Raw genomic sequence first — 57,671 nt, 5'->3', positions numbered from 1 at the left:
ACGCCGGCCAGGATCGAGTCGATGCGCCGGCGCGCGAACGTCCGAACGGCGTCCTCGCCGCCGATCTCGCGCAGCTGGCGCATGGCCGCGGCGGCCAGGTCGTCATAGGCGTGGTCGAGCTTGGCCCGGCCGGCGGCCGTCAGCCGGAAGCGCTTCGCCGGCCGCCCCCGTCCCGCCTGCTGCCATGCCGCAGCGGGCGCGGATTCGGCGTCGCCGGCCTCGATCAGCGCGTCGAGATGACGCCGCACGCCGGCGGCCGCCAGGCCCAGTCGGTCGCCGATCTCACTGGCGGTGATCGATCCGGATTCCAGCAGCAGGCGCACGATGGCGCGGCGGGTGTGACCATCCGTTCCCGCAGCACCAACCGCAGGCACGGCAGGATCCAGCTCGGATCGGATTTTCACAACACCAGTGTGACGCAATTCCGGAGATCGGTCCAGCAAGGGTGCCCTGAGCGCGGGGTTGTGCTGGTCACACCGCTCCGCGGCGACATCCGACGGCCCTCCTCCCCAGCGGGCCGTTTCCGCGGCTCGCATCGTTGACAGGGCTAGGCTGCTCTGATGGCTGCCCGCCACCACACGCTGAGCTCCTCGATCGCCAGTCTGCATGGTGATGAGCAGGCGGTGGGCTCGCCGCTGAACGATACCGAGCTCACCGCGCTGCAGCGCACCCGGCTGTTCGGGGCCACCGGAACGGTGCTGATGGCGATCGGCGCCCTGGGCGCCGGGGCCAGGCCCGTCGTGCAGGACCCGACGTTCGGGGTCCGGCTGCTCAACCTGCCGTCACGCATCCAGACCGTGTCGTTGACGATGACGACGACCGGAGCGGTCATGATGGCGCTGGCCTGGTTGATGCTCGGTCGGTTCGCCCTCGGCGACCGGCGGATGTCGCGCGGCGAACTCGATCGCACCCTGCTGTTGTGGATACTGCCGCTGCTGATCGCGCCGCCGATGTACAGCAAGGATGTCTACTCCTACCTGGCCCAGAGCGAGATCTCACTGGAAGGCCTCGACCCCTACCGGGTGGGCCCGGCGTCCGGCCTCGGCCTCGGCCACGTGTTCACCCTTTCGGTCCCCAGCCTGTGGCGGGAGACGCCGGCGCCCTACGGCCCGCTGTTCTTGTGGATTGGGCGCGGCATCTCGGCCTTGACCGGCGAAAACATCGTCGCCGCCGTGCTGTGTCATCGGGTGGTGGTGCTGGTCGGCGTCGGCCTGATCGTGTGGGCGGTCCCCCGGCTGGCCCGGCGCTGCGGCGTCGCCGAGGTCAGTGCGCTGTGGCTGGGTGCGGCCAATCCGCTGCTGATCATGCATCTGGTCGCCGGCATCCACAACGAGGCGCTGATGCTCGGCCTGATGCTGACCGGCGCGGAGTTCGCGCTGCGCGGCATCGACTCGGCGCGGCTGATGCCCAAGTCCTGGCGATTGGGACCGGACTGGGAACCGCTGGGCATGCTGTTGGCAGGTTCGGTCCTGATCGTGCTGTCGTCGCAGGTGAAGCTGCCGTCGCTGCTGGCGCTGGGCTTCGTCACGATGGCACTGGCGCACCGGTGCGGCGGCAGCCTGAAAGCGCTCCTGGCGAGCGGCACCGCAATGGCGGGGCTGGCGCTGGCGGTGATGGCAATCGTCGGCTGGGTCAGCGGGCTCGGGTTCGGCTGGATCTACACGCTGGGCACCGCCAACGTGGTGCGCAGCTGGATGTCGCCACCGACCCTGCTGGCGCTGGGCACCGGCCAGGTCGGGATCCTGCTGGGCCTGGGTGATCACACCACCGCAGTGTTGTCACTGACGCGCGCCATCGGCGTGCTGATCATCATGGTGATGGTGGTCTGGCTGTTGCTGGCGGTGTTCCGCGGCAGGCTGCACCCGATCGGCGGCCTGGGCGTGGCGCTGGGTGTCACGGTGCTGCTGTTTCCCGTGGTGCAGCCGTGGTATCTGTTGTGGGCCATCATCCCGCTGGCCGCCTGGGCCACCCGCACCGGCTTCCGGGTGGCGGCAATCGTGGTCACTCTCGTGGTGGGTATCTTCGGCCCGACGGCGAACGGCGACCGCTTCGCGCTGTTCCAGATCGTCGACGCCACGGTGGCCAGCACAATCATCGTGGTGGTGCTGATTGCGCTGACCTACACGCGCCTGCCGTGGCGACCGCTGCAGCCGGTCCCGGCCCCCGGCCCGGAACCCGCTCCGAAAGCGGAGTCCCCGGAACCGCCCGAGGCCCCGCGGCCGACTGCGGCACCCGACGCCTACGCTGATTCCACGTGAGCTCGACCCCCCCGACCCCCGACACAGTGGTTTCGCTGCGTGGGGTCAGTAAGCGGTACGGGTCGGCCGGGGCTGTTTTTGAAGCCGTTTCCAACCTCGATCTGGACGTGCAGGCCGCCGAAGTGCTGGCCCTGCTGGGTCCCAACGGCGCCGGCAAGACGACGACGGTCGAGATGTGCGAAGGCTTCGTGCGGCCCGACGCCGGAACCATCGAGGTGCTCGGGCTGAACCCGATCACCGACAACGCCCGGCTGCGCCCGCGCATCGGGGTGATGTTGCAGGGCGGCGGCGGCTACCCGGCGGCACGGGCCGGCGAGATGCTCAACCTGGTGGCGGCCTACGCCGCCGATCCGCTGGACCCGCACTGGCTGCTGGACACCCTCGGGCTCACCGAAGCCGCGCGCACCACCTATCGACGACTGTCCGGCGGACAGCAGCAACGCCTCGCGCTGGCCTGCGCCCTGGTCGGCCGTCCCGAGCTGGTCTTCCTCGACGAGCCCACCGCAGGCATGGACGCCCATGCCCGGCTGCTGGTGTGGGAGCTGATCGACGCGCTGCGTCGGGACGGCGTGACCGTGGTGCTGACCACCCACCAGCTCAAGGAGGCCGAGGAACTCGCCGACCGGCTGGTGATCATCGACAACGGGGTGACCGTCGCCGCCGGCACGCCGACGGAACTGATGCGCAGTGGCGCCAAAGACCAGCTGCGGTTCACCGCGCCGCCCCGGCTCGACCTGTCGCTGCTGACCTCCGCGCTACCCGAGGACTACAAGGCCACCGAGTTGACGCCGGGCGAGTACCTGGTCGAAGGCCCGGTCGATCCGCAGGTGCTGGCAACGGTCACGGCGTGGTGCGCGCAGATCAATGTGCTGGCCACCGACATGCGGGTCGAGCAGCGCAGCCTCGAGGATGTGTTCCTGGATCTCACCGGCAGGAAGTTGCGGCAGTGACAGACGAAACGCACGCCCCGTCGTTCCCGGCCGGCATCTTCACCCCGGACCCGCGCCCCAATGCGGTGGGCCGGATGCTCGCGGCACAGTTCACGCTGGAGTTGAAGCTGCTGCTGCGCAACGGCGAGCAACTGCTGTTGACCATGTTCATCCCGATCACGCTGCTGGTCGGGCTCACGCTGCTGCCGCTCGGATCGTTCGGGCACAACAGGGCAGCGACGTTCGTGCCGGCGATCATGGCGCTGGCGGTGGTCTCGACCGCGTTCACCGGGCAGGCCATCGCCGTCGCGTTCGATCGCCGCTACGGCGCGCTGAAACGGCTCGGGGCCACCGCGCTGCCCGTCTGGGGGATCATCGCCGGCAAATCCCTGGCCGTCGTCGCGGTGGTGTTTCTGCAGGCAATCATCTTGGGCACCATCGGGTTTGCGCTCGACTGGCAACCGCAACCGGCCGCGCTGGCGTTGGGCGCGGTGGTGATCGCTTTGGGCACTGCGGCGTTCGCGGCGCTGGGTCTACTGCTCGGCGGCACGCTGCGGGCCGAGATCGTCCTCGCGGTCGCCAACCTGATGTGGTTCGTCTTCGCCGGGTTCGGAGCGCTGACCCTCGAGACGAGCATGATCCCGTCGGGCGTCAAGTGGGCCGCCCGGCTCACCCCGTCCGGCGCGCTCACCGAGGCGCTGACCCAGGCGATGACGGTGCGAGTGGACGGGTTCGGGATCGTCGTCCTGGCGGTGTGGGGCGGGTTGGCCACCCTGGCCGCGCTGCGCTGGTTCCGCTTCACCTGAGTGCGCTGCGACTCTGCGGCCTCTCGTCCCTCAAGCGACGTGTTGACTCTGCGCTGGCGGCGCGCCCTACTCGCACTTCGCCGCCACAGCCGCTGACTCAACACCCGTTTTCTACTACGCGGCGTAGTCGTCGTTACGATCGGGCGGTGCGCGTCGGACAAGTGCTGCTGCGGTTGGTGGATCTGCTCCCCGACCCCAGCCTGCGCGTGCAGCGGATCATCGCCGCGGCCGTCATCCTGACTCAGGGCGGCATCGCGGTCACCGGGGCGATCGTCCGCGTCACCGCGTCCGGGCTGGGCTGCCCGACCTGGCCGCAATGCTTTCCGGGCAGCTTCGTCCCGGTGGCGGTCGCCGAGGTGCCGCGGGTCCATCAGGCGGTCGAGTTCGGCAACCGGATGATCACCTTCGCGGTGGTGATCACCGCGATATTGGCCGTGCTGGCCGTCACGCGGGCCCGTCGCCGCACCGAGGTGCTGGTCTATGCCTGGCTGATGCCCGCGTCGACGGTCGTGCAGGCGGTGATCGGCGGCATCACCGTGCGCACCGGGCTGCTGTGGTGGACGGTGGCCATTCACCTGCTGGCGTCGATGACGATGGTGTGGCTGTCGGTGCTGCTCTACGTCAAGGTCGGCGAGCCCGATTACAACGGGGCCGGTGTCCATACCCGGGTGGCCAAGCCGCTGCGTGCCCTCACGGCGCTCAGCGCGCTGAATCTGGCGGCGGTCCTGGTGACCGGAACCCTCGTGACCGCGGCCGGCCCGCACGCCGGCGACCGGAGCCCCAGCCGGACCGTGCCGCGACTGAGAGTCGAGATCACCACGCTGGTGCACATGCATTCGTCGCTGCTGGTGTCCTACCTGGCGCTGCTGGTCGGGCTGGGCTTCGGGCTGCTGGCCGTCGGCGCCGCCCGGGCCATCATGGTGCGCCTGGCAGTGCTGGTCGCCCTGGTCTTCGCGCAGGCGGCCGTCGGCACCACGCAGTACTTCACCGGTGTGCCGGCCGCGTTGGTCGCAGTCCACGTGGCCGGCGCCGCGGCCTGCACCGCGGCCACCGCTGCACTATGGGCTTCGATGCGAGAACGGGCCAAGCCCGAGCCGCTCCAAAGCTGACTCGACGCCCAGCGCGAACTCGCGCTGGGCAAGATCGCGGGTTTCGGCGTCCAACGCCCGCCAGCCCAGCGAGGGCTCCACCAACTGCAGTTCCAGCAGCCGCGGGTCGTCGGGGCTACCGATCACGTGGGCCCGCGCGTAGAGCAATTCGCTTGCGTCGATAGTGACTTGGCCCGCCGCGGTGGTCAGCGCGGCAGCACCGACATCCCAGATCTCGAAGTCGGGCTCGGCCTGATGCAAGGTGCCGTCCCCCTCGGAATGCTTGGTGAATGCGTGCGACGGCTCGCCGCAGAGGAACACCAGCACAGTCTCCGGATCCGATCCGCAGGGTTGCACCAACACGCTCCGGCCGGCTTCGTGCAGTTCGGCGGCGCGCTCGGCGGCCGCGGACCGGTCGGTGCAGCGCTGCGCGCCCGATCCGATGGTCGCGCTGACGAAGGCGTGACCGTCGCGCGGCAGCCGAACCTTGTCACCCGGCGCGAAGACCTCTCCCGGCACCGTCGGAACTCCTTGACCCGCCAGCTCATCCAGGTATCGCCGGTCCGCATTCCAGGCCACCGCGCCGGGTGGGTTCAGCAGGTTCTTCACGCCGATGGTCCAGGCCAGGAATTCGCCGAGCCGATCCGCGTAATCGTGAGTGGCCCGCAGTATCACCAGATCCGCGCGACTGATCTCGGGATCGTCCCAGGACATCCAGTGCGCATGCTGACCGCGGTGTCGCAGCGCGGCGATCAGGCCGGCGTCGTCACCGTCCCCGGCGACTTGTTGTGTCCACCCTGCCAGCACGATGCGGGGGTGGAAGGTATTCGGTCGGGCGAGCTTCATGGCAGGGCAAGATAACCACATGTATGCGATCCAAGTCACCGAAACCGGCGGCCCCGATGTCCTACGCTACGTCGACGTCCCCCAACCCACCCCCGGCCATGGCGAGCTGTTGATCAAGGCCGACGCCGTCGGCGTCAACTTCATCGACACCTACTTCCGCTCGGGCCAGTACCCGCGCCCGTTGCCGTTCGTCATCGGCTCGGAGGTGTGCGGCACCGTCGTCGCTGTGGGAGAGGGGGCCGACACAGCCGGCCTGGCCGTCGGCGACCGGGTGGTCAGCGCGTCGGCGAACGGCGGCTACGCCGAATTCTGCGTTGCCCCGGCGTTTTTGACCGCGAAGGTGCCCGACAGCGTGGCCTCCGACGTGGCGGCCTCGGTACTGCTCAAGGGCCTGACTGCGCACTACCTGCTCAAGTCGGTGTATCCGGTGCAAAGCGGCGACGCCGTGCTGGTGCACGCCGGGGCGGGCGGGGTCGGGCTGATCCTGACGCAGTGGGCCACCTACCTGGGTGCGCGAGTGATCACCACCGTGTCGACTTCGGACAAGGAGCGACTGTCCCGGCAGGCCGGCGCCGCAGAGGTACTGCCCTACCCAGCCGACGCCGCCCAGTTCGGCGATCAGGTGCGGGCACTGACCGGCGGTGCCGGGGTGGCCGCGGTGTACGACGGCGTCGGCGCCACCACGTTCGACGCCAGCCTGGCCAGCCTGGCCGTGCGCGGGACGCTGGCACTGTTCGGCGCCGCCAGCGGACCCGTGCCGCCGTTCGATCCGCAACGCCTCAACTACGCCGGCTCGGTGTATCTGACCCGGCCCTCGCTGGCCCATTTCATCCGCACCGGCGAGGAATTCACCTGGCGGGCCGGGGAACTGTTCGACGTGATCGGCAGCGGTGCAGTCACCGCCGAAGTCGGCGGACGCTATCCGCTGGCCGACGCGGCGCGCGCCCATCGGGATCTGCAGGGCCGGAAGACCACCGGCTCGATCGTGCTGCTGCCTTAAGTTTCACTGGCGAGCAGACGCAAAAGCACCCATTTTCGGCCCGAAATGGGTGCTTTTGCGACTGCTCGTCACAGCAGGGTCGGCAGCGCGATCACCGAGTCGACCGCCAGCGCGCAGAACACCAACGCCAGGTAGTTGTTCGACTGCAGGAACAGCCGCAGCGGCTTGACCGGCTCGCCCGCGCGGACCCCGGCGTACAACTGATGCGCCATGGCCAGGAACCACACCCCAGCCACCAGTGCGACCGCGGCGTACAGCCAGCCCGTCGCCAGCGCCAGCACCATCGTGGCCAGCACCGTCAGCCAGGTGTAGATCAGAATCTGCTTGGTGACTTGCCGCTCGGTGGCAACCGCCGGAAGCATCGGGACGCCGGCGGCTTTGTAGTCGTCCTTGTACCGCATCGCCAGGGCCCAGGTGTGCGGTGGGGTCCAGAAGAAGATGATCGCGAACATCGCCAGCGCCGGCCAGCCGATGGTGCCGGTGACCGCCGACCAACCGATCATCACCGGCATGCAGCCGGCCGCACCGCCCCACACCACGTTTTGCGACGTGCGGCGCTTGAGCAGCAGCGTGTAGACGAACACGTAGAACGCGATGGTCGCCAGCGCCAGCAGGCCGGACAGCAGATTGGTGGTCCACCACAGCCAGAAGAACGAGCCGACGCTCAAAACCAGCCCGAGCACCAGAGCATTTCGCCGGGACACCGCCTCGCGGGCCAACGGCCGCCGCGCGGTCCGCTTCATCACCTTGTCGATATCGGCGTCGGCCACACAGTTGAGCGTGTTGGCGCCGCCTGCGGCCATCATGCCGCCGATCAACGTGTCGAGGATGAGCAGCGGGTTCACCTGGCCCCGATGGGCGAGCAGCATCGCCGGTATCGCCGTGACCAACAGCAGCTCGATGACCCGCGGCTTGGTCAACGCCAGGTAAGCCAAAACCGTGCTGAGAGCCCGATTTTTCCGCACGCCGCTATCCGACCCGAATCGACGCCGGCCGGTGCCTCCGGACCGGCCTGGCGCAACGCGCCCGCGAACGCTCAACGCTTTAACTCCTCGGGGTCGCAGCAGCGCGCAGCTTCTACTACACACGATGGTAGACAGCATGCCCACCGTCGCCGCGCCGCGGGTCTATTCACCCAGATTTTTCCCGGAATACCGAATAGATCGCACAGAGTAACCGCCCGGCGCGTAATTTTCACAACGGATTTTTCAGCGCCGCGGAGGGTACCCCAAATCCTGCACTGCAATAGCCGGCACTCCGGCACTAGGGTTGAGGATTGATCAGCTTCACGCATCCACGGACTGACCCAAGGACTGCTCTGTGACCACACTCGAAGAGATCTCGACGCTCACCCAACCCCGCCACCCCGACGACTGGACCGAGATCGATTCGGCTGCGGTCGACACCATCAGGGTGTTGGCCGCTGACGCGGTACAAAAGGTCGGCAACGGCCACCCCGGCACGGCGATGAGCCTGGCCCCGCTGGCCTACACCCTGTTCCAGCGCACGATGCGACACGACCCCAGCGACACCCACTGGCTGGGCCGCGACCGGTTCGTGCTGTCTTGCGGCCACAGCAGCCTGACCCTGTACCTGCAGCTCTATCTCGGCGGGTTCGGCCTGGAGCTGTCCGACATCGAGGCGCTGCGCACTTGGGGATCCAAGACCCCCGGGCACCCGGAGTTCAGGCACACCAAGGGTGTTGAGATCACCACCGGCCCGCTGGGCCAGGGTCTGGCGTCGGCGGTCGGGATGGCGATGGCCGCGCGTTACGAGCGCGGGCTGTTCGACCCCGACGCCGAGCCGGGAACCAGCCCGTTCGACCACCACATCTACGTGATCGCCTCCGACGGCGACATCGAGGAGGGGGTGACGTCGGAGGCGTCGTCGCTGGCCGCCGTCCAGCAGCTGGGCAATCTCATCGTGTTCTACGACCACAACCAGATCTCCATCGAGGACGACACCAACATCGCGCTGTGCGAGGACACCGCCGCCCGCTACCGCGCCTACGGCTGGCACGTGCAAGAGGTGGAGGGCGGCGAGAACGTCGTCGGTATCGAGGAGGCCATCGCCAACGCGAAGGCCGCCACCGACCGGCCGTCGTTCATCTCGCTGCGCACCATCATCGGCTATCCGGCACCGAAGTTGATGAACACCGGCAAGGCGCACGGCGCGGCTCTCGGCGACGAAGAGGTGGCCGCCGTCAAGAGGATCCTCGGCTTCGACCCCGACAAGACCTTCGAGGTACGCGAGGACGTCATCACCCACACCCGCGGGCTGGTGGCGCGGGGCAAAGAGGCCCACGACCGCTGGCAGCCTCAGTTCGAGGCCTGGGCAGCGCGCGAACCCGAACGCAAGGCGCTGCTGGACCGGTTGATCGTCGGGCAGCTGCCCGACGGCTGGGACGCCGAAATGCCGCACTGGGAACCCGGGTCCAAGGCGCTGGCCACCCGGGCCGCCTCCGGCGAGGTGCTGTCGGCGGTAGGCCCGAAGCTGCCCGAGCTGTGGGGCGGCTCGGCCGACCTGGCCGGCAGCAACAACACCACCATGAAGGGCGTCGACTCCTTTGGGCCGCCGTCGATTTCGACCAAGGACTACACCGCGCACTGGTACGGCCGCACGCTGCATTTCGGTGTGCGCGAACACGCCATGGGCTCCATCCTGTCCGGCATCGTGTTGCATGGCCCGACCCGCGCGTACGGCGGCACGTTCCTGCAGTTCTCCGATTACATGCGTCCGGCGGTGCGACTGGCCTCACTGATGGACATCGACACCATCTACGTGTGGACGCACGATTCGATCGGGCTGGGGGAAGACGGCCCGACCCACCAGCCGATCGAGCATCTTTCGGCGCTGCGCGCGATCCCACGGCTGTCGGTGGTGCGCCCGGGCGACGCCAACGAGACCGCGTACGCCTGGCGCACGATCCTCGAACGGGGCAACGGCAGCGGACCGGTCGGCCTGATCCTGACCCGGCAGGGCCTGCCGGTGCTGGAAGGCACCAACGCCGAGGGCGTGGCCCGCGGCGGCTACATCCTGGGTGACGACGGCGGCGAAGAACCGGACGTGGTGCTGATCGCCACCGGCTCCGAGCTCCAGCTGGCGGTCGAAGCGCAGAAGTTGTTGGCGGACAAGGACATCGTCGCCCGGGTGGTGTCCATGCCGTGTGTGGAGTGGTTCGAGTCGCAGCCCTACCAATACCGCGACAGCGTGCTGCCGCCGTCGGTATCGGCTCGGGTCGCCGTCGAGGCCGGCGTCGCGCAATGCTGGCACAAGCTGGTCGGGGACACTGGAAAGATCGTTTCCATCGAGCATTACGGAGAGTCCGCGGACTACAAGACTTTGTTCCGTGAGTACGGCTTCACTGCGGAGGCCGTCGCTGATGCCGCGGAACAAGTAGTGGATAACTGAGAAAGGGTAGTTCAGATGACCACTCAAAACGCCAACCTCGCGGCATTGAGCGCCGCGGGAGTATCGGTGTGGCTAGATGACTTGTCGCGCAACCGGTTGCAATCGGGCAACCTGCAGGAGCTGATCGACACCAAGAGTGTCGTCGGCGTCACCACCAACCCATCCATTTTCCAGAAGGCATTCGCCGAAGGCGACTCCTACGACGCCCAGATCGCCGAGCTGGCCGAGCGCGGCGCCGACGTCGATGCCACCATCCGTACCGTCACCACCGACGACGTGCGCAATGCGTGCGACGTGCTGAGGCCCCAGTGGGAGAACTCGGACGGCGTCGACGGCCGAGTGTCCATCGAGGTCGACCCGCGGCTGGCCAACGAAACCGACAAGACCGTCCAACAGGCCATCGAGCTGTGGAAGATCGTCGACCGGCCGAACCTGTTGATCAAGATCCCGGCCACCAAGGCGGGCCTGCCGGCTATCACCGCCGTTCTGGCGGAAGGGATTTCGGTGAACGTGACGCTGATCTTCTCGGTGGAGCGGCACCGCGCGGTGATGGATGCCTACCTGGCCGGGCTGGAGAAGGCCCGCGAGGCCGGCCACGACGTGTCCAAGATCCATTCGGTGGCTTCGTTTTTCGTCTCCCGGGTGGACACCGAGATCGACAAGAGGCTGGAGAAGATCGCTTCCGAGGATGCGCTCGCGCTGCGCGGCCAGGCTGGTGTCGCCAACGCCCGGCTGGCCTACGCCGCGTACCAGGAGGTCTTCGACGGCGGCGAACGCTTCGCGGCGCTCAAGAGTGACGGAGCCCGGGTGCAGCGACCGCTGTGGGCTTCCACCGGCGTCAAGAACCCCGACTACTCCGACACCCTCTACGTCACCGAGCTGGTCGCCCCACACACGGTGAACACCATGCCGGAGACGACGATTGACGCGGTCGCGGATCACGGCGTTATTACCGGTGACACGGTCAGCGGCACCGGTCCGGCCGCCCAGGAGGTGTTCGACAAGTTGGCGGCGGTCGGGATCGACCTGACCGACGTGTTCGTCGTACTCGAAGACGAAGGCGTCGAGAAGTTCGTGGAATCCTGGCAGCAGCTGCTCGACGAGACGCAGACCCAGCTGAGCTCCGCCGGCAAATGAGCCCAGCCCGCAGCGCGGCGGATGCAGCACAGTGGCGTAATCCTCTGCGCGACAAGCGGGACAAGCGACTGCCCAGAATCGCCGGCCCCTGCGGCATGGTGATTTTCGGCGTCACCGGTGACCTGGCCCGCAAAAAGGTGATGCCGGCCGTGTACGATCTGGCCAATCGTGGGCTGCTGCCGCCGTCGTTCTCGCTGGTGGGATTCGCCCGCCGGGACTGGACCACCCAGGATTTCGGCGATGTGGTGTACAAGGCGGTCAAAGAGCACTGCCGGACCCCGTTCCGGCAGGAAAACTGGGACCGCTTGGCCGAAGGATTCCGTTTCGTACCAGGATCTTTCGACGACGACGAGGCATTCGGCCACCTTGCCGAGACGTTGGACAAGCTGGACGCCGAGCGCGGCACCGGCGGCAATCACGCCTTCTACCTGGCGATCCCACCGAAGTCCTTCCCCTTGGTGTGCGAAAAACTGCACAAGTCCGGGCTGGCCCGGCCGCGTGAGGACAGGTGGGCTCGAGTCGTTATCGAGAAGCCGTTCGGTCACGACTTGGCCAGCGCCAAGGACCTCAACAAGACGGTCAACGCCGTCTTCCCGGAGGAGGCGGTCTTCCGCATCGACCACTACCTGGGCAAGGAGACGGTGCAGAACATCCTGGCGCTGCGCTTCGCCAACCAGCTGTTCGACCCGATCTGGAATGCGCACTACGTCGACCACGTGCAGATCACCATGGCCGAGGACATCGGATTGGGTGGACGCGCAGGCTATTACGACGGCATCGGCGCAGCCCGCGACGTCATCCAGAACCACCTGATGCAGCTGCTGGCGCTGACCGCGATGGAAGAGCCGGTCAGCTTCAAACCGCGAGCGCTGCAGGTCGAGAAGATCAAGGTGCTCTCGGCGACGCAACTCGCGGAGCCGCTCGACGAGACCACCAGTCGCGGCCAGTACGCCGCCGGCTGGCAGGGCGGGGAGAAAGTGGTCGGGCTGCTCGACGAGGAGGGCTTCTCCAAGGAGTCCACCACCGAGACGTTTGCTGCCATCACCCTCGAAGTCGACACCCGGCGCTGGGCCGGCGTGCCGTTCTACCTGCGGACTGGAAAACGCCTGGGCCGCAGGGTAACCGAGATCGCGCTGGTCTTCAAGCGGGCGCCGCACCTGCCGTTCGACGCCAGCATGACCGACGAGCTGGGCACCAACGCGATGGTGATCCGGGTGCAGCCGGACGAGGGCATCACCTTGCGGTTCGGATCCAAGGTTCCGGGCACCGCGATGGAGGTCCGCGATGTCAACATGGACTTCTCCTACGGCTCGGCGTTCGCCGAGGAGTCGCCGGAGGCCTATGAGCGGCTGATCCTCGATGTCCTCCTCGGTGAGCCGTCCCTGTTTCCGGTCAACGAGGAGGTCGAATTGGCCTGGGAGATACTCGATCCCGTCCTCGACAACTGGGCGGCACACGGTACGCCAGACCCGTATGAGGCGGGAACCTGGGGCCCGGAGTCAGCCTTTGAGATGCTGCGCCGCACCGGCCGGGAATGGCGGCGACCATGATCATCGAACTGCCTGAAACCACCACGACGGCGGTCAACAAGAAGCTAGACGAGCTGCGCGAGAAGGCCGGCGTCGTCACCATGGGCCGGGTGCTGACGCTGATCATTGCTCCGGACAGCGAAGCCGTGTTCGAGGAATCCATCGAAGCGGCCAACGCCGCCAGCCACGAGCACCCCAGCCGGATCATCGTCACGATGAGGGGCGATCCCTACGCCGACAACCCACGGTTGGATGCCCAACTGCGGTTGGGTGGCGACGCGGGCGCCGGAGAGGTCGTGGTGTTGTGGTTGTCCGGGGCCCTGTCCAACCACGCCGAGAGCGTGGTGATTCCGTTCTTGCTCCCCGACATCCCGGTGGTTGCCTGGTGGCCCGACATCGCCCCGGCGGTTCCTGCCCAGGATCCGTTGGGCAAGTTGGCAATTCGGCGGATCACCGACGCCACCAACGGAGTCGACCCGTTGTCGGCCATAAAGAGCCGGCTGCCCGGATACACTGCCGGCGACACCGACCTGGCCTGGAGCCGCATCACCTACTGGCGGGCGCTGCTGACCGCCGCGGTCGACCTGCCGCCGCGCGAGCCGATCGAGTCGGCCCTGGTCTCCGGGTTGAAGACCGAGCCGTCGCTCGATATCCTCGCCGGCTGGCTGGCCGGGCGGATCGACGGTCCGGTGCGCCGAGCCGTCGGCGACCTGAAGGTCGAGCTGGTGCGCAAGAGCGAGACCATCGTGCTGAGCCGGCCCCAACACGGCGTGACTGCCACGCTCAGCCGGACAGCCCGCCCGGATGCGCTGGTTCCGTTGGCGCGCAGGGTAACCGGGGAGTGCCTGGCCGAGGACCTGCGCCGGTTGGATCCCGACGAGATCTACTTCACGGCGCTGGAAGGCATCGAGAAGGTGCAGTACGTATGAGCACCGTCGTAGAGGTCTTCCCGGACAGCGCAACCCTCGTCGAAGCCGCCGGCAACCGACTGATCGACGCCATCATGGGCGCCGTTGCGGCTCGGGGGCGGGCGCTGATCGTGTTGACCGGCGGCGGCAACGGCATCGCCCTGCTGCGCCATCTGAGCACGCACAAGCAGCAGATCGACTGGTCCAGGGTGCATCTGTTCTGGGGCGACGACCGCTACGTTCCCGAGGACGACGACGAGCGCAATGACAAGCAGGCACGCGAAGCCCTGCTCGATCACGTCGACATCCCGTCGAGCAACGTGCACACGATGCCGGCCAGCGACGGTGAGTTCGGCAGCGACCTGGCCGCCGCGGCATTGGCCTATGAACAGGTCTTGGCCGCCAACGCCGAACCGGGTCAGCCGGTGCCGAATTTCGACGTTCACCTGCTGGGAATGGGGCCCGAAGGCCACGTCAACTCGCTGTTCCCCGACACCCCGGCGGTGCGCGAGACCACCCGCATGGTGGTCGCGGTCGAAGACTCCCCGAAACCGCCGCCGCAACGAATCACCTTGACATTGCCCGCTATTCAGCGCTCATGCGAGGTCTGGCTGATGGTGTCCGGCGGGGCGAAAGCGGAGGCGGTGGCCGCTGCCATCGGCGGCGCGGACCCAGTCTCGATACCTGCGGCCGGCGGCATCGGGTTGCAGACCACGCTGTGGCTGCTCGACAAGGAGGCCGCGGCCGAGCTTCCTGGCTAGCCCCGCCTTCGCCCTCGAAAGTCACTCTGGCGTGACGCTCGCCGTCGGGGGTCGCTCTGGCGTGACGCTCGGCGGCAAAGCAATAATGACCGTCATGGCAGACAGAAGCGACCGCCCAGCGCCTGCGCGGAGCCGAATGAAGACCCTCACCCAAGCCGCGTTGAACGCGGACAAGACGGTCGAGCAGGTCGAAGACGTGCTGGACGGGCTCAGCACCACGATGAACGAGCTGAACAGTTCGCTGTCGGCCTTGAACGCCACGGTGGCCCGGTTGGAGGGCGGACTGGATCATCTGGAAGGCACGCTGTCCAGCCTGGACGATCTAGCCAAGCGGCTCATCGTTCTCGTCGAGCCGGTGGAAGCCATCGTCGAGCGGATCGACTACATCGTGAGCCTGGGCGAGACGGTGATGTCCCCGCTGTCGGTGACCGAGCACGCGGTGCGCGGCGTGATGGACAGGCTGCGCAACCGGTCTGTGCGTTAGGTCGTGCCCTATCCGGTCCCCGCTCCGCCGGTCGCGCAGGGCACCGGCCTGCCCTGGGATGTCGCAGTCGGCGACGCCGTCAGCGTTATCGCCGAGGCCCGTGCCCGATACGGCGACACGTTCGTGGTGGAGAGCGGTGCGGACCGCTATCTGTTCACCTTCTCCCTCACCGGCGTCGAATCGTTCTATGCGCTCGACGAGGATCTGGCCAGCAAGGGCGTCGCGGACTATCTCATGTTGCGCCGCAAGTTGCCCGACGACGTCTTCCGCGGGCGTCTTGTGTTGCCCAGCATGCTGTTTCGGCGCGACGACGTGGCCGTCTACCTGGCCAACCTAGACCGGGCGCTCGAACAGACCAGCGCCGAATTGGGACCGCGCGGAACGGCGGACGCCTTCGACCTCGCCCGACGGATCGCCCACCGCATGGGGTTGGCCTCGTGGGCGGGCCCTGGGTCGGCCGAGGGTGAGGCCTTCGAGCGCCTCGTGCGTGCCTTCGACACACTGGACGGCTCCGATGCGTTCGTTCACCCGGACCGGATGGCGGCGGTGGCCGCGACGGAAAAACGCGCCGAGCGGGCCGCGCTCGACGAGGTCGTCGACGTCATCGCCGACGCGGTGTGCGCATACAACGCCGGTGACACCGACGGCCACGGTCTGTTCGGCAGGATCGTGGACCTGTGGTCGGACAGGGAGCGCAGCGAGCAGCCACGCGGCATCGCGCTCGACATCGCGCTGATCCACGTCGCGTCCATGTCGAATCTGCCGGCGGCGCTTGGCTGGGCGCTGGTCGACCTGCTCGAGCATCCTTCGGCGTCGGCGCGAATTGGCAATGGCGACAGTGATTTTGCCCAGCGCTGCGCGCTGGAATCGACGCGTCTGGCGCAGCGTTCGATCATGACCCGCGCCGTGTTGTCGCCGGTCAGCCTCGACACCGGCGACGTGACCTACCAGGTACCGCCGGGCTGGATCATCGCGACGTTGCTGCCCCTGCTCAACACCTCGGCGGCGCCGGGTCTGGAGCACTGGGATCCCGATCGCTGGACCCGCCACCGTCTGACCAACCAGAACGCGCTGCCGTCACCCATGCTGGTGACGGCCTTCGGCCACGGACGCCACTCCTGCCCGGCCCAGCCGTTCTCGCTGGCGGCCATGACGGCGGCGACGACGCACCTGCTGCGCAGCTACCAGCTCACGCCGGGCTGGACGTCGCATCCACAGCCGGTCCCGGCCCAGATCGGCGGCGTGGCGCGGGCCGAAGGACCGTGCCCGGTCGACTACCTGCGAGGCCGTTGAGGCGACTTACACCTTGGTCAATCGCGCCATGGCGATCAACAGCTCAGCCCCATAGGGTTGAGCCCCAAGCATTTTGAGAGCTCCCGGACGACTTTGTCAGGGGCGCACGACAGCCATCGACGGGCGCTTAATCGGCGTTGACCAGGATTGCGTACTGGGCAGCAGCGCGCCGGCGCGCGTCCTTTTCCTCGCCGCTCGTCATCCCGGCGACGTAGCGCCCAAACGTCACATAACACATGAAGCGAGCCTTCGCGCTCTGGGCCCAGAGCTCTTGCTTCGTTTCGAAGCACCGGGCGGCGTTGGCGAGCCCGTCCGGTGGTGCGACGTCATGTTCGACGGATTCTTTCCGAGTCTCGATCAGCTTGGGCAGAGCCGCCGCAGCAGCAGTCTCGTCTTTCGCCCGCAGCAGGAAACCGTCGGCGCCCTGGGAGCATCGGTCGACGCCAGCCTGCCCGAGGAGCCCGTCCTTGAGCATTTGGCTGTTCGAACAAAGCACGCCGACGGCGCGGGGACCCGCGCTCCAAAAAGCATCGGATATCTTCGGTTGGTCCCCGGCGACGAAGGTTCGACTGAGCATCTGATCCGGATCAAGCGGCAACGAGGTCAGGTCGCCTTCCAAGGCACCCGCCAGCTTCTGCATCAAGGGAACCTGTAGATCGAAGACGTGTTTCAACCGCTGCTTCATAGCGTCTAGGTCGGGCGTTGGGGCGTTGATGGTTTGCGTCCATACGACGAACCTGCCTTGTGCCAGGGTCGCCACGAGCGTCGGAGACTTGGGCCAAAAATGTGAATTCGCCTGAGGATACCCAGGGATCGCGGCCTGCTGGTTTTCCGGGTTTACCGCGAAGTCGGTCGCGTCCATCTCGGCGGCGGCCTTCCTGGCGAGGTCAGCGTTGGGGAAACTTATCAACATCACATGCAGCCGGTCTTTGCCTGTGTCGCTCAACGCCGAGACGGCAAAGGTGGTAATCATGCTGTACTTTTCCAACACCGGCTGCACGACGGGTGTTTGCGTGCCGCTGATTCTCTCGGCGACCCGCCGAGGTTCCGTTAGCGCCCCTCCGCCGACGTGATCCAGTATGGGGTCGACGTCGTAGGGATTTACGATGCCCTCGCCGAGGCGAAAGGCCTCGAGATAGCGGCCCTCCTCCACGGTCGGGGAACCGGTCAGGGGCCGGGGCTTCGTCCCGTAATGTCCCACGTCGAGTTTGCTGAGGTCCACACCTTGCGGCCGGGAGGACTTGCCGCCAACCAGCTTCCAGATCCCGAATCCCGCCGCCAAGGCGACGACGAGGAGAATCGCCGCCGCGACCAGAACCCACCGCCCCCGCTTGCCGCGCGTGGGTACAGGCTGCGGTCCAAGAGGTGTTGTCGGTGGAACGTAAGACCCGGCATAAGGACCGTATGGATTGGTGTGAATGGGAGGAGCTGCTACGTTCGGCGGCGTGTGCTGGGCGGGCAGAGTCGGTGCGGGCGAATCGGTGACTGTCGCCAGCGGGATCCGGGTAGTCGTGCTGCCCAAGGTCGCGAGAGCAGCTTCGGCCGCTCGGGCAAACTCTCCGCTCGTCGCGTATCGGTCTTGAGGCTGTTTGGCCATACCGCGGGCGATCACGTCGTCGAGTGCCGGTGGCAGCCCCACGCGCGAACCGATGCGCGGGACGGGCTGGGTCAAGTGTGCGGCGACCAGACTCGCGGTGTCGCCGGAGAATGGCGGAGCCCCGGTGAGGGCTTCGAACAACACGCACGCCAGCGCGTAGGTGTCAGCACGCTCCGTCACCTGGGTCCCGTCGCCCTGGAACCTTTCCGGCGCCATGTAGGTCCACGTTCCGAGCACATTGCCTATCTGGGTCAACTTCTGCTCAGTGGCGGCGTTGGCGATACCGAAATCCACCAGGTAAGCGAAGTCGCGAGCCGTGATCAGGATGTTTCCCGGTTTCACGTCACGGTGCAGCACCCCGACCTCGTGGGCGGCATCCAGCGCCGCGGCGATCTGGCCCACCACAGACACCGCCTTTGCCGGCGACAGCGGTCCCGAGTTCCTCAAGACTGTGTCCAGGGGGGTGCCGTTGATCAGCCGCATATCGACGTAGAGCTGACCGTCGATCTCGCCGGTGGAGTGGACAGGCACCACATGGGGGTCCTGCAGCCGCCCGGCGATGCGGGCTTCGCGCTGTAGCCGCTGCCGATAGTCGGGATCCTGCGCGTAGGGGCCCGAGATGAGTTTCAAGGCCACAACTCGATCCATGACGGTGTCTTGGGCCTCATACACGGCCCCCATGCCGCCACTGCCGAGCAACCGCTTGAGCAAATAGGGTCCGAAGTGCGTCCCTATCTCGGGGCCTACGTTATTCATCGCCGTTCTCCTGTATAGGGGCCTCTGTTTCTCATACAGCTGTCCAGCTTGCAATGGAGTGCGGAACTGAAATCGTATCCGACCACAATCCGCGTGCGCCACAATCGAATATGCAATTCGTCGTAGGTCACCCACACATCCATTTTTCCGACCAGTTCAAGTTCGAGTCCTTGCAGCGGAGTTTCCGACCCCCGCGATCAGCGGATGTAAGGGTCCGGCTGCACCCAGTGGAAGCCACGGTTGATCAGCGTGAAGTTGCTGGTATCCATCCGCTCCAGCAGCATGTGCACTTGTGCTCCTGCTCCGCAGTCATGGGAGTTGTTCGTCGTTCGAGACACGTCGTTCTCCATACTCGGATGCCTGACGGTGGGTAGGGTCAGCCACGAGGTATGTTGCCCAACGCAGTAAGAACTGTCGCGAGTAGTCGACTACCTGAAATTCCCCCGAGTTGCCGCTGAATTGCCCTGGTCGATAGTGCCCAGCGCCGACGAGGGATTGATGCCGAGGCGCCCAAGGATGCGCGGGCCGTAGATCGCCGGAGTTACCCGCTATTCCGAAGCGCGCTGGACAACCCGTTCATGGTCAGCAGAATGCCGCGCTGCACCAATTCGTCGTCGTCGCCGGAGCGGTACCGGCGCAGCAACTCCACCTGAAGGTGGTTCAGCGGCTCCAGGTACGGGAATCGGTTGAAGACCGAACGCGCCAGCGCCACGTTGTCGGCCAGCAGGTCTTCTTGACCCGTGATGAGCTTGTGCATGGCGATGGTTCGCTGGTGTTCGTCGGCGATCTTGTCAAACACCCTGTGCCGCAACGACTCATCGGGTACCAGCTCGGCGTAGCGGGCGGCCAGGCCCAGGTCGCTCTTGGCCAGCACCTGCGCCATGTTGGACAGCACGCTGCGGAAGAACGGCCAGCGCTCGTACAAGTCGCGCAGGACTGCCACCCGCTCGTTTTCCGGGCCCGCCGCGATCCACTGCTCGAACGCCGACCCGGTGCCGTACCAACCGGGCAGCATGACCCGCGACTGGCTCCAGGCCAGCACCCACGGGATGGCGCGCAGGTCCGCGATCGACTGGGTGGGCTTGCGTGACGTGGGCCGGCTGCCGATGTTCAGCGAGCCGATCTCGCTCACCGGCGTCGAGGCCTTGAAGTACTCGACGAAACCCGGTGTGTCGTGGACTAATTCGGCGTAAGCGCGCTGCGCGAGGGTAGCCACTTCGTCGAGCACGGCGTAAGCGGGCTCCGCGGAGTCGCCGAGGCCCTCCATGTCCAGCAGCGTGGATTCCAGGGTGGCTGCCACCAGGCTCTCCAGATTTCGCCGCGCCATCTGCGGTTCGGCGTATTTGGCCGCGATCACCTCACCCTGCTCGGTCAGACGCAGCGAGCCGTTCACCGCTCCCGGCGGTTGCGCCAGGATGGCCTGGTAGCTGGGGCCGCCACCGCGGCCGACGGTGCCGCCGCGACCGTGGAAGAGCCGCAACCGGATTCCGGTCTTGCGGGCAACTTCGGCGAGGGCCAGCTCGGCCCGGTAAACCGCCCAGTTGGCCGCCAGATACCCGCCGTCCTTGTTGGAATCGGAATACCCCAGCATGACTTCCTGGGATTCGCCCCGGGCGGCCACCATCGCGCGATACAGCGGAAGTTCCAGCATGGCGTGCAGGATCGCCGACCCGTTCTGCAGATCCTCGATCGTCTCGAACAGCGGCGAGATACCCACCGGCGCATAGGGTTCCGGCCCGGAGGCATCCAACAGGCCGACCTCTTTCAGCAGGATCGCGGCCTCCAAGACATCCGAGACCGACTTGCACATCGAGATGACGTAGTTGGGCACCGCGGCCGGGCCGTAGATCTCGACCGCGCGGGCGGCGGCCGCGACGACACCCAGCTCGCCGCGGGCCAACTCGGAGAGCTGCGCGCGGTCGCCGACCAGTGGGCGGCGGGTGCTGAGTTCTTCGGCCAGCAACTCGACCCGTTCGTCTTCGGGCAGCGAGCGGTAGTCCGGGTGCACCCCGGCCCACGCCAGCAGCTCGGCGACCACCTCTTCGTGCATATCGGAGTTCTGCCGCAGGTCCAGGCCGCACAGGTGAAACCCGAAGACCGCCACGCCTTCCCGCAGCAGGGCCAGGCGGTCGTCGGCCAACAGCGCGCTGCCGTGGGTGCGCAGCGAAGCATCGATCGTGTCGAGGTCGGCCCGCAACTCGCCCGGGGTGGCATAGGCCGGCAAACCCAGGTCGAGTAGGTGCTGCGGCTCCTGGTCCAGGATTTCGGCGGCGGTCGCGCTGAGCCGGGCGCGGATCACCCGCAATGCCCGGCGGTACGGCTCGTCGTCGCGAGCCTTGTCCTGGCAGCCGTCGGCCAGGGCGGCCAGCTCCGGAGTAACGGCGAGCAGTCGCGACGACATCGACAGCTCCTGCTCGAGACGGTCGAGTTCGACCAGGTAGTGCGCCAGCGCGGTGAACGCTGCGCTGCCGCTGGCCAGCCGCACCACGTCGGCGGTCACGTTCGGATTGCCGTCGCGGTCGCCACCGATCCAGGAGCCGGGCTGCAGAATCGGCTGGGGAAGCAGGTCGGCGTCGGGCCAGCGATCCCGCAGCGCGTCCCGGACCTCGGCGTTGACCTTCGGAATGACCTTGAAGAACGCGGACTGGTAATAGCGCAGCCCAACCGCGATCTCGTCGGTGATCTGCAGCCGGGACAGCCGGATCAGCGCGGTCTGCCACAGCGTCAGGATCTGGCGGCGCAACTCCACTTCGATGCTGCGGCCGTCGTCGGTCTCGGTGTGTCCCTCCGCGTGCAGCCGCATCAGCTGGGTGATCCGGTGCTGGGTGACGAAGACGGTGCGCCGCCGGGTCTCGGTGGGATGGGCGGTGATGACCGGAGCCACCAGCGCGCCCTTCAGGGCATCGGCGACGGTGGCTGAATCTAGTTCCGCCACATCGAGTTTCGCGTACGTGGCGGCCAGGCTGCTGTCCGGGGGCGGCTCGCCGGCCCCGGCGTGAACACCGCGACGGCGCTCCCGGTGGATGTCTTCGGCGACGTTGGCCAACAGCGCGAAATGACTGAACGCCCGAATGACCGGGATGGCTTGGCGGATGTCGATGCCGTCGAACATGCGCGACATCTCGGACCGGTCGATCTCGGAGCGACGCACCCGGAACGCTTCCACCCGGGCACGTTCGACGAGGTCGAACACCTCGTCGCCGTTCTGCTCGCGCACGGTGTCGCCGAGGATGGTGCCCAGCAGCCTGATGTCGGCGCGCATCGGCTCGGTCGCCTCGCGGCCGACCCGAGTCCGGTGCACAGCACCGATTGGTTCCAGCGCGGAATCGGTCGGTTCAGCCATGGGTCCCAGTATCGGTGCGAATCGTCCGAGTCGCCTGTTGGAGCTTCGGCCGGCGTCGAGTCTGCGGCTACCGCGTCGAGCCTGCGGCCCGGGGCGCGGATTTTGCGAGTTCCCCGGCTTCGGTCACGAGATCGATCCGCCCTCACCGCAGGCCAGGCGCTCTCATCGCCGGCACGGCGCCTTTGGCGGGTCGAATCACGTTCGGTAGGCTGCCACTCATGGTATTGGCCCTACAGATCACCCTGGTGGTCACCAGTGTGCTGGTGGTGTTGCTGGTGTTGCTCCACCGTGCGAAGGGCGGCGGCCTGTCGACGCTGTTCGGCGGTGGCGTGCAGTCCAGCCTGTCCGGGTCGACCGTCGTCGAGAAGAACCTGGACCGGTTGACGCTGTTCATCACCGGCATCTGGCTGGTGAGCATCATCGGCGTAGAGCTGGCGATCAAGTACAAAGTGCACTGATCACCCGCGATGAACTATCCCCAGGGACCTGGGCCGAATCCCCAGCACGGTCAGCCACCGCACGGACAACCGCAGTACGGACAACCGCAGTACGGACAGCCGCAGTACGGACAACCGCAGTACGGACAGCCGCCCGGGTCGCACCAGCCGTATCCTCAGGCGCCGCCGCCCAGGCCCCAGGCACCGCCCCCCTATCCGCAGGCCCCATCCCCTTACCCGCAGCAGGCGCCATCCTCTTACCCGTCGCCCGGGCAACCGGCGAACGTGCAACAACCCGGTCCGCAGGGCTACGGCCAGCCGTCCGAAGGCATCGCCGTCACCACCCGCTTCTTCCCGATGGCATTCCTGTTGCTGCTGGTCAAGCCGAAGATCATCGTCGACGGTTACGAGGCTCCGGCCACCGGCTGGGGTCGCACGGTGGTGCCGGCTCGCCCGGGACCGCATCACGTCCACGTCCACGTGCCGTACTTCCTGCCGTCAAAGATCGGGCCGGCGGACACCACGGTCGACGTCTACCCCGGCCGGGTGGTTGACCTCGAATACAAGGCGCCGATCTGGACGTTCAGCGGGGGCTCGCTGGGCCCCCCACCGCAGAAGTTCAACGGCCTGGGCATCTACATCGCCTTGATGGTGGTGTGTTTGTTGCTGGTACTGTTGCCGCTGCTCGTGGCGTTGGGCAGGTCATAGCACCAGGGGTTCTGTGGCCGTCGGCACCGTATTCTCCGTTTGACCGCAGGTGCGATGAGCGCTGTCGCCCTCACTGTCTTTTTCCCTGCTAACCGCACGGTGGCGCCCGCGCGGGGCCCCGTCAGGGCAGGGGCCCGCCGGCGGCGATGGCCGCCAGCGTCGCGAACTGCTCCCCGTCCAGCGACGCTCCACCGACCAGGCCGCCGTCGACGTCGTCCTGCCCGACGATGTCGCCCACATTCTTCGCGTTCACCGAGCCGCCGTAGAGCACCCGCACGGTTTCGGCGATCTTCGGTGAGGCCAGGGCACCCAGCTCCGCCCGGATCGCCGCGCACACCTCCTGAGCATCGGACGCACTGGCCACCCGCCCGGTTCCAATCGCCCAGACCGGCTCGTAGGCGATGACGACGTCGCCGATCTGCTCGGCCGACAGCCCGGCCAGCGAGCCGCGCAGCTGCTCGACGTTGTGCGAGACGTGGTTGCCGGCCTCGCGGACGTCGAGGTGCTCGCCGATGCACACGATCGGGGTCAGCTCGTATTTGAGCGCAGCGGCGGCCTTGGCGGCCACCAGCGCGTCGTCCTCGTTGTGGTAGGTGCGCCGCTCGGAGTGCCCGACGGTGACGAAGCTGCAGCCCAGCTTGGCCAGGAAGGTGCCGCTGATGTCACCGGTGTAGGCGCCCGGCTCGTGTGGCGAGAGGTCCTGGGCGCCGTAGGTCAGCCGCAGCTTGTCGCCGTCGACCAGGGTTTGCACACTGCGCAGGTTGGTGAACGGCGGCAGCACCGTGACGTCCACCTTGTCGTAGTACTTGTCCGGCAGCGCGAACGCGATCTTTTGCACCAGCGCGATCGCCTCGAAGTGATTGAGATTCATCTTCCAGTTGCCGGCAATCAGTGGCTTGCGACTCACGAGTCTCCTTCACTTGGCTGCTCACTTCTCAGTACCCGGATACCGGGAAGTGTCTTGCCCTCAAGGTATTCCAGCGACGCTCCGCCGCCGGTGGATATGTGCGAAAATTCGCCCTCCGGGATGCCCAGCGCGCGCACCGCGGCCGCCGAGTCACCACCACCCACCACGCTGAATGCGCCCTTGCCGGTCGCGGCGGCGATCGCTTCGGCCACGCCTCGGGTGCCCGCGGCGAACTCCGGGAACTCGAACACACCCATCGGGCCGTTCCAGAACACGGTGCTGGCGTTGGACAGCAGGGCCGCAAAGCGTTTCACCGAATCCGGCCCGATATCCAGGCCCATCAGCTCTTCCGGAATCGCGTTGGCGGCAACCGTCTGCGACGGCGAACCCGCCGCGAACTGCTCCGCCACCACGATGTCCCTGGGCAGTCGCAGCACGTCGGCGTAGGTGTCCAGCAGCCGACGGCAGACATAGATCATATCGCTTTCCAGCAGCGACTTTCCGACCGAAAAACCTTGCGCGGCAAGGAACGTGAAGCACATCCCGCCACCGATCACGATACTGTCGGCTTTGGTCGCCAGCGATTCGATGACGCCGAGTTTGTCGGACACCTTCGACCCGCCCAACACCACCGCGTAGGGGCGTTTGGTCGAGTGGGTCAGCTGCTCGAGCACCTTGATCTCCTCGGCGACCAGCGTGCCGGCGTAGTGCGGCACCAGCGTCGCGACGTCATACACCGAGGCTTGCTTGCGATGCACCACCCCGAAGCCGTCGGAGACGAAAGCACCTCCCGGCGAGACCAATTCGACGAGTTGCTTGGCCAGAGCCAGTCGCTGGCTGTCGTCCTTGCTGGTCTCGCGCGGGTCGAAACGGATGTTCTCCAGCAGCAGGATGTCGCCGTCGGTCAGGCCCTCGGCGCGGGCCAGCGCGTCGGTGCCGACGACATCGCCGGCCAGCTGTACATGCCGGCCGAGCTGCTCGCCGAGTGCCGCGGCGACCGGGGCCAGCGAAAGTTTCGGGTCGGGGCCGTCTTTGGGACGGCCCAGGTGCGCGGTCACCACCACCTTCGCGCCCGCCTCGACCAGCGCCTTCAACGTCGGCACCGATGCGGTGATCCGGCCCGGGTCGGTGATGGCGCCCTCGTCGTCGAGTGGGACGTTCAGGTCGCTGCGCACCAGCACGCCGCGACCCGAAACACCTTCGGCCAGCAGATCTTTGAGAGTTGGAAGCGAGGACTCTGGCACGGCTAGAGCGACTTGCCGACCAGCGCGACCAGATCAACGAGACGGTTGGAATAGCCCCACTCGTTGTCGTACCACGACACCACCTTGGCCTGGTTGTCGATCACCTTGGTCAGACCCGAGTCGAAGATGGAGCTGTGCGGGTCGGTGACGATGTCGCTCGACACGATCGGCGCGTCGTAGTACTTCAGGATGCCCTTCATCGGGCCGTCGGCGGCGGCCTTCATCGCGGCGTTGATCTCGCTGGCGGTGGCCGACTTGGACAACTCGGCGGTCAGGTCGGTGACCGAACCGGTGGGAATCGGCACCCGCAGCGCATACCCGTCGAGCTTGCCCTTCAGTCCCGGCATCACCAGGCCGATCGCCTTGGCCGCGCCGGTGGAGGTCGGCACGATGTTCAGCGCGGCGGCCCGGGCCCGTCGCAGATCCTTGTGCGGACCGTCCTGCAGGTTCTGATCCTGGGTGTAGGCGTGGATGGTGGTCATCAGGCCCTTGACGATGCCGAACTCGTCGTCGAGCACTTTGGCCAGCGGCGCAAGGCAGTTCGTGGTGCACGACGCGTTGGAAATGATGTTCTGGCTGCCGTCGTACTGGTCGTCGTTGACCCCCAGCACGATGGTGATGTCCTCGTCGGTGGCCGGCGCGGAGATGATCACCTTCTTGGCCCCGGCCTCCAGGTGGCCTTTGGCCTTGGCCGCGTTCGTGAACAGGCCGGTGGATTCGACGACGACGTCGACGCCCAGGTCTCCCCAGGGCAATGCCGCCGGGCCCTCCCGCACCTCCAGCGCCTTGATCTTCGCCGGACCGACGACGATCGTGTCCTCGCCTTCCAGGCTGACGTCATGCGGCAACCGGCCCAGGATGGAGTCGAATTTGAGCAGGTGCGCCAGCGTGCTGTTGTCGGTGATGTCGTTGACGGCGATCACTTCGATGTCGGCGGTGCCCTGTTCCTGTTGGGCCAGTAAGGCCCGGTAGAAGTTACGTCCGATTCGACCGAAGCCGTTGATGCCTACTCGGACCGTCACGTGTCTCTCCCTGTCTTTCTCGTCCGCTGATGAACCGCTCGTCGTCAGCCTAGATCAGTCATCAGCAACGTTCGCGGCGCCGGTAACAGTCCCGCGCCACGGCTGTGGCAGATGTGGTTGAAGGGCATCGATGGACGCATGTGACGTCGGGACGTCCCGGTGAGCTACTTGCGCAACCGCCGCAGCGCTGATTCGGCGGCGTGGTAGCCGCACAATCCGTGGATCCCGGCGCCCGGCGGCGTGGACTGCGAGCACAGGTACACCCCCGGCACACCGGTCGCGTACGGATTGGCGGCCACCCGCGGGCGGAAGACGATCTGCAGCCGGTCATTGGCCCCACCGATGATGTCCCCGCCGATGAAGTTGGCGTTGTCCGCCTGCAGTCCGGCGGTGCTCGTACTGACGGTCGCCACGACGCGGTCGCGGAATCCCGGAGCGAACCGCTCTATCTGCTCGACGACGGCGCCGGTGGCATCGCCGGTGTAGCCGAACGGCACGTGCGCGTAGGCGTATATCGGGTTGACGTCGCCCGCGCTGCGGGACGGGTCGGCCAGGTACTGTTGCCCGAGCAGCACGAAGGGCCGTTCCACCATTTTGCCTTGTGCGCGTTGACATTCGGTGTCAGCAATCTCGGCGAATGTGCCACCCAGATGGACCGTGCCCGCGCGCCCGCAGTCGGGGTTGGTCCACGGGATGTCGCCCTCGATCGCGAAGTCCACCTTGAACGCCGACGACCCCTCCCGATAGCGCCGGTAGGACCGCTTGACGCGGCCGGGCATGAGGTCCCCGTAGAGGTCCAGCACGGCGGCCGGGGTGAGGTCGAGCATGACGATGTCGGCGTCGGGAATCTCGCCTCGCGTGGCGACGGTCACCCCGGTCGTGACCGTGCCGCCGTGCGCGCTCACGGCGGCGGCCAGGGCGTCGGTGATCGAGCCGGATCCGCCTTGCGCGACGGGCCAGCCGTAGCGGTGACCGCTGGCCAGGATCATCAGCCCCAGCGAGGCCGTCAGCGGCCGGTCCAACCGGGCAAAGGCATGCGCTGCCGCGCCGCCGAACAGTGCGCGCACCCGCTCGGTGCGAAACCAGCGGGCCATGGTGGTGGCCGGCAGCACCGCGCGCGGGCCGAACAGGGCCAGACGAATCGGGTGACGCGGGATGTTGATCACCGGGCGCAGCAGATCTTCGGAAAGCTGATCGAACCCGGCCGCCAAGTCACCCACGGCGCGCCGCCATCGGTTGCCGTCGGGGCCCATGCCGCTCGCGGTCTGCTCGATCGACTGATACAGCACGCCGGCGCTCCCGTCGTCGAGCGGATGCGCGCAGTCGATCTCCGGCCACTTCCAGTTCAGGCCGTAGCCCGCAAGGTTGATCTCCTTCCAGAACGGCGAACCCACGCCCAGCGGGTGAAATGCCGAGCAATGGTCGTGGATGACGCCCGGCACCGTCAGCTCACCCGAGCGCACTCCCCCGCCGATGGTGTCCTGGGCCTCCAGCACCTGGACGTCAATACCGTTGCGGGCCAGATGGATCGCCGCGGCCAGCCCGTTAGGTCCAGCGCCGACGACTACCGCTTTAGTCATCGAGCGGCACGTTGCGTCTGAACATGGACCGGGAATTCGTCGCCGGGTTCCGGCCACGGCTGCCGACTCACCATGTCCTCGACGGTGACATAGCCCGCCTCGATCAAACCCGTCTTGGCGTCGACGATGCGGTACCACTGCTTTTGGGTCTGGATCGGCTGGCCCTCGAGGACGATGACGCGGACGTCGCCGTCCTCGAAGTTGCAGCGCCGCTGCACCGCTTCCAGCAGCTGCTCATTGTGTAGGTGGCCTTCACCGAAGTTCCACCCGACCAGCGGCCCGGCGACGACTTCGCCTTCGCGCACTTTGTAGTCGGCTTCGTCGTCGATGGTCCGGGGCAACAGACCGTTGAGCGCCCGGCCATGCGTGTGCATGGCCCGGAACGCCGCCACCTTGTCCGACATCAGTTCGGCGGTCGCCGGGCCGTAGAGTTTGGCCAGCTGATTGGCAACGAGCGCAGAGCTTTTCACGATGTTGGCCTCGATCTTGTCCTCGGCGCCGGCGCGGAAGCACCACAGGCTGGTGGCCCAGTTGCCGGCGTAGTAGCGCATTGCCGGAAGGAACGAAATCTTCTCGGGGAACATGTTTCCCACGATCACGACCGCCACCACGACGGCCAAGATGGCCAGCAGCCACGGTGACCGAAGGTCGGTGGCGCGAATCGCACCGTAGTGCCCGAACAGATAGAACAGCGAGAAGATGAAGAAGACGTTCCATTCCAACGGGACTCCCATCGGGAGGTTGGAAATGATGTTGAGGTGGAAGAGCACCATGAACCCGATCAGGAACCATCGCCACGGGTGATCGCCGGCGAAGAACACGAGAACCGTCGGAACGATGAATTCCGCCGTGGTACCACCGCCGTGGGCCATCAGCTTCGGCAGCCAGGTGGGGCGCAGGTCGTTGACGTGGTCGCGGTAGAGCAAATGCTTGAGGGGGTTGAACAGCCGGCTGCGCAGTAGCGCGTTGTTGCTCGTCATCACGGCCACGACGTAGGGGAAATGGTGGTTGAGCTTCGATGTCGCGGCCCCCCACCAAAGGCAGAGCATGATGATCTTGAATGCCGAGATCTGATCGGCGAACGGGAAGAAGAACACCAACAACTTCAGCCAGTAATGTTCGCCGCGGGCCGCCAGGAAGATGGTCTTGTCGCGCAGACCCAGCAACGCCAGGGCGACGATCGTCGGCGCCACCAAGGCGGGGTTGATCAGGCCGACACCGCCTATGCCGGGGACCGGGCCGCCATAGCCGGGCGACAGCAGCGCCCACACCGCGCTGATCAATACGACGGCATAGAGCGCGACATCGACGAGGGTACGGGTGTCGCCGCTGGTTAACGGAACCTTGCCCGGCCAGGCGGGCAAACGAATTGTGTTGGGCCGCAACCAATAGAGGAATCCACCGATCGGCGGCATGAACCGGCCGGTCAGCGGGCCGGATCCGCAGCCGAAGCCCATGACCTCGAACAGCAGCGTGAAGACGATGACCTTCTGGTACACGATCGGCTGCGTCCACCACTCGGAGATGTGGCCGAGCCCGCCCAGACGGGGAGTCAGGGAGATGATCGCCGCGGGAGCCGCGACGTACAGGCCGATCTTGATCAGGTAGAGCAGATACACCGCGTACGGTGTGCCGAAGCCGTGTTCCGCCCAGTGCCGGGTTACGATTTGCAGTCGCTCCGCCCGCGGCCGAGACGGCCAAGTGTCAGGGTCGACGTCCGGCAGCTCCGGTGACATGAATCCCATGGCGGCCTCGTTCCTCCCGATAGTGAACCAGTTGGTCACTACAATCTATTCGGGAAGCCAAGCCAGTCGGAAACACAAAAGCCAGTCGGAAACACAAAAGCCAGTCGGAAACACAACCCAGCGAGAAATCACCGCTGCAGACGGTCGATCAGCCCCTCAAGAATCTCCTGGTCCTGTTTGTCGATGTGCGTCAAATGCTTAAACGCACAGGCGTATCCGACATCGCCGCGGGCATCTGCCACGGCAATCCCCCGCCGGTACATGTCGAGCCGGAGGTTGGTCCGTCGGGAGATCTGCGAGATCAGCCGCAGTACGTGGTCGGTCGAGGCGTCATCCGCCGTCGCACCGACCGCAATAGCGACGTCCTCGGCCGCACCGCGATGCCGGTTCATGTTTATCCCTCTCGACTGGTGGGTTCTGCGTCAAACCCATTGTGAAAAAGCAAAATCCAAGTTTCGGCTGGACGGTCGCCGCAGCCGTGGCATGCGCCAAGTTGGCCCGGTCAGGCGCGGGTGGTCGGCGCGGCATCGACCGACGGACTAGCCTTCCGCGCTACCCCTCAGTCGCACGGTCGCTTCCGCGGTCTCACCACGCGAGACGCAATGCGGTCCTAGCGGACCCCAAGCCGCGCCCGCCGAGAGTTCAGGGGAACCTCGTCGGGGGCATCGACGAACCGTCGGCGCAGGTTGACGATGATCCTCCGGACCGCCTGGCGCTCCCGTTCGTCGGCCCGTAACTCGCGCCGACAACTGCGAACCCCCTCGGGGTCACCGGCGGCCTCATAGAAGGCGATCTCGCGCTGGTACTTTTCGATGCGCTCCTCGACCAGCCGATAGCTTTCGGTGAACATGCGCAGGTAGTAGTCGGCCTGCCGCTGGTCCGCCGTCGTGGCGGTCGGTCGGTGCGGGGTCAACGACGTGATGGGCCTGGTTTGCCGAACGTAGACCGATCCGGAATGGACAGCGCGACCGCGGGCGGTGTACGCACCCTGCGTGCGAATACCACGCTCGTCAGGCAACGCTGCGACGTTCATGTCAGTCCCTTCTGGCTCGGGGTTCTCTGTTGAATGAGGCAACAATATGTAGTGGCACCAATCTGCACCATGTGCTGCCGTGATGAAGCTCAAGTGCGCCTTTGTGCGCGCAGCACAACCGGCGCCATCCACCGGCAAGCCTCTAACGCTATCTGCACCTTGAAGATCGCCTCCGGGTCGTCGAAGTTTTCTCCGCAGAGCTCCATCGCCTGGGCGACACGATACTGGATTGTGTTGCGGTGCAAGATCATCGCGTCAGCAGTCGCTACGAAACTGCGGTTGCGAGCCAGAAATTCCCGCAGCGTCTCACGGAGCCACCCGTTGCGTTCATCATCGACGCTGAGGTCGCCCAGCACGTCGGTGACGAAGCGCCGCAGCCCGTCGACATCGCCGGCCATCAACGCGATCGGCGCCACGTCTTCGTAGAAGACGGCTCGGGCGGCCGCGTGACCCCCGGCAAGCGCCACCGCCTTCACCCGCTCGGCCTCTTTCAACGACGCCCGGAACCCGGTCAACCCCTCCTCCACCCGACCGAACGCCAGATGCGCCCTGATGCGTGCGGACCCGAACGCGGTACGCAGGCGGGTCAGGTCGAGGACGCGGCCCGACACGGGCGAAAACCACAGCCGGGCTTCGCGCTCATCCGTCGGCACCATCAGCGAACGGGTGCCCAGCTCAGCGTCTACCGACGAACGCACCTCGTCGAACAGCGCCAGCACGTCGCTGGTGCGTACCGTCGCGTCGACGCACACCACCGCGGCGATGTGCGGTCCGTCCAGCCGGTAACCCAACGCCTTTTCGGCCCGCGCGACGTCCACCGGGACACCCGCCAACAGGTCGCTGACCCACCGTTGTTGGAGCCCGCTACGGCGGCTGACCCAGCGATCGTGCTCCTGCTCGTAGGCGACGGTTAACTGGTCTGCCACCAGGTCGACGAATTTGCTCGAGCGCTGCACCAGCTCGATGATCGTGGGCACCTGCTGATCGGGCTCCAGCAAGGGCACGAACTGCATCGCGACGTCGAGGAAGCGCGCAAGCCCAATCCGATGGTTCCGAACCAGCACCGAGAGCGGCACGCCGCGCTGCGCGGACGCCCGCGCATACGCCAGCGCGGACGCCGGGGCCTCCAGCACTGGCGCATCCCGCTCCAGGTAATGGATGCCTGCGACGAGGCTCTCGGTCATGCTCGCCTTCCACAAACGCAGCATCCGAGTGTCGTGGTTGAGTGCGGCCGTCCCCGCCTTCAGCTCGGCAAGCAATTCCTCGATGAACTCGTCGCGAACGATGTTGATCTGCCCGACGATCACCGAAATGGGCCCAGCGACGGTCTCGGCCACTTTCAGTCCCCTGCCCTTTCCTGTCGAAGCGCTGTGCTCACCATCCACACTGTGCTCGCATCCTTGCGCCAACGGGGGATTTCGCCGCGATATCGGCACCGGGCAACCCGGCGGCGTGCTCTCGCTACGATCTAGGCACTCGACGGCGATGGAGCCGCGAAGGAGGAACGTGAGCACGGACAGCGAAGACCACGAGCACGGCAAGTGGGACCCCGGCCTGACCAAGCGGCTGATGAGCGTGATGCGGCCGGTGTTGAAGACGTACTTCCGCTCGGAAGTGCACGGCCTGGATTCCTTCCCGCCCGGTGGGGCACTAGTGGTCGCCAACCACTCCGGCGGCCAGTTTCCGATGGACGTTCCGATCTTCAGCGTCGACTTCTACGACAAATTCGGCTACGACCGCCCGGTCCTGACGCTGAGCCACGACATCCTGTTCATGGGCGTGACCGGAGACCTTTTCCGGCGCACCGGCTACATCCGGGCCAACCGTGAGAACGCGGCCAACGCGCTGCGCTCCGGCGGTGTGGTGGTCGTCTTTCCCGGCGGCGACTACGACGCCTACCGCCCGACGCTGTCGGAGAACGTCATCGACTTCAACGGTCGCAAGGGCTACGTGCGCACCGCGATCGAGGCCGGCGTGCCCATCGTGCCGATGGTTTCCATCGGCGGACAAGAGACCCAGTTCTACTTGACCCGGGGAACCTGGCTGGCCCGGCGGCTGGGGCTGAAGCGCTTGCTGCGCAGCGAGATTCTGCCGCTGTCGTTCGGCTTTCCGTTTGGCTTGACAAGCCCCGTTCCACCCAATCTGCCGCTGCCCGCCAAGATCGTCACGCAGGTGCTGCCGGCGGTGAACATCGAGAAGGAGTTCGGCGAGGACCCCGACGTCGACGAGGTCGACGAGCACATCCGGTCGGTGATGCAGCAGGGCCTGGACAAGCTGGCCGACGAGCGCCGTTTCCCGATTCTCGGCTGAGCCATGGCATCTCAGGCATCTCGTATCAGTCAAGCCGTCGGAGTCATCAGCACCCTGAGGCGCGCCGGCATGATCGCGCCGATGCGACCCGACCGCTATCTCAAGATGGCCGCCGCGATGCGTCGCGAGGGCATGGCCATGACCGTGGGCTTCGCCGGCGCCGCGCAGCGCTGCCCGGACCGTCCCGGCCTGGTCGACGAACTGGGCACGCTGACCTGGCGACAGCTCGACGAGCGGATCAATGCGCTGGCCGCGGGCCTGCAGAAGTTGCCTTCGGGCCAACCGCAGGTCATCGGGATCATGTGCCGCAATCACCGGGGTTTCGTCGAGGCGCTGGTGGCGTCCAACCGGATCGGCTCCGACGTCGTGCTGCTCAACACGTCGTTCGCCGGTCCGGCCATGGCCGACGTCGTCAATCGCGAAGGTGTCGAGGCCGTCATCTACGACGAGGAGTTCACCGCGACGGTGGACCGGGCGATGGCCGACAAACCCGACGCCACCCGCATCCTGGCCTGGACCGACGGCCAACACGAGCTGACGGTCGAGAAACTCATCGCCGATCACACCGGACAACAGCCCGAACGCACCGGCCGCAAGGGCAAGATGATCCTGCTGACCTCGGGCACCACCGGAAGTCCCAAGGGCGCCAAGCAGTCTGGCGGCGGCGCCGGAATCGGCACCCTCAAGGCGATCTTGGACCGCACGCCGTGGCGGGCCGAGGAGACCATCGTGATCGTCGCGCCGATGTTCCACGCGTGGGGCTTTTCGCAGTTGATCTTCGCCGCTTCGATGGCCTGCACGATCGTCACCCGGCGCAAATTCGACCCGGAGGCCACCCTGGACCTGATCGACCGCCACCAAGCGACGGGTCTGGCGGTGGTACCGGTGATGTTCGACCGCATCATGGATCTGCCCGACGAGGTGCGAAACCGCTACAGCGGCAGGACATTACGCTTCGCCGCAGCGTCCGGTTCGCGGATGCGCCCCGACGTCGTCATCTCGTTCATGGACCAGTTCGGCGACGTGATTTACAACAACTACAACGCCACCGAGGCGGGCATGATCGCCACCGCAACTCCGGAGGACTTGCGCGCGGCGCCCGACACTGCCGGCAAGCCGGCCGGGGGAACCGAAATCCTAATCGTGGATGCGGAATTCAACGAAATGCCGACCGGCGAAGTCGGCACCATCTACGTGCACAACGACACCCAGTTCGACGGATACACCTCGGGTGCCACCAAGAACTTCCACGCCGGGTTCATGTCCTCGGGCGACGTCGGCTACCTCGACGAGAACGGGCGGCTGTTCGTCGTGGGCCGCGACGACGAGATGATCGTCTCCGGCGGCGAGAACGTCTACCCGATCGAGGTGGAGAAGACGCTCGCGGCCCATCCCGAGGTGGCCGAGGCCGCGGTGATCGGCGTGGACGACGAGCAATACGGTCAGCGGCTGTCAGCGTTCGTCGTGCTGGCCCCGGACGCGTCGGCGACCCTCGACACCCTCAAGCAACACGTGCGGGAGAACCTGGCCAATTACAAGGTGCCGCGCGACATCACGGTCCTCGACGAGCTACCGCGCGGCAGCACCGGCAAGATCCTGCGCAACGAACTGAAAGGCCGGGTGAGCGGCTCATGAACATTCGACCACTGCTCAAGCAACTGCGCCGGCCCCGTCCGCTGGCCCGCTCCACCGTGGAACTTGTCAACGCCGCCAACGGATTACACCCGATCACCCGCAACCCCTACGCGGGCCCGACAGTATTCTGGTTCGGCTGGCCGACCTCGGAGGTACCGGGCCTTTATGCCGCCCTCTCCGCGGTGGACGCCGCGCGTCGCGGCCTGCGCGGTGATTTCGCCGGGCGAAAGGGCAAGGTGGCGCTGGCCCTGACGGCCGCGTCCTGGGCGATCCTGGGCGTGATCCGCTACCGCGGCGTGAAAACCCCGGGGCCCGTACTGCAGAGCGCCCTGACCGAACAACTCGGGCCCGACTACACCGACGAACTGCGCGCCCTACCCAGCGAACCCACCCACCGGACCGGTCGGCGTAACCCGCCGCTGCGCGCCACGGTGGCCCGCCGACGCTACGTCGACAAAGAGAACATCGTGCGCTACGGCCCGCACGGGCGCGCCAACCTGGCCGACATCTGGCGTCGCCGCGACCTGCCGCGGGACGGCAAGGCGCCGGTGCTGCTGCAGGTACCCGGCGGCGCGTGGATGATCGGCTGGCGCCGTCCGCAGGCGTATCCCTTGATGGAGCACCTGGTTTCGCGCGGCTGGGTGTGCGTGTCGATGAACTACCGGGTGTCGCCGCTGCACACCTGGCCCGACCACATCGTCGACGTCAAACGCGCCCTGATGTGGGTCAAAGAGAACATCGCCGCCTACGGTGGGGACCCGAATTTCGTTGCGATCAGCGGCGGTTCGGCCGGCGGCCACCTGTCCGCGCTGGCCGCCCTGACACCCAACGACCCGAAGTTCCAGCCAGGTTTCGAGCAGGCCGACACGTCGGTGGTGGCAGCGGTCCCGTTCTACGGTCGCTACGACTGGTTCTCCATCGACGAGCCAGGACGTCCGCAATTCCTGGAAGTACTTGCGCGGCTGATCGTCAAGAAGAAGATCAGTACGCACCGCGACATTTACATCGACGCCTCCCCGGTCACCTATGTAGGGCCGGACGCACCACCGTTCTTCGTCCTGCACGGCACCGACGACTCCCTGATCCCGGTGGGCGAAGCACGCGAGTTCGTCGACGAGCTGCGTGCCGTGTCGAAGTCGCCGGTCGCTTACGCCGAATTGCCCAACGCGCAGCATGCTTTTGACATCTTCGGGTCACCGCGGGCGAACAAGTCCGCCGAGGCGGTCGCCCGGTTCTTGTCCTGGGTGTACGTGACGAACTATCCGAACTCGAACGGCGGCGCTAACCCTTAGTTGCCTGCAACAGCTCCGCGGCACGCTCGAGCTCGGCCAGCGCCGGCTCGATGGCGTCGGCCATCTCGTCGATGTCGTTGGCCACCTCGGGTGTCGTGACGAAGCCGAAGTCCAGGTAGTCCTGGTAGGAGAAGCAGGTGATGTTCAAGGCGATGTCCATCACCGGCGGCCCCAGGGGCACCAGCGACTCCAGTTTGGCCCCGGCCATGTACAGCGGGACCGGTGGACCGGGGACGTTGGACACGACCAGATTGAGCGGCGCCAGGTTGTGCGACAGCCCGCTGGCGGTGTAGGCGCGGGCGGCCAGCTGCAGCAACCCGGGAGGCGTGGTCTCGGTAAGCCCCATGATCTGATGCGCCGACAGCGCCTTGGCCATCAGTTTGGCGCTCTGAGTGCTCTCGTGGATGGCCTTCAGCCGCTCGCCGGGGTCTTCGATGTCGGTGGCCAGAGATGCTGTCATCGAGCTGATCTGATTGCCCACGTCGCTCGCCGTCGCATCGGTACGGGTTGAGACGGGAATCTGCGCAATCAGGGGCTTGGCCGGCAGCTCGTCACGCTTGAGCAGGTATTCGCGGGCCGCGCCGGCCACGAGCGCCAGCACGACGTCGTTGAGCTTCACTCCGAAGGCATCCTTGACGGCCTTGACCCGGGCCAGCTCGACGCGGCAGCCGCTGATCCGCCGGTGCGGCGACACTGACGCGTTGAACCGCGTCTTGGGCGCGTCGAAGTAGCCGGGCGGCTTGCTGCTGACCCCCAGCGCCGCGATCCGCTGACGCACGGTCTGCTCCAGCAGCCGGGTGACGCGGAACGGCGTCTTGACCGCCACGTTGATCAGGGCACCCAGTACGCGCCGTTCCAGCCCCGGCAACTGGAATCCGACCAGCGACCCCACTGTCTCTTTGTTCGGCGGCCGCGGTTCGGGCGTGACGTCCAGGATGATCTCGCCCAGTCCGGCACCGGAGACCCCGTCGACGATGGCGTGATGCATTTTGGTGAGCGTGGCAATCCGGCCGCCCTTCACACCCTCGATCACCCACAGTTCCCACAGCGGTCGCGAGCGGTCCAGCTTATAGGACATCAGGCGGCCGACCAGCTCGTCGACCTCGCGCCGCCCGCCGGGCGCGGGGACACCGATGCGACGGACGTGGAAGTCGACGTCGAGATCTTCGTCCTCGACGAACCAGGGCCGGTCCAGCCCGAGCGGGGCGCCGGTGACCCGCCAGCGCAACTGCGGCAACTCGGGCAGCCGTTCGATCAGCAGCTCACGCAGGCGTTGAAAGCTGTAATCGGGCGCGTCGCTGGGATCGCAGATCGCCAGCGCACCCACATGCATGTGCCAGCCAGCAGTTTCCGCTGACCAAAACGCCGCATCGACACTCGAAAGCCGCTTCATGCCACGACCGTAGCCCCCGCCCGCCTGCCGCGCTCAGGGATCCCGGACAATCTCACCGGCCGGTCAGGCGTCTTCGAGCAGGTCGGGCGTCACCGCCGACTCGGTGTCGGGGATGCCGTCGACCTTCGCCTTGCGATCGGCCATCGACAACAATCGCCGAATACGGCCGGCCACAGCGTCTTTCGTCATCGGAGGATCGGCCAGCCGGCCCAGCTCCTCCAGGGACGCCTGCCGGTGCTCGACACGCAGTTTGCCGGCCGAGGCGAGGTGGTCGGGCACGGTGTCGCCGAGTATCTCCAACGCCCGCTCCACCCGTGCGGCCGCCGCGACTGCGGCCCGCGCCGAGCGGCGCAGATTGGCGTCGTCGAAATTGGCGAGCCGGTTGGCCGTGGCGCGCACCTCGCGACGCAGCCGGCGCTCCTCCCAGACCACCCGGGTGTCCTGGGCGCCCATCCGGGTCAGCAACATGCCGATCGCCTCGCCGTCGCGCACCACCACCCGGTCGGCGCCACGCACCTCACGCGCCTTGGCGCTGACCCCGAGCCGGCGGGCCGCGCCCACCAGCGCTAACGCAGCCTCAGGACCCGGGCAACTGACTTCCAGCGCCGACGAACGGCCGGGCTCGGTCAGCGAACCGTGCGCCAAAAACGCGCCCCGCCATGCCGCTTCGGCGTCGCCGACACTGCCGCCGACAACCTGGGCCGGCAAACCGCGCACCGGACGCCCACGCATGTCGAGCAACCCGGTCTGACGAGCCAGTGCTTCACCGTCGTTGGCGACCCGCAACACATATCGAGTGCTCTTGCGAATCCCGCTGGCCGACAACACATGCACGACGGCGTTGTAGCCGTAAAGGTCGAAGATGTCCTTGCGCAGCCGCCGGGCGATGCCGCCCAGATCTACCTCGGCCTCGACGACCACGCGGCCGCCCACGATGTGCAACCCGCCGGCGAACCTCAGCAAGGACGTGACCTCCGCGCGCCGCGCACTGACCGACTTCACTACCAGGCGGCTCAGCTCTTCCTTGACTTCGGTCGTCATCGCCACGCGTCGTCACCCCTCGGTCCGTTGCGATCCGGTCCATTTCGCGGCTCTTTGCGAGCGTTCACCGTCGACCGGAATCTCGTCGGTAACCGTCACCGCAGGTCCGGCCGCGCCATCATCGCCCACCCGCACACCGTCCAGAGCCGCGGCCAGCTTGCCCGGGTCATGTAAAGGTGTACCAGGTCTGGCCACGTCGGCGAAGTGGACCTCGGCATGCAGCAATGTTGCGGTGCGGCGCAGTTGATCCCGTTCCCGCTCGCTGGGCACACGTTCGGCGTCGATGATGATGTCGTGGACGGTGAACCCGGGCGCATGCTGGGCCATCACGTGCAGATGGCGCTCCACCGAGAAGCCGGCCGTCTCGCCCGGCTCGGCGACCAGGTTGAGCACCAGCGCCCGCCGGGCCGTGGTGGCCTGCAGGGCCGCGGCCAGCCCCGGCACCAGCACATGCGGAATCACGCTGGTGAACCACGACCCGGGTCCCAGCACCACCAAGTCGGCCGCCATGATCGCGTCGACGGCCTGCCGGGTCGCCGGAGGGTCGGCGGGCAGCAACCGGACCCGCCGCACCTTTCCCGGCGTGGTCGCGATCGCCACCTGGCCGCGGATCACCCGGAACATCCTCGGGTCGGATTCCAGGCCGGAAACGTCGGCCTCGATCTGCAGGGCGATCGGGCACATCGGCAGCACCCTGCCCTTGACGCCGAGGATGCGCCCGAGTTCGTCGAGGGCGGCGACCGGGTCGGCCAGCACCTCGTTGAGCCCGGCCAGCAGCAGGTTGCCGATGGGATGTCCGGCCAGGGCGCCGCTGCCGCCGAACCGATGCTGCAGGATCGTCGCCCACAGCCGCCCATACGGGCTGTCGGATGCCAACGCCGCCAACGCCATTCGCAGATCGCCCGGCGGCACCACGTCTAGTTCGCTGCGCAGCCGGCCCGAGGAGCCACCGTCGTCGGCGACGGTGACGATGGCCGTGACATAGGGCGTCAGCCGGCGGGCCGCCGACAGCGTCGCGTACAAGCCGTGCCCGCCGCCCAACGCGACAATACTTTGATTGCTCGGATGCGAGGGTGGACTCATTCGCGACCCAGATCCCGGTGCAGCACCCGCACCGACAGTCGCGGATCCGAGCTCAGCAGCCCCATCAACGCTTCGGCGATCGCCACGCTGCGATGTTTACCCCCGGTGCAGCCGATGGCAACCGTCATGTAGCGCTTCCCCTCTCGCCGGTAGCCCTCGACAACCAAGGACAGCAACTGATGGTAGGCGTCGAGGAACTCGGCCGCGCCGGGTTGGCCGAGCACATAGTCCCGCACGGCGGGATGCTGGCCGGTCAGGGGGCGCAACTCGTCGACCCAATGCGGGTTCGGCAGAAACCGCACGTCCATCACCATGTCGGCGTCCATCGGCAGACCGTACTTGAAGCCGAAGGACTCGACGGTGACGCTGGTAGACGTCCCGGCATCACCGCCGAACGCGCGCTCGATGCTCTCCCTCAGGCCCCGCACCGACAGTGTCGACGTGTCGATGATCAGGTCGGCGGTGGCCCGGACCGGGGCCAGCATCCGGCGCTCGGCGGCAATGCCTTCGGCCAACGTCTGCTGGCCCTGCAGCGGATGGCTGCGGCGGTTCTGCTCGTAGCGCCGTACCAACATGTCGTCGGATGCCTCCATGAACACCACTCGTGGGGTGATGTCTCGGGTAGCCAGTTCGTTGCGCACCGAATCCAGGTCGCCGGTGAATCCGCGCGAGCGCACATCCATGACCACTGCCAGCTGGGTGATCCGCGATCCGGCCGCCAGCCCGAAATCCACCATCCGGGTGATCAGCTGGGGTGGCAGGTTGTCCGCCACATACCAGCCGAGATCCTCGAGTACCTTGGCCGCGGTGCCGCGCCCCGCCCCGGACAACCCGGTCACCAGCACGACGTCGATACCGCCGCCGTTCGCAGGGCCCGGGTGGCCGTCCCCGGCGTGGTTGGTCATTCGGTGGCTCCGGGCGAGTCGGGACGCAGCGCCTCGAGCACAGCGGTGGCCGTGGCCACGCCGATGCCCGGAACGGCAGTGATCTGGTCGACGGTGGCCTCCTTGAGGCGGGCTATGGATCCGAAATGGGTGACCAGCGCTTTTCGACGATGCTCTCCCAATCCGGGCACCGAGTCCAGCACCGACGCCGTCATACGTTTGGATCGCTTGCTGCGATGGTAGGTGATTGCGAATCGGTGCGCCTCATCGCGCACGCGCTGCAACAGATACAGCCCCTCGCTGTTGCGCGGCATGATGATCGGGTCCGGCTCGGCCGGCACCCATACCTCTTCCAGCCGCTTTGCCAGGCCTATCACCGCGACATCGGCGACACCGAGCTCGTCGAGGACGGCGCTTGCCGCATTGACTTGTGGCGCGCCGCCATCGACGACGAACAGGTTGGGCGGGTAGGCGAAACGGCGTGATTTTCCTTCGGGAGAAAGCAGATTCGGGTCGCTCTGATCACCCAGGTGGCGCAGGAACCGTCGCCGGGTCACCTCGGCGATGGAGGCGACGTCGTCGGAGCGACCCTGCCCGGCGGCCTCCCGGATGCCGAAGTGGCGATAGTCCGATTTTCGTGGCAGACCGTCTTCGAATACCACCAGCGAGCCCACCACGTCGGTGCCCTGCACGTGGCTGACGTCGACACACTCGATCCGCAGCGGCGCGCTGGCCAACCCCAGGGCCTCCTGAATATTCTGCAGCGCAGCGGATCTGGCGTTGAAGTCGCCAGCCCGCTTCAGCTTGTGTTGCTGCAGAGCCTCTTTCGCGTTGCGCTGCACGGTCTCGGCCAGCGCCTTCTTGTCGCCCCGGCGCGGCACCCTCAATGCGACGCGGGAGCCGCGCAGTCCGGACAGCCAGCTGGCCAACTCTTCGGCGTTGGACGGCAGGCACGGCACCAGCACCTCACGGGGAACCGGGTTGGCGGATTCGTCGGCCGAGTCTCCCAGCTCGGCCTGATCGCCGTAGAACTGCGTCAAGAACTGCTCGACCAACTGCTCCTCGCCGGAACGACCTGGGTCTCCGGGCTTTTCGACGATCCAGCCGCGCTGACCGCGTACCCGCCCGCCACGCACGTGGAACACCTGCACCGCCGCTTCCAGGTCGTCGTCGGCGAAAGCCACGACGTCGGCGTCGGTGCCGTCGCCGAGCACCACCGCCTGCTTCTCCATGGCCCGCTTGAGCGCGCCAAGGTCGTCACGGAGGCGCGCGGCCCGTTCGAAATCGAGTTCGTTCGACGCGGCTTGCATCTGCTGTTCCAGCTCGCGGGCAAACCGGTCGGTCTTGCCGGACAGGAAGTCGCAGAAATCTATGACGATCTGGCGATGCTGCTCGGCGCTGACCCGGCCGACACACGGCGCCGAGCATTTGTCGATGTACCCGAGCAGGCAGGGGCGGTCGATCTGCTTGTGCCGCTTGAACACTCCCGCCGAACAGGTTCGCGCCGGAAACACCCGGGTGAGCAGATCAAGCGTTTCCCGGATCGCCCACGCATGCGAGTACGGCCCGAAGTAGCGCACGCCCTTGCGCCGCGGGCCACGATAGACCATCAGCCGCGGAAATTCCTCGTTGAGCGTGACGGCCAGCACCGGGTAGGACTTGTCGTCCCGGTAACGGATGTTGAAGCGTGGATCGAACTCCTTGATCCAGTTGTATTCCAGCTGCAGGGCCTCGACTTCGGTGTTGACCACCGTCCACTCGACCTTGGCCGCGGTGGTCACCATCTGCCTAGTCCGGGGTTGCAGGCTCGCGACGTCGGCGAAGTACGACGTGAGCCGGCTGCGCAGGCTCTTGGCCTTCCCGACGTAGATGACGCGCCCGTGCGAGTCCCGGAACCGGTACACGCCCGGCTCGACCGGGATGGACCCGGGCGGCGGGCGATACGTTGCGGGATCTGGCACGTATCCAGGCTAGTGGTCGCTCAACGGGCACCTGAAAAGGCGGGCGTCCTCGGACTACTGCGCGTTTCAAAGATTTCTGGAGAATCCCTGAAGCTCGCCCGTTCAAGCTCTTGCCATCAACTCAACCTTTCCTTAGGCGGTAATGATGAACGGAGCCATCGAGGCGTGCGTGGGCATCGCAGGCACGGCTGCGTCCTTTGGGCTCGCGCTCTCACAGTTGCGGGGACTCCGCAATCCATCCGAGTCAGTCAGCAACCGATTCTTGGTAGGGCTGCCGGGTCCAGAGATGAGCAGGTACCAACCCCAGCATGTCGAGTACGTCATGAGATCAGACGAGTACAAACTGACGGAAACGGGGTTACCCATCGTCCTTTCGAAAGACGAGGTCCCCTCGGAACGCCAGCCCCATCAGGACGCCCGGTAACCGGCAGCGCGGCGCCCTCCCCCCTGGCAAGATTTCCTCATGGATCGCGGCGATCCCGAGGAACCCGTCGGCGGCGTGCCCCAGGCTGCCACCCGCCCCACCGGCACCCTGGCCGGTTTGCGGCGTCTGGCGGCAAGGCTGTTCGCGATCGCCGGCGTGGCAGTGTCACTCGGATTCTTCGGCATCGGCGCTTACGACTACTACGCGTACCTTGTCGGCACATCGACGACGGCAACGATCAATTACTGCCGTACCCAGCCGGTGGGCTACGAGTGCGTGGGCACGTGGAGCGTTGGCGGACAGCCACACACCGGAAAGGTGCAGGGATTACAGCTGCATCGCTCTAGCCATGACTCACCACTGAATGTTCGGGTGCTGGGCGACAAGGCTTACACCGCGGTCTCGGGACTGAGCTTTGCCGGCTACGGTCTGGTCGCCGGACTGCTCACTGCCCTGGGGATAGTGAAGTTTGCCTCGGATTATTGGTTCGACCCGTGGTTGAGCCGGCGCCCCAAATGGTTCCAACACTTTGTGCGCTTCTGGCGGGGTTTCCAGGATGACGACGCTTCTGGGTGGTTCTAGTCGCCCTCAGACGGGCGGCTTGGTTACGGTGACGGGCGCATTCCAGTTGTACAGCGTGAGCTGGAGGCTGTTGCCGGGGCTGGGTTCCAGCGTCAGCCGGACCAACTCGTGGTCGCCGTCCTCCCGGATCCATGCGGTGGCCGGAACGGGTCCGCTCACCGCGGCCTTCGGGAGCATCGCGATGACGGCGTCGCCGCTGACCTGACCGGTGATCTTGACCGTCGCGAAGCCGTTGATCGTTTCGCGGCCAACGGCTTTCGGGCTGCTGAAGCCTGACAGTATCTTGGCCAGGCCGACGTCCGGGTTCAAGATCACCGTCGGATCCCAGACGTCCGAGGCCTTACCCATATCGCTCCATTGACCCGCAGCCAAGGCATCGGTGTAGAGCTCCCCGTCCACAACCACAAAGTTGGCGTTGATATCCGATCCGGCGAAGGTAAGCGTCCACTGTCCCGTTGCCGCGGCCGTGGGGCTCGTCGTGACGTCAGCATTCAGCGCCTTGACGGGGAGCCCCTCGATCTTGCCGGCAACGGCTTGAACGACATGTGCGCTCTTGAGCACTCGGGTGGTGACCACGGATTGCGCCAGCAGGGTGGCGGGGTCCGGCAACGCGTTTTGGCCGGTCTGACCGGTTTGGCTGGTCTGGCTGGTTTCGCCGGTTTGGGGGGCCGGATGGTTCCCGATGTTCGTCAGGCCAAAGACCACAAGCGCCGCAACGACCGCGACGGCCAAAGCGGCCGCGATCAGCACGCCTTTGCGCCGCGTCGAGGGCTGCGAAGGCCGCGCAACGTGCGTGTCCGGCCGGTGCGGCGGCATTTCGACGGGTGGATGCCGCGGGACGGGCGGCGCGGGATGACCCGCATCAACTGGGATCGGCGGCGCCGGACGCTGGACCGGGGTCGTCGGTGGTAGGACGGGCACCGAGGCCTGCTGGGGGACCGGTTGCGGCGCAGGTGCCGGCGCAGGTGCCGGCTTAGGCGTCGGAATTGGCACCGTGATCGCGTCGCGGGCGGCGGTGGCGAATTCGATGGTGGTGGCGTACCGCTGATCGGGGTCCTTGGCCATGCCACTGGCGATCACCTGGTCGATCTGCTCGGGCACCTCCGGTCGGGTGGCTGACGGTTGGGGCGGTGCGGATTGGAGGTGTGCGACGACCAGCTCGGCCATCGTGAGTTGCCCGAACGGCGGGGTCCCGGTGAGGCATTCGTATAGGACGCAGGCCAACGAGTAGATGTCGGCGCGGGCGTCCTCCTTGCCGCCCAGACGCTCGGGCGCGATGTATTGGAAGGTGCCGATCGTATTGCCCGACTTGGTCATTCGCGTTTCGTCCAGGGCGCGGGCGATCCCGAAATCAATCAGGTAGGCGAAGTCGTCGCGGTCCAGCAGGATGTTGGAGGGTTTGACGTCCCGGTGCAACAGACCGACCTCGTGGGCCGCATGCAATGCCTTGGCCACCCCGCCGACGATGTGCACCGCGCGAGCCGGATCCATCGGGCCATCGGTGAGCACGGTTTGCAGGTCGCGACCCTCGATCAACCGCATATTCACATACAAACGGCCGTCGATCTCGCCGTAGTCGTGGATCGGGACCACATGCGGGGTGTTCAGCCGTGCCGCGGCTTGTGCCTCGCGGCGGAATCGCCGCTGAAAGTCCTCGTCGTCGGAGAAATGCGCCGGCAACAGCTTGATGGCGACCGTCCGGTCGGTGGCGGTGTCGTGGGCCCGCCACACCTCGCCCATACCGCCGCGGCCCAGCAACTCGATCAGCCGATAGCGTCCGAACGCCGTACCCTCCAACATCAGCCTCCCAAGCAACAGCGGTCCAGCAACACGATAAGTGTGGCGAAGGCTCGGCGCGTCGTATTCGCCCGGCGCGCAGCGCGATCACGCCCGGCTCTCTAGCTGCGCCCTTCTTTTCGCCGCCCAGTCCGCCATCGGGAATCCGGGCTTGAAGTCGCAAACCGCCATCACCAGGGCTACCTGCGGGATCACGGCCAGCCCGTAGTCACAGTTCCAATCCGGACGGGTCATTTTCCACACCAGGACGCCCTCTGACGGCGTGGCGAAGCGGCTAAGTCGCATCGTGGGAAACTCGCCGCTGGGGGATATGGGGACGGCGTCGCCATGGCAGTTGGACACCGCAGTGAAGCCATTCCGGATCACATCGTGAGTGTTCAGGGGGTTGTCGTAGACGTCGATCGATTCGGCGTACAGCGCCTGGCTGTCGAATTTGTAGGACGACTCGGCGTGATCCTTGGACCCGGCGGGCCGAAGCGGCGAACCCTCGAACAGCATCGCCGCCGAGCATTCGGACGGGCGGGCGCTGGTGAAGTAGTTATTGCCCACCGGTGCCGCGGTCGCCCGACCGAGCGGAGTGTTCTCCCCGTCCTGCAACAGCAGATCGCGCGCCGGGAGCGCGTGCGACGCCTGGCCGGAAGCCCGAACCGCTTGGCCTGTGGTCGTTTTGACGCAGCCGCCCGCCGACATGACGGCAATGGCCGAAGCGACCGCCACCCAGCTGCGCCCCCGATGCGCCATCGCGCGATCGTACAGCGGGCCGGCAGCAACCCGTGCGATGCGCTAGCCGGCCGGCAGTTCCAGGACCTTGCGGGTCTCGTCATCGGTGACGTAGACGTTGCCGCTGCTGTCTATGGCCACACCAGAGGGCCTGCCGACCCCCGTGAACGGCAGGATCGTCGGGGTGGTTGAGCCGGCCGACACCTTCAACACCTGATGGTCATGACGGTCGGTGATGTAGACGTCGTCGCCGTTGACCGCCACCCCGGTGAGTTCATCGAGGTCGGTAGCAGGCACATCCACCTGCTTGTCCGAGCCCGCCGGCAGCTTCACCAACCGGTTCTTGCCGTAGACGTTCTTGCTGTGGTCGACGACGTAGACATCTCCGTTGCTGTTCACCGCGACCCCGACGGGGTCATGGAGGCCGGTGAAGTGGAGCGCGGTCGCGTTCGGGGAATCTCCGGAGGCGTCGGGCTGAACCTTTACCACCTGGTTGCCCTCGGTGTCGACGACGTAGACAACGCCGCTGGCGGCGACCGCTACACCGTATGGCGTCTTCAGCTTGCCCTCGTTCTGCATCCGGAGGGGCAGCTCGCCCGCTTCGGTCGACCCTTCCGTCCACCTCATCAGCCGACCATTGTTGGCGCGGTCGGTGACGTAGACGTTCTTCCCGGACTGGTCCACCGCAATGCCGTAAGCATCCGTCAGATAGCCGAATTGCATGTCGACAGCTTCGGATTGTCCCTTTATCAGCTTCAACACCACCGTTTTGTCGCCTTTGACGGCAAGGACGTACACAGTGCCCGCGCCATCCACCGCTACGGCTTTGACGTTTTTGAGATCCCCGAACGGCAGCGTAATTTGACGGCCCAACGCGGGATCGGGCTGCAGCGACTGCAGAGTTGACGTCGCGGGCGCCGGCGCTTGGGCCGACGGCTTCCCGGTCTGCGTAGCCCGCGGTTGTGAGGCCGGCTGGTGCCCCCACAGCAGGTAGCCGACGCCGGCGCCGGCCAGTAACACGACGACCAAGCCGACCAGGGCCCATTTCAGTCCACGGCGTCGGCTTGGCGGTTGCGGCGGCTGCGGCGGCGGTGGCCCCATCCGGGGAGGAACGTGACCAGCGGGTGGCGCGGGTGGAACGGCCTGCTGCTGCGGCGGCGGCGGCGGTACGGGGATCGGTGGGGCCGCGGGTGCGCTCGGTTGGGGTACGGGCGCGGGCATCGTCGCCGTCTGGGCGGCCACTGTCGGTTGGACGGTGGGCGTGGGCGCGGATACGCCTGCTCCGTCGGCATCGATCACCACGGTGGTGATGTTGTCGGGTCCCCCGCCTTGGTTGGCGGCCGCGATCAACGCCTGGCATGCGTCGGCCGCATCCGGGTGTTCGGTGAGGATGGCGGCCAGCGTCGCGTCATCGACGACTCCGTGTAAACCGTCGCTGCACAGCAGGATTCGGTCACCGGGCTGCAGTTCCTGCACACTCACATCGGGCTTCGCAGGCGGGGTCATCAGCACCTGCCGGGTAACTATCGACCGTTTCGGGTGGTGTGCGGCCTCCTCTTCGGTCAGTTCGCCGGCATCCACTACCGCCTGCACGAGAGTGTGATCGCTGGTCAGCCGCTGCATCTGCTGGTTTCGGTACAGGTAGGCACGACTGTCACCGAGATGAGCGATCACCGCGAGCTCGTCGTTGATTATGACGGTCACCAGGGTGGTGCCGGCGCCGGCGAGTTGAGAGTCGGTCTGGCTGCGCGCGTGCAGGTCGGTGCACATCTCCACCACGGCGCGGCCAAACCGCGCTGCCACCTCCCCGTCACGGAAGTCGGCCCCGGCGAAGTGGCGGCCCACGTACGTCGGCAACAACTGGACGCACAGTTCAGCGGCCATGTCTCCATGGGTGGTGCTGCCCACCCCGTCGGCAACTATGTAGAGGCCCTGCGCCGGGTCTGCGCCCCACCGGTCGTCGTTACGGGACCTCTGGCGCCCGAGGTCGGTGAGCCCGGCATACGTCGTGGTCAGCATGGCAATATCATGGCCTCACTCGACGCCCGCGCGTGGCACGCCGCCGGAAATTTGTGCACAGAAGTTCGGGACGATAATTTCTGACATCCTCAGCTCCCCTACGTTTGCCCGTCGAGCCTACTGCCCACAGTCGCCACGACTGCCGATCACCACGGCTATTCACTGAATCATTAATCCATGCGACTCGCGAATGCGTCGGGGTTTGCCCGTCGCAGGCGGGCAGCGTGTCGGGTCCTCGCCGATCAACGACCGCGCCCGGTGGCGCCCAAACGCGCTTACCCGCCCGGTGTCCATTCACCGATTACGCCGCCTAGCCGGCGCCCAGGTCCGGCCGATAGCGCGCCACCAGCGACCGCACGGTGTCCATGGCCTCCACGGCACGCTCCTTGTCGACGGCCTGGATCGCCATCACCGGGATGTATTCGTCGTCGGGCAAATCGATTCGCGCCCAGCGACTTCCAGCGGGGAACGACACACCGGTGACCTCTGCCCAGTCGACTAGCCTGTCGCCCAACAGATTACGCACCGAGAGCCCGAGGTGGCCCACCCTCAGCCGCGGCCTGGCGAAGAGCAGGATGACACCGGCGATGACTACACCCAGAACGCCCATCGCCACCTGGTCTGCGGTCTGGAAGATCACTCCGCTGGACTTGATCTTGAGCAGCAAGCCCACCGCGATGTGTGTTACGACAATGACAAATGCTGCAGCATAAGCGAATATCGGTGTCAGATAGGGGCGCAGCTCGGCATCCCAGGCGGGTTCTGGCGACGTCACGGCCGAGCGCGCAGGTCGCGCAGGGTCAGCGCGGTCGCCAAAGCCGCCGCGGTCGCCTGGGCACCCTTGTCCTCTGCCGATCCCGGCAGTCCCGCGCGGTCCAGCGCCTGCTCCTCGGTGTTGGTGGTCAGCACCCCGTTGGCAACCGGCGTCGAGGTATCCAGCGAGACCCGGGTCAGGCCCTGCGTCACCGCGTCGCAAACATAATCGAAATGTGGTGTCTGACCGCGGATTACGACACCCAGCGCGACGACGGCATCGTGGTTGCGGGCCAGTTCCTGCGCCACAACCGGGATCTCGATGGCGCCCAGCACGCGGACCACCTGCGGGTCGTCGATGCCCGACCCGGCGGCCACTTTGCATGCGCCGGCCAGCAGCGCATCACATATTTCGCCGTGCCAGGTGCTGGCGACAATCGCCAGCCGCACACCAGAAGCGTCGAGCGCCGGCACCTCCGGCACTCCGGCGCCTCCACTCATTTGCGCCACTCCTCAGCATCGCTACACTCTGCATCGTCGCGGGTCCGGTCACTCACAAGGCACCACCGAATTCACCTGGCAAATGGACGGATTCGTGGAAATCGTCCAACCCGACCAGGTCGTGGCCCATCTTGTCGCGCTTGGTCATCAGATACCGGATGTTCTCCGCGTTGGCCCGCACCGGCAGCGGCACCCGCTCGATGATGTGCAGCCCGTATCCGTCCAGCCCGACCCGCTTGGCCGGGTTGTTGGTCAGCAGCCGCATCGAACGGACCCCGAGGTCGACCAAGATCTGCGCACCGATTCCGTAATCCCGTGCATCCGCTGGCAATCCGAGCTTGAGGTTGGCCTCCACGGTGTCCTCGCCGGCGTCCTGCAGTTGATAGGCCTGCAGTTTGTGCATCAGGCCGATGCCGCGGCCCTCGTGGCCGCGCATGTAGAGCACGATGCCGCGTCCCTCGCGCGCGACCATCGCCATCGCGGCGTCCAACTGTGGTCCGCAGTCGCAGCGGCGGGAGCCGAACACGTCGCCGGTCAGGCACTCCGAGTGCACCCGGACCAGCACGTCGTCGCCTTCGGCGGTGGGCCCGGCGATATCGCCACGGACCAGCGCGACGTGCTCGACGTCCTCGTAGATGCTGCTGTAGCCGATGGCGCGGAACTCCCCGTGCCGCGTCGGGATCCGGGCTTCGGCGATCCGCTCGATGTGCTTCTCGTGCTTGCGCCGCCATTCGATGATGTCGGCGATCGTGATCAGCGCCAGACCGTGCTCGTCGGCGAAGACCCTCAGCTCGTCGGTCTGGGCCATCGAGCCCTCGTCCTTCTGGCTGACGATCTCGCAGATCGAGCCGGCCGGTTGCAGGCCCGCCAGGCGGGCCAGATCGACCGCGGCCTCGGTGTGGCCGGGGCGGCGCAATACCCCGCCGTCCTTGGCGCGCAACGGAACCACGTGACCGGGACGGGTGAAGTCCTCGGCGATGCTGGTGGGGTTGGCCAGCAGCCGCATGGTGGTCGCCCGGTCGGAGGCGGAGATCCCGGTGCCCACACCGTTCCTGGCATCGACGGTGACGGTGTAGGCGGTGCCGTGCTTGTCCTGGTTCACCGCGTACATCGGCAGCAGACCCAGCCGGTCGCAGATCGCGCCGTCCAGCGGTACACACAGGTATCCCGAGGTGTAGCGGACCATGAAGGCCACCAGCTCCGGTGTCGCCTTCTCTGCGGCGAATATGAGGTCGCCCTCGTTCTCGCGATCCTCGTCATCGATGACGACGACGGCCTTGCCCGCCGCGATGTCGGCAACCGCCCGCTCGACGGAATCCAACCTCGTCATCTTTGCTACCTCGCTGTTTGGCGGGTCCGGGCGGGGTGCCCAAGTGTTGCATCCAGTATGAACCACCGCGACGGCGGTGTTATTGCCACGGCTTATTCAGCGGGATGGTTCATCAAGCATTCGTACAGAAATGGCCAAGTGCGCTGCCTGACCCTGGGGCGGTCCTCCATAACCGGCCCGTCGGACGGGCCACCCACCAGTAAGGAACAGCAATGACCGACCTCCACCGGCTGCCGACAGCGGTTGCCGCGCCGGCCCGCCCCTACAGTGCGCCCGCAGTCCTGGCTTTTGTTCTCAGCCTGACGCCCTTCTTCAGGCTGTCCGACGCAACAAACCCCGCCCTTGGGTCCATCTTCGCCCTGGTCGCGGTCCTGTTGAGCGTCCTCCTCGGGGTCGTTGCGTTACACGGGATCAACAAGCGCGGGCTCAACGGCCAGTTATTCGCGATTGCGGGCCTGGGGATCTCCGGAATCATGTCCGCCTGGTACGCGCTCGAGATCCTGAGGCCCCTCCTCTAGCTGCCGGCACGGTCCGGCAGGTCGCGATGGCGTTCTCGGATTGGATCCAGCGCTTTCCGCCACTCTCGACGGGCACCGCGCGCCTGGAAGGCCCTGATGGCGTGGAAGTACCGGATCACGTCGAAGTCTTCGTAGTCTGCGGGCAGCATGAACGACACAACCCAACTGTCGGCGGCGCCGTGGCGGATCTCACAAACAGCGCCGAGGCTGGTATCCGGCCAGGTGATGTCGTAGTCGTCGCGCGGGAACTCGAACGCCGTCACGGGCGGCCCGGTTTTCAGGCGCTTCTTGAGGTCCGGTACGCGAAGTCGCTTTGCCAGCCAACCGGCGTATCCGCTCTTGTCGACGAGGATGCAGCGCACAGTCTGGTCGGTGAGCTCGAGTCGCGCGATCGGAGGCGACCCGGGGTGCAGCAATCCGGAGTACGGGAGACCCCAAAGCACGCTCAACCTAGGGCGACGACGCAGTAAATAGACATCCGTCAGCGGTGGCGGCGTCGTGGTCATGAAGAACGTCGAGGCGTCGAGGGCGAGCAACCGATGGGGTGAATATCGCAGGATATTCACGACGTCCTCCTGAGCAGGTGGCGGTGCGGTTTTAGGGAGCTTCCGCTATCTTCGCAGGGTTTCCGCCGCTCGCACTCAGCAAACGCTCAACATACTTGGCGATCACGTCGACTTCGAGGTTCACCTGCGTTCCCACCGGCGCGCTGCCCAGCGTCGTCAGCTCCCGGGTCGTGGGGATCAGCGAGACCTCGAACCAGTCCGCCGGCTCCGCACCCAGCCCGGACACAGTCAGCGAAATCCCGTCGACGGTGATCGAGCCCTTCTCCACGACGTAGCGGGCCACCGTAGCGGGCATTTCGATGCGCACCACCTCCCAGTGCTCCGACGGCGTGCGGGCCACCACCACGCCGGTGCCGTCCACATGCCCCTGCACGATGTGGCCGCCGAGCCGGCTGTTGACGGCCGCGGCGCGCTCCAGGTTCACCCGGCTGCCGACCCGCAGTTCACCCAAGTTGGACCGGCTCAGGGTCTCGGCCATCACGTCAGCGCTGAATCGACCGTCCGGCAGCACCTCGACGACCGTCAGGCAGACGCCGTTGACGGCGATCGAATCGCCATGGCCGGCGTCGGCGGTGACGACGGGACCGCGAACGACCAACCGGGCGGCATCTGCGAGCGCGTCCCGGCCCGTCACCTCTCCAAGTTCCTCGACAATTCCGGTGAACATTGCACCAGGTTAATGATTGTTGCGACGCCCCCGCACCCGACTGCTTCACAGGTTGGGACAGCTGCACCCTCTACGATGCAGACTATGCAGACCCGCCGTCGCCGTCTTTTCGCTGTCCTCGCCACCCTGAGCGCCGCCGTGATCCTGATCGCCGGTTGCTCGGACTCCAAGTCGAGCGGCGGACCTCTTCCGGACGCGAAGACGTTGGTCCAGCAGTCCTCCACGGTCACCAAAACCGTCACCAGCGCGCACCTGGTGTTGACTGTCAACGGCAAGATTCAGGGTCTTCCCCTCAAAACGCTGACCGGTGATCTCACCACTATCCCCACCACCGCCGGGAAGGGCAACGCCAAAATCGTCCTCGGCGGCAGCACTGACATAGATGCCGACTTCGTGATCCTGGACGGCGAGCTGTACAGCAACGCCCTCAGCCCCGGCAAATGGGAGGACATGGGCAAAGCCACCGACCTCGTCCATTACGACCCGTCGTCGATACTGAATCCCGACACCGGCCTCTCCAACATGTTGGCAAACCTGACCGACCCTAAGGCCGAGGGCCGCGACACCATCAACGGACAGGCCACCATCCGGATCAGCGGAAAGGTCAGCGCGGAGGCCATCAACAAGCTTGCGTCACCCTTGAACGCGACCAGCCCGTTACCGACGACCGTCTGGATTCAGGAGACCGGCGATCACCAGCTGGCACAGGTCAAAATCGACAAGGGCTCGAACAACACCGTTCAGATGACCTTGTCCAACTGGGGCCAGCCCGTGCAGGTCACCAAGCCCGGGACGGCCTGATCACCGTGCGGGCCGGACGCCGAGTAGCAATCAGCGCGGGCAGCCTCGCAGTTCTGCTGGGTGCCCTGGACACGTATGTCGTGGTGACGATCATGCGCGACATCATGAACGATGTCGGGATCCCGGTTAACAAGCTGCAGCGGATCACCTGGATCGTCACGCTGTACCTGCTGGGCTACATCGCCGCGATGCCGCTGCTGGGCCGCGCTTCCGACCGTTTCGGCCGCAAGATGCTGCTGCAAGTCAGCCTGGCCACGTTCATGGTCGGCTCGGTGGTCACCGCGTTGGCAGGTCATTTCGGCGACTTCCATATGCTGCTCGCCGGCCGGACCATCCAGGGTGTGGCCAGTGGCGCGTTGCTGCCGGTCACCCTGGCATTGGGCGCCGATCTGTGGTCACAGCGCAACCGCGCCGGCGTGCTCGGCGGTATCGGCGCCGCCCAGGAGCTGGGCAGCGTGCTGGGTCCGCTGTACGGCATTTTCATCGTGTGGCTGTTCCACGACTGGAAATACGTGTTCTGGATCAATGTCCCGCTGACCTTGATCTCGATGGCGATGATCCAGTTCAGCCTGCCGTCGCACGACCGCGAGGCCGAGCCGGAGAAAATCGATGTCGTCGGCGGTTTGTTGCTGGCCGTCACGCTGGGTCTCGCGGTGATCGGGCTGTACAACCCCAACCCGGACGGCAAACAGGTGCTGCCGAGCTACGGGTTGCCGTTGGTGATCGGCGCGATCGTCGCGGCTGTGCTGTTCATCGCTTGGGAACGGTTCGCGCGCACCCGGCTGATCGATCCGGCCGGCGTGCACTTCCGGCCTTTCCTGGCCGCGCTGGGCACGTCGGTCTGCGCGGGGGCGGCACTGATGGTGACGCTGGTCGACGTCGAGCTGTTCGCCCAGGGCGTGCTGCTCAAGACCCAAACCGAAGCGGCCGGTATGCTGCTGTGGTTCCTCATCGCGCTGCCGATCGGGGCGCTGGCGGGCGGGTGGATCGCGACCCGAGTCGGCGACCGGGCGGTGACCTTCGTCGGGCTGATGATCGCGGCGTACGGCTATTGGCTGATTCACTACTGGCGGCTCGACCTGCTGGACCGCCAGCACAGCATCTTCGGGTTGTTCAGCGTGCCGATCGTGCACGCGGATCTGCTGGTCGCCGGTCTGGGACTGGGTTTGGTGATCGGTCCACTGTCGTCGGCCACCCTGCGGGTGGTCCCGGCGGCCGAGCACGGGATCGCCTCGGCGGCGGTGGTGGTGGCCCGCATGACCGGCATGTTGATCGGCGTGGCCTCACTGAGCGCGTGGGGCTTCTACCGGGTCAACCAGATCTACGCGGACAAGTTGGCCCACATGCCGCCCGACAGCAGCAAGGGGTTGGGACGAATCGCCGCCCAGGGACACCTGTTGATCCAGTCGTTCGCCGAGATGTACGGCGACATCTTCACGGTCACCGCCCTGATCTGCGTCTTCGGTGCGCTGCTGGGTCTGCTGATCAGCGGCCGCAAAGAGCACGCCGAAGAACCGGCAGTTCCTGCGGAGGCGCCCTCAGCGGACCCCGCACCCTCAACGGACCCAGCACCCACGGCGGAAGCGCACTAGCCGCCGCGTGCCACCAGGCTCAGTATCAGGTCCGGGCCGGCGCGGTCCACGCCGTCGAACTGCCAGCGCAGCGCCCGCGCGATGCTCGGCACCCCCACGTCGTCGACCGCAGTGACGGGACCGCCCAGCAGGATCGGCGCGACGTACGCCAGGATGCGGTTGATCGCCCCCGCGCGCAGGAAGGCGCCGGCGAGGGTGGGACCACCCTCCAGCAGCACGTCGGTGCGGTCGGACAACGCCTTGAGCACCTCCAGCGGATCGTGGGTCCGGATCACCATGGTGCGCGCGTCGTCGTTGAGAACCTTTGCCTCGGAGGGTATTTCACGCATACCCACCACCACCCGCAACGGTTGCCGAGCGGCCAGCGAGCCGTCGGGCAGCCGGGCGGTCAACGCCGGGTCGTCGGCCAGGACGGTGCCGCTGCCAACCACGATCGCGTCGACGATGGCGCGGCGCCGATGCAGGTCGGCTCGCGCGGCCTCACTGGTGATCCACTGGCTGGATCCGTCGGCGGCAGCACTGCGCCCGTCGATGCTGGTGGCGTACTTCCATGTCAGGTGCGGCAGCCCGGTCCGCTGCTTGTGCAGCCATTCCCGCAACGGCCCGGCCGCCACCTGGTCCGCCAGCACGCCGGAGCGCACCTGCAACCCCGCTGCCGACAGCCGGCCCGCGCCGCCGCCGGCGATCCCGTTCGGGTCGTTGACGCCGTAGATCACCGTTCCCACCCGGGCTTCGATCAGGGCATTCACGCATGGCGGGGTCTTGCCGAAGTGGTTGCAGGGCTCCATGGTGACGACCGCGATGCCGCCGACGGCCAAACCGCCGGCCCGGCGCAGCGCGATGACCTCGGCATGATCGCCGCCCGCCGGTTGAGTAGCTCCGACGCCGACCACCCGGCCTTCCTGGTCCACGATCACCGCTCCGACCGGCGGGTTCGGATACGTGTTGCCCTTGACCTGGTAGGAGTGCTCGATCGCGAGGCGCATGGCCTCTTCGATGCTCTTGACCTGCTCGACGGTGCTCATCGGCCGCTCGTGCGGCCGAGGTGTGGTGACGCGGCACCGGCCTGTCGCCGTAATGCCTCTACCGCGGCCTGCGGATCGTCCGCGCCGTAAACCGCTGATCCGGCGACAAAGCAGTCGACGCCGGCCTCGGCGGCCTGCTCAATGGTGTCCTCGTTGATGCCGCCGTCGATCTCGATCAGGATCGTCAACTCCCCCGCGTCGACCATTTTGCGCACCGTCCGCACCTTGCCCAGCACCTCGGGGATGAAACTCTGGCCGCCGAAGCCCGGCTCCACCGACATGATGAGCAGGGTGTCGAAGTGCGGAAGGATTTCCAGGTACGGCTCCAGCGGAGTCCCCGGCTTGACGCTGATCCCGGCCTTGGCGCCGGCGGCCCGGATATCGCGGGCCACCCCGATCGGATTGCCGGTCGCCTCGGCGTGGAAGGTGACGTTGTAGGCGCCCGCTTCCGCGTACGGAGGAGCCCACCGGTCCGGATTGTCAATCATCAGATGGCAATCCATCGGAATGGCGGTCGAGGCCAACAGGGCCTCTACCACCGGCAGACCGATCGTCAGGTTCGGTACGAAGTGGCCGTCCATCACGTCGACGTGCAACCAGTCGGCGCCGTTCACGGCGGCTGCCTCGTCAGCCAGCCGGGCGAAATCGGCGGCCAGGATCGACGGCGCTATGAGCGGTCCGGGCATGTGCGTCACATTACTGGCGGCGTAGTGCGGCCGCGAACATAGCGTCGGTGCCGTGTCGGTGCGGCCACAGCTGTACCGAAGGACCCTCCCCCAGCCCCTCGGCGACCGGCTCGAACAGTGGCCGAGTGTCCAACGCCGACACCGGATGTCGCCGCAGCGCGTCGGCGACCACCCCCGTGGCTTCGGCCAGATGCGGCGAGCACGTCGCATACAGCACCAAGCCACCGGGCCGGGTCAACGCGATCGCCGCGCCCAGCAGCTCACGTTGCAGCTTGGCCAGCGCCGGCACATCGGCCGGCTGTCGCCGCCAGCGGGCCTCGGGCCGGCGGCGCAATGCACCCAACCCGGTGCAGGGCACGTCGACGAGCACCCGGTCGAATCCTGGGTCCAGACCACTGTCGCGCCCGTCCACTCGCACCACGTCGACAGGCAGCCCGCGGGTGTTCTCGACCACCAGGTCCGCGCGTTGCGGCGACGGTTCGACGGCGGTCACCCGCGCCCCCGACTCGACACCGATGGCGGCCAGCAGCGCGGTCTTGCCGCCCGGCCCGGCGCACAGGTCCAGCCAGCGGCCCGTGTCGCCGTCGACCGGAGCCAGCGTCAGCGCGCGGGCCACCAGCTGGCTGCCCTCGTCCTGGACCAGGGCGGCGCCGTCGCGAACCGGTGCCAGCTGTCCGGGATCCCCTCCCGGCAGGTACACCGCATACGGCGAATACCGGCCGACCGTGCCGCCCACCGCATCGGCCAGCGCCGCGGCGGTCAGCACCCCCGGGCGCGCCGCCAGGTGAACCTGAGGCCGTTCGTCGTCGCCCGCCAGCACCGCATCGAGCTCCGATGCGTCCGCGCCCAGCGCGTCGGCGAACGCCTGCGCGATCCAGCGCGGGTGTGCGTGCACGAACGCGGCATGCCCGACCGGGTCGCGCTCCGGGTCGGGAGCAAGCTCGTCGACCCAGGACTTCTCGTCCCGGGCGGCGATGGTTCGCAGCACGCCGTTGACGAAACCCGCTCGCGCCGAGTCGAATTCGATCCCCGCTTGTTCGACGGTGGTGGACACGGCGGCGTACGGGTCGACCCGGGTGCGCAGCAGCTGGTAGCTGCCGAGCCGGAGCAGGTCGAGCAGCACCGGGTTGATGGCTTGCGGCGCGGGCTTTTTCGACGGTTTTGCGGTCGCGTCATGAGGCGTGTGCCGCCGCGTCCAGCCGGGCGCCGCGAGCCCAGTCGGCGGCGTCCATCAGCTTCTTGCCGGGCGGCTGGATCTGGCCCAGCCGC

50 protein-coding genes and 2 pseudogenes (1 of these 52 running past the window's edge) are annotated in these 57,671 nt (G+C 66.7%); 21 read left to right on the top strand and 31 right to left on the bottom strand.

Annotated features, from left to right (window positions below):
• Positions 1–443, bottom strand: partial view of a metalloregulator ArsR/SmtB family transcription factor gene (locus tag VML93_RS14735; protein ID WP_325611750.1) — the 5' portion only. It extends 310 nt beyond the left edge of the window; 443 of the gene's 753 nt are visible here — the first part of the coding sequence; the start codon lies at positions 441–443; its stop codon lies beyond the left edge, outside the window.
• Between the two features lie 117 nt (positions 444–560).
• On the opposite strand from VML93_RS14735, the gene mptB reads away from it, so the two are divergent.
• From mptB to VML93_RS14715, 4 genes are all read left to right on the top strand, one after another.
• On the top strand, positions 561–2,258 hold the full coding sequence (gene mptB / locus VML93_RS14730) for a polyprenol phosphomannose-dependent alpha 1,6 mannosyltransferase MptB (RefSeq protein WP_325611682.1): 1,698 nt from the start codon (positions 561–563) through the stop codon (positions 2,256–2,258).
• Entirely contained in the window at positions 2,255–3,208 is a 954-nt protein-coding gene (locus VML93_RS14725) for an ABC transporter ATP-binding protein (RefSeq protein ID WP_325611680.1), read from the top strand. The genes mptB and VML93_RS14725 overlap by 4 nt, the downstream gene beginning before the upstream one ends.
• Entirely contained in the window at positions 3,205–3,993 is a 789-nt protein-coding gene (locus VML93_RS14720) for an ABC transporter permease (protein ID WP_325611678.1), read from the top strand. The genes VML93_RS14725 and VML93_RS14720 overlap by 4 nt, the downstream gene beginning before the upstream one ends.
• Positions 3,994–4,166: 173 nt before the next feature.
• The gene (locus tag VML93_RS14715) at positions 4,167–5,102 is read left to right on the top strand and encodes a heme A synthase (RefSeq protein WP_325611749.1); all 936 of its coding nucleotides are present in this window, start codon (positions 4,167–4,169) and stop codon (positions 5,100–5,102) included.
• On the opposite strand, the gene VML93_RS14710 is transcribed toward VML93_RS14715, so the two are convergent.
• Complete coding sequence (locus VML93_RS14710; RefSeq protein WP_325611676.1) at positions 5,052–5,927, bottom strand: hypothetical protein; 876 nt, start codon at positions 5,925–5,927, stop codon at positions 5,052–5,054. The genes VML93_RS14715 and VML93_RS14710 overlap by 51 nt on opposite strands.
• Before the next feature lie 19 nt (positions 5,928–5,946).
• Here VML93_RS14710 and VML93_RS14705 point away from each other — a divergent pair, with 19 nt between their 5' ends.
• Positions 5,947–6,927, top strand: coding sequence for a quinone oxidoreductase (locus tag VML93_RS14705; RefSeq protein ID WP_325611674.1), 981 nt, complete (start codon positions 5,947–5,949; stop codon positions 6,925–6,927).
• A gap of 68 nt (positions 6,928–6,995) precedes the next feature.
• On the opposite strand, the gene VML93_RS14700 is transcribed toward VML93_RS14705, so the two are convergent.
• Positions 6,996–7,967 carry a heme o synthase gene (locus tag VML93_RS14700; RefSeq protein ID WP_325611673.1) on the bottom strand — a complete coding sequence of 324 codons (972 nt, stop codon included), beginning with the start codon at positions 7,965–7,967 and terminating at the stop codon, positions 6,996–6,998.
• Between the two features lie 280 nt (positions 7,968–8,247).
• On the opposite strand from VML93_RS14700, the gene tkt reads away from it, so the two are divergent.
• From tkt to VML93_RS14665, 7 genes are all read left to right on the top strand, one after another.
• On the top strand, positions 8,248–10,338 hold the full coding sequence (tkt, locus tag VML93_RS14695; protein ID WP_325611671.1) for a transketolase: 2,091 nt from the start codon (positions 8,248–8,250) through the stop codon (positions 10,336–10,338).
• A 15-nt stretch (positions 10,339–10,353) separates the two neighbouring features.
• Positions 10,354–11,475 carry a transaldolase gene (tal, locus tag VML93_RS14690; RefSeq protein ID WP_325611669.1) on the top strand — a complete coding sequence of 374 codons (1,122 nt, stop codon included), beginning with the start codon at positions 10,354–10,356 and terminating at the stop codon, positions 11,473–11,475.
• Positions 11,472–13,025, top strand: coding sequence for a glucose-6-phosphate dehydrogenase (gene zwf / locus VML93_RS14685; protein ID WP_325611667.1), 1,554 nt, complete (start codon positions 11,472–11,474; stop codon positions 13,023–13,025). Before tal ends, zwf begins: the two co-directional genes overlap by 4 nt.
• Positions 13,022–13,933: a glucose-6-phosphate dehydrogenase assembly protein OpcA gene (gene opcA, locus VML93_RS14680; RefSeq protein ID WP_325611665.1), complete on the top strand. Its 912-nt coding sequence runs from the start codon at positions 13,022–13,024 to the stop codon at positions 13,931–13,933. The genes zwf and opcA overlap by 4 nt, the downstream gene beginning before the upstream one ends.
• Positions 13,930–14,673: a 6-phosphogluconolactonase gene (pgl, locus tag VML93_RS14675; protein WP_325611663.1), complete on the top strand. Its 744-nt coding sequence runs from the start codon at positions 13,930–13,932 to the stop codon at positions 14,671–14,673. Before opcA ends, pgl begins: the two co-directional genes overlap by 4 nt.
• A gap of 85 nt (positions 14,674–14,758) precedes the next feature.
• A complete protein-coding gene (locus VML93_RS14670; RefSeq protein ID WP_325611661.1) occupies positions 14,759–15,157 on the top strand; it encodes an ATPase in 399 nt (132 codons plus the stop codon).
• 3 nt (positions 15,158–15,160) lie between these two features.
• Positions 15,161–16,450 (top strand): cytochrome, encoded by a 1,290-nt coding sequence (locus tag VML93_RS14665; RefSeq protein WP_325611660.1) that lies wholly within the window; start codon positions 15,161–15,163, stop codon positions 16,448–16,450.
• Positions 16,451–16,577: 127 nt separating this feature from the next.
• Here VML93_RS14665 and VML93_RS14660 read toward each other — a convergent pair whose 3' ends face one another.
• The 3 genes from VML93_RS14660 to ppc form a co-directional block, all read right to left on the bottom strand.
• Entirely contained in the window at positions 16,578–18,803 is a 2,226-nt protein-coding gene (locus tag VML93_RS14660) for a serine/threonine-protein kinase (protein WP_325611659.1), read from the bottom strand.
• Between the two features lie 197 nt (positions 18,804–19,000).
• Positions 19,001–19,141: a hypothetical protein gene (locus tag VML93_RS14655; protein ID WP_325611657.1), complete on the bottom strand. Its 141-nt coding sequence runs from the start codon at positions 19,139–19,141 to the stop codon at positions 19,001–19,003.
• Positions 19,142–19,344: 203 nt separating this feature from the next.
• A complete protein-coding gene (ppc, locus tag VML93_RS14650; protein ID WP_325611655.1) occupies positions 19,345–22,146 on the bottom strand; it encodes a phosphoenolpyruvate carboxylase in 2,802 nt (933 codons plus the stop codon).
• A 218-nt stretch (positions 22,147–22,364) separates the two neighbouring features.
• Between ppc and secG the strand changes: the two genes are divergently transcribed.
• Positions 22,365–22,604, top strand: coding sequence for a preprotein translocase subunit SecG (gene secG / locus VML93_RS14645; protein ID WP_325611653.1), 240 nt, complete (start codon positions 22,365–22,367; stop codon positions 22,602–22,604).
• A 9-nt stretch (positions 22,605–22,613) separates the two neighbouring features.
• Positions 22,614–23,291 carry a hypothetical protein gene (locus VML93_RS14640; protein ID WP_325611652.1) on the top strand — a complete coding sequence of 226 codons (678 nt, stop codon included), beginning with the start codon at positions 22,614–22,616 and terminating at the stop codon, positions 23,289–23,291.
• Between the two features lie 121 nt (positions 23,292–23,412).
• On the opposite strand, the gene tpiA is transcribed toward VML93_RS14640, so the two are convergent.
• From tpiA to VML93_RS14600, 8 genes are all read right to left on the bottom strand, one after another.
• Positions 23,413–24,198, bottom strand: coding sequence for a triose-phosphate isomerase (gene tpiA, locus VML93_RS14635; protein ID WP_325611650.1), 786 nt, complete (start codon positions 24,196–24,198; stop codon positions 23,413–23,415).
• On the bottom strand, positions 24,195–25,442 hold the full coding sequence (locus VML93_RS14630) for a phosphoglycerate kinase (RefSeq protein WP_325611648.1): 1,248 nt from the start codon (positions 25,440–25,442) through the stop codon (positions 24,195–24,197). The genes tpiA and VML93_RS14630 overlap by 4 nt, the downstream gene beginning before the upstream one ends.
• A 2-nt stretch (positions 25,443–25,444) precedes the next feature.
• Complete coding sequence (gene gap / locus VML93_RS14625) at positions 25,445–26,464, bottom strand: type I glyceraldehyde-3-phosphate dehydrogenase (protein WP_325611644.1); 1,020 nt, start codon at positions 26,462–26,464, stop codon at positions 25,445–25,447.
• Between the two features lie 164 nt (positions 26,465–26,628).
• Positions 26,629–28,044, bottom strand: a complete 1,416-nt coding sequence (locus VML93_RS14620) for an NAD(P)/FAD-dependent oxidoreductase (protein WP_325611642.1) — start codon at positions 28,042–28,044, stop codon at positions 26,629–26,631.
• A complete protein-coding gene (locus tag VML93_RS14615; RefSeq protein ID WP_325611641.1) occupies positions 28,041–29,789 on the bottom strand; it encodes a DUF3556 domain-containing protein in 1,749 nt (582 codons plus the stop codon). The genes VML93_RS14620 and VML93_RS14615 overlap by 4 nt, the downstream gene beginning before the upstream one ends.
• A 128-nt stretch (positions 29,790–29,917) precedes the next feature.
• Positions 29,918–30,181 (bottom strand): hypothetical protein, encoded by a 264-nt coding sequence (locus tag VML93_RS14610; RefSeq protein WP_325611639.1) that lies wholly within the window; start codon positions 30,179–30,181, stop codon positions 29,918–29,920.
• Between the two features lie 218 nt (positions 30,182–30,399).
• Positions 30,400–30,822, bottom strand: a complete 423-nt coding sequence (locus tag VML93_RS14605; RefSeq protein ID WP_325611637.1) for a hypothetical protein — start codon at positions 30,820–30,822, stop codon at positions 30,400–30,402.
• An 89-nt stretch (positions 30,823–30,911) separates the two neighbouring features.
• On the bottom strand, positions 30,912–32,159 hold the full coding sequence (locus VML93_RS14600; RefSeq protein WP_325611636.1) for a PucR family transcriptional regulator: 1,248 nt from the start codon (positions 32,157–32,159) through the stop codon (positions 30,912–30,914).
• A gap of 232 nt (positions 32,160–32,391) precedes the next feature.
• Between VML93_RS14600 and VML93_RS14595 the strand changes: the two genes are divergently transcribed.
• Genes VML93_RS14595 through VML93_RS14585 form a run of 3 tightly spaced genes read left to right on the top strand, consistent with a single transcriptional unit; the run spans position 32,392 to position 36,059 of the window.
• Positions 32,392–33,132: a 1-acyl-sn-glycerol-3-phosphate acyltransferase gene (locus VML93_RS14595; protein WP_325611747.1), complete on the top strand. Its 741-nt coding sequence runs from the start codon at positions 32,392–32,394 to the stop codon at positions 33,130–33,132.
• A 3-nt stretch (positions 33,133–33,135) separates the two neighbouring features.
• Positions 33,136–34,767, top strand: coding sequence for an acyl-CoA ligase FadD12 (fadD12, locus tag VML93_RS14590; protein ID WP_325611634.1), 1,632 nt, complete (start codon positions 33,136–33,138; stop codon positions 34,765–34,767).
• Positions 34,764–36,059 carry an alpha/beta hydrolase gene (locus tag VML93_RS14585; protein WP_325611632.1) on the top strand — a complete coding sequence of 432 codons (1,296 nt, stop codon included), beginning with the start codon at positions 34,764–34,766 and terminating at the stop codon, positions 36,057–36,059. The genes fadD12 and VML93_RS14585 overlap by 4 nt, the downstream gene beginning before the upstream one ends.
• On the opposite strand, the gene VML93_RS14580 is transcribed toward VML93_RS14585, so the two are convergent.
• The 5 genes from VML93_RS14580 to uvrC all read right to left on the bottom strand — a co-directional run bounded on the left by VML93_RS14580 (position 36,049) and on the right by uvrC (position 42,421).
• Entirely contained in the window at positions 36,049–37,452 is a 1,404-nt protein-coding gene (locus VML93_RS14580) for a wax ester/triacylglycerol synthase family O-acyltransferase (RefSeq protein ID WP_325611630.1), read from the bottom strand. The two genes, VML93_RS14585 and VML93_RS14580, sit on opposite strands and share 11 nt — an antisense overlap.
• A gap of 63 nt (positions 37,453–37,515) precedes the next feature.
• Positions 37,516–38,493, bottom strand: a complete 978-nt coding sequence (gene whiA / locus VML93_RS14575) for a DNA-binding protein WhiA (RefSeq protein WP_325611629.1) — start codon at positions 38,491–38,493, stop codon at positions 37,516–37,518.
• Positions 38,494–38,505: 12 nt separating this feature from the next.
• On the bottom strand, positions 38,506–39,576 hold the full coding sequence (gene yvcK / locus VML93_RS14570; RefSeq protein WP_414686354.1) for a uridine diphosphate-N-acetylglucosamine-binding protein YvcK: 1,071 nt from the start codon (positions 39,574–39,576) through the stop codon (positions 38,506–38,508).
• Entirely contained in the window at positions 39,573–40,481 is a 909-nt protein-coding gene (gene rapZ / locus VML93_RS14565; RefSeq protein WP_325611627.1) for an RNase adapter RapZ, read from the bottom strand. Before rapZ ends, yvcK begins: the two co-directional genes overlap by 4 nt.
• Positions 40,478–42,421: an excinuclease ABC subunit UvrC gene (gene uvrC / locus VML93_RS14560; RefSeq protein WP_325611626.1), complete on the bottom strand. Its 1,944-nt coding sequence runs from the start codon at positions 42,419–42,421 to the stop codon at positions 40,478–40,480. The genes rapZ and uvrC overlap by 4 nt, the downstream gene beginning before the upstream one ends.
• Before the next feature lie 463 nt (positions 42,422–42,884).
• On the opposite strand from uvrC, the gene VML93_RS14555 reads away from it, so the two are divergent.
• Positions 42,885–43,427: a hypothetical protein gene (locus VML93_RS14555; RefSeq protein ID WP_325611624.1), complete on the top strand. Its 543-nt coding sequence runs from the start codon at positions 42,885–42,887 to the stop codon at positions 43,425–43,427.
• A gap of 6 nt (positions 43,428–43,433) precedes the next feature.
• Here VML93_RS14555 and VML93_RS14550 read toward each other — a convergent pair whose 3' ends face one another.
• The 6 genes from VML93_RS14550 to VML93_RS14525 form a co-directional block, all read right to left on the bottom strand.
• Complete coding sequence (locus VML93_RS14550) at positions 43,434–45,227, bottom strand: LppX_LprAFG lipoprotein (RefSeq protein ID WP_325611622.1); 1,794 nt, start codon at positions 45,225–45,227, stop codon at positions 43,434–43,436.
• 84 nt (positions 45,228–45,311) lie between these two features.
• The gene (locus VML93_RS14545; protein WP_325611620.1) at positions 45,312–45,965 is read right to left on the bottom strand and encodes a hypothetical protein; all 654 of its coding nucleotides are present in this window, start codon (positions 45,963–45,965) and stop codon (positions 45,312–45,314) included.
• Between the two features lie 42 nt (positions 45,966–46,007).
• Positions 46,008–47,963: a protein phosphatase 2C domain-containing protein gene (locus VML93_RS14540; RefSeq protein WP_325611618.1), complete on the bottom strand. Its 1,956-nt coding sequence runs from the start codon at positions 47,961–47,963 to the stop codon at positions 46,008–46,010.
• Positions 47,964–48,273: 310 nt separating this feature from the next.
• Positions 48,274–48,738 (bottom strand): PH domain-containing protein, encoded by a 465-nt coding sequence (locus VML93_RS14535; RefSeq protein WP_325611616.1) that lies wholly within the window; start codon positions 48,736–48,738, stop codon positions 48,274–48,276.
• Positions 48,735–49,217 (bottom strand): 6,7-dimethyl-8-ribityllumazine synthase, encoded by a 483-nt coding sequence (gene ribH, locus VML93_RS14530; protein ID WP_325611615.1) that lies wholly within the window; start codon positions 49,215–49,217, stop codon positions 48,735–48,737. Before ribH ends, VML93_RS14535 begins: the two co-directional genes overlap by 4 nt.
• 52 nt (positions 49,218–49,269) lie before the next feature.
• Positions 49,270–50,547, bottom strand: a complete 1,278-nt coding sequence (locus VML93_RS14525) for a bifunctional 3,4-dihydroxy-2-butanone-4-phosphate synthase/GTP cyclohydrolase II (RefSeq protein WP_325611613.1) — start codon at positions 50,545–50,547, stop codon at positions 49,270–49,272.
• A 212-nt stretch (positions 50,548–50,759) separates the two neighbouring features.
• On the opposite strand from VML93_RS14525, the gene VML93_RS14520 reads away from it, so the two are divergent.
• Positions 50,760–51,065, top strand: coding sequence for a hypothetical protein (locus VML93_RS14520; RefSeq protein ID WP_325611611.1), 306 nt, complete (start codon positions 50,760–50,762; stop codon positions 51,063–51,065).
• On the opposite strand, the gene VML93_RS14515 is transcribed toward VML93_RS14520, so the two are convergent.
• Both VML93_RS14515 and VML93_RS14510 read right to left on the bottom strand, forming a co-directional pair.
• Complete coding sequence (locus VML93_RS14515) at positions 51,062–51,631, bottom strand: hypothetical protein (protein WP_325611609.1); 570 nt, start codon at positions 51,629–51,631, stop codon at positions 51,062–51,064. The genes VML93_RS14520 and VML93_RS14515 overlap by 4 nt on opposite strands.
• Positions 51,632–51,662: 31 nt before the next feature.
• Positions 51,663–52,298, bottom strand: a complete 636-nt coding sequence (locus VML93_RS14510; protein ID WP_325611607.1) for a riboflavin synthase — start codon at positions 52,296–52,298, stop codon at positions 51,663–51,665.
• Between the two features lie 84 nt (positions 52,299–52,382).
• On the opposite strand from VML93_RS14510, the gene VML93_RS14505 reads away from it, so the two are divergent.
• Complete coding sequence (locus VML93_RS14505) at positions 52,383–53,099, top strand: LppX_LprAFG lipoprotein (protein WP_325611605.1); 717 nt, start codon at positions 52,383–52,385, stop codon at positions 53,097–53,099.
• 5 nt (positions 53,100–53,104) lie between these two features.
• Positions 53,105–54,691 carry an MFS transporter gene (locus tag VML93_RS14500; RefSeq protein WP_325611603.1) on the top strand — a complete coding sequence of 529 codons (1,587 nt, stop codon included), beginning with the start codon at positions 53,105–53,107 and terminating at the stop codon, positions 54,689–54,691.
• Here the strand turns inward: VML93_RS14500 and ribD are convergent.
• The 4 genes and pseudogenes from ribD to VML93_RS14480 all read right to left on the bottom strand — a co-directional run.
• Positions 54,688–55,716, bottom strand: coding sequence for a bifunctional diaminohydroxyphosphoribosylaminopyrimidine deaminase/5-amino-6-(5-phosphoribosylamino)uracil reductase RibD (gene ribD, locus VML93_RS14495; RefSeq protein ID WP_325611601.1), 1,029 nt, complete (start codon positions 55,714–55,716; stop codon positions 54,688–54,690). The two genes, VML93_RS14500 and ribD, sit on opposite strands and share 4 nt — an antisense overlap.
• Positions 55,713–56,402 carry a ribulose-phosphate 3-epimerase gene (gene rpe / locus VML93_RS14490; RefSeq protein WP_325611599.1) on the bottom strand — a complete coding sequence of 230 codons (690 nt, stop codon included), beginning with the start codon at positions 56,400–56,402 and terminating at the stop codon, positions 55,713–55,715. The genes ribD and rpe overlap by 4 nt, the downstream gene beginning before the upstream one ends.
• 10 nt (positions 56,403–56,412) lie before the next feature.
• A pseudogene (locus VML93_RS14485) lies at positions 56,413–57,546 on the bottom strand (RsmB/NOP family class I SAM-dependent RNA methyltransferase); the annotation flags it as partial.
• A gap of 28 nt (positions 57,547–57,574) precedes the next feature.
• Positions 57,575–57,671: pseudogene (locus VML93_RS14480) on the bottom strand (methionyl-tRNA formyltransferase); the annotation flags it as partial.

This window comes from Mycobacterium sp. (assembly GCF_035499775.1).
GTDB lineage: Bacteria > Actinomycetota > Actinomycetes > Mycobacteriales > Mycobacteriaceae > Mycobacterium.
Note: the sequence above shows the minus strand (reverse complement) of the source record. Positions and strands in the feature narration are given on the sequence as shown.

Coding starts and splice junctions, on each gene's coding strand:
- VML93_RS14710 (WP_325611676.1), bottom strand. CDS start 5,927: ATGAAGCTCGCCCGACCGAATACCTTCCACCCCCGCATCGTGCTGGCA.
- whiA (WP_325611629.1), bottom strand. CDS start 38,493: ATGACGACCGAAGTCAAGGAAGAGCTGAGCCGCCTGGTAGTGAAGTCG.
- VML93_RS14550 (WP_325611622.1), bottom strand. CDS start 45,227: ATGTTGGAGGGTACGGCGTTCGGACGCTATCGGCTGATCGAGTTGCTG.
- ribD (WP_325611601.1), bottom strand. CDS start 55,716: ATGAGCACCGTCGAGCAGGTCAAGAGCATCGAAGAGGCCATGCGCCTC.
- fadD12 (WP_325611634.1), top strand. CDS start 33,136: ATGGCATCTCAGGCATCTCGTATCAGTCAAGCCGTCGGAGTCATCAGC.
- VML93_RS14620 (WP_325611642.1), bottom strand. CDS start 28,044: ATGACTAAAGCGGTAGTCGTCGGCGCTGGACCTAACGGGCTGGCCGCG.
- VML93_RS14615 (WP_325611641.1), bottom strand. CDS start 29,789: ATGGGATTCATGTCACCGGAGCTGCCGGACGTCGACCCTGACACTTGG.
- VML93_RS14610 (WP_325611639.1), bottom strand. CDS start 30,181: ATGAACCGGCATCGCGGTGCGGCCGAGGACGTCGCTATTGCGGTCGGT.
- rapZ (WP_325611627.1), bottom strand. CDS start 40,481: ATGACCAACCACGCCGGGGACGGCCACCCGGGCCCTGCGAACGGCGGC.
- VML93_RS14525 (WP_325611613.1), bottom strand. CDS start 50,547: ATGACGAGGTTGGATTCCGTCGAGCGGGCGGTTGCCGACATCGCGGCG.
- opcA (WP_325611665.1), top strand. CDS start 13,022: ATGATCATCGAACTGCCTGAAACCACCACGACGGCGGTCAACAAGAAG.
- VML93_RS14585 (WP_325611632.1), top strand. CDS start 34,764: ATGAACATTCGACCACTGCTCAAGCAACTGCGCCGGCCCCGTCCGCTG.
- pgl (WP_325611663.1), top strand. CDS start 13,930: ATGAGCACCGTCGTAGAGGTCTTCCCGGACAGCGCAACCCTCGTCGAA.
- secG (WP_325611653.1), top strand. CDS start 22,365: ATGGTATTGGCCCTACAGATCACCCTGGTGGTCACCAGTGTGCTGGTG.
- VML93_RS14510 (WP_325611607.1), bottom strand. CDS start 52,298: ATGTTCACCGGAATTGTCGAGGAACTTGGAGAGGTGACGGGCCGGGAC.
- VML93_RS14660 (WP_325611659.1), bottom strand. CDS start 18,803: ATGAATAACGTAGGCCCCGAGATAGGGACGCACTTCGGACCCTATTTG.
- VML93_RS14580 (WP_325611630.1), bottom strand. CDS start 37,452: ATGAAGCGGCTTTCGAGTGTCGATGCGGCGTTTTGGTCAGCGGAAACT.
- VML93_RS14520 (WP_325611611.1), top strand. CDS start 50,760: ATGACCGACCTCCACCGGCTGCCGACAGCGGTTGCCGCGCCGGCCCGC.
- ribH (WP_325611615.1), bottom strand. CDS start 49,217: ATGAGTGGAGGCGCCGGAGTGCCGGAGGTGCCGGCGCTCGACGCTTCT.
- VML93_RS14705 (WP_325611674.1), top strand. CDS start 5,947: ATGTATGCGATCCAAGTCACCGAAACCGGCGGCCCCGATGTCCTACGC.
- rpe (WP_325611599.1), bottom strand. CDS start 56,402: ATGCCCGGACCGCTCATAGCGCCGTCGATCCTGGCCGCCGATTTCGCC.
- VML93_RS14545 (WP_325611620.1), bottom strand. CDS start 45,965: ATGGCGCATCGGGGGCGCAGCTGGGTGGCGGTCGCTTCGGCCATTGCC.
- VML93_RS14555 (WP_325611624.1), top strand. CDS start 42,885: ATGGATCGCGGCGATCCCGAGGAACCCGTCGGCGGCGTGCCCCAGGCT.
- tal (WP_325611669.1), top strand. CDS start 10,354: ATGACCACTCAAAACGCCAACCTCGCGGCATTGAGCGCCGCGGGAGTA.
- mptB (WP_325611682.1), top strand. CDS start 561: ATGGCTGCCCGCCACCACACGCTGAGCTCCTCGATCGCCAGTCTGCAT.
- VML93_RS14605 (WP_325611637.1), bottom strand. CDS start 30,822: ATGAACGTCGCAGCGTTGCCTGACGAGCGTGGTATTCGCACGCAGGGT.
- yvcK (WP_414686354.1), bottom strand. CDS start 39,576: ATGAGTCCACCCTCGCATCCGAGCAATCAAAGTATTGTCGCGTTGGGC.
- zwf (WP_325611667.1), top strand. CDS start 11,472: ATGAGCCCAGCCCGCAGCGCGGCGGATGCAGCACAGTGGCGTAATCCT.
- VML93_RS14595 (WP_325611747.1), top strand. CDS start 32,392: ATGAGCGTGATGCGGCCGGTGTTGAAGACGTACTTCCGCTCGGAAGTG.
- VML93_RS14670 (WP_325611661.1), top strand. CDS start 14,759: ATGACCGTCATGGCAGACAGAAGCGACCGCCCAGCGCCTGCGCGGAGC.
- VML93_RS14640 (WP_325611652.1), top strand. CDS start 22,614: ATGAACTATCCCCAGGGACCTGGGCCGAATCCCCAGCACGGTCAGCCA.
- VML93_RS14540 (WP_325611618.1), bottom strand. CDS start 47,963: ATGCTGACCACGACGTATGCCGGGCTCACCGACCTCGGGCGCCAGAGG.
- ppc (WP_325611655.1), bottom strand. CDS start 22,146: ATGGCTGAACCGACCGATTCCGCGCTGGAACCAATCGGTGCTGTGCAC.
- VML93_RS14505 (WP_325611605.1), top strand. CDS start 52,383: ATGCAGACCCGCCGTCGCCGTCTTTTCGCTGTCCTCGCCACCCTGAGC.